This is a genomic window from Bacillus sp. NMCC46, assembly GCF_002998465.1.
In the GTDB taxonomy this organism is placed as follows: Bacteria; Bacillota; Bacilli; order Bacillales; family Bacillaceae; genus Bacillus.
This window is the reverse complement of record NZ_PVQZ01000010.1, coordinates 1-55,630: the sequence shown is the minus strand read 5'-3', so window position 1 is coordinate 55,630 and position 55,630 is coordinate 1. Positions and strand designations below refer to the sequence as shown.

Genomic DNA, 55,630 nt, shown 5'->3' with positions numbered 1-55,630 from the left:
ATCAGGTTGATAGGTCTGAGGTGGAAGCGTGGTGACACGTGGAGCTGACAGATACTAATAGATCGAGGACTTAACCTTTATTCTAATGTGAAGCTTGAACATTGTTATCTAGTTTTGAGAGAACATTCTCTCCATCAGGTTTGGTGGCGATAGCGAAGAGGTCACACCCGTTCCCATACCGAACACGGAAGTTAAGCTCTTCAGCGCCGATGGTAGTTGGGGGTCTCCCCCTGTGAGAGTAGGACGCCGCCAAGCTTTTCTAAGGATCAGTTCCATACGGAACTGGTCTTTTTTGTTTTTTAAGAAAAGGAACAAACACCCGATCTGACATGGATACATATACTAAACTACCATCTAAAACATTCTTAATTTTGTATACAATTGAAAGCGCTAGGGCATACTGAAGCTATAAGTGGAGGTGTCACAATGAGCAAAAAAGAGCGAGAAGCGATTTGTTTGATTTGTGAAGAGAAAAAGACAAAGGGAATTTATTTATATCATCAGTTTTTGTGCCGAGACTGTGAGCGAAAGTTAATTTCTACATCGACCTCGGATCCTAGCTATTCCGATTATGTGAGAAAGCTTAAAAATCTTCATACGCCGCCTTTGTATTCATAGACCACTAGATGGTCTTTTTTTATGAGCTATAAAGGATTGGTCTTGTTTTTTGGAACTTAGTTTGGACATCATCCGTAATTCATAATAAGATAAACAGAGAGCCTGATTATTCATAGGAGTCGATGAACATGAAATCAATCTTTTATACATTTATATGGGCCATCCTCTCTACTTTTTTTTCGGTTGTGATTTTAACCGTCAGTATAGGGGTTTTCCATCATCATGCTGGATTATCGATACTGTATGCGATGATTGGATGGGGTGTGATGTTTGCAGGGGGCAGATGGGCTGCTTTCCAATTGTTTTTAAAGAAACACGGACTGTCTCGTAGTGATTATGTATATATCAAACAGCATTTAAAAGAAGCAGGGCAAAAACTTGTGCGTTTAAAAAAAGCTTTATTTGCTGTGAAAAACGTACAAACGATCAAACATAATTATGAAGTTCTTCGGCTTGCACGACGAATCTATACAATAACAAAAAAAGAGCCAAATCGATTTTATGATGCACAGCGTTTTTATTTCGAAAGCTTGGATTCTGTCGTTGAACTAACTGAGAAATATGCACTATTGTATAATCAGCCTAATCGTAGTCATGAGCTGGAAATGACATTGAGCCAAACCCGAGTGACATTGACAGAGCTGCAAAAGCAATTGACCAATGATTTGCAGCAAGTTTTAGGAAGAGACATAGAAGCTCTCCATATTGAGCTTGAAGTAGCAGATAAAATGATGAAGAAATAGATGAAAGGAGTCAAACTCGATGAAACCGGAAGATCACGCCACACCATCACCTGCCTCCACTACAGATCTTCAGTTTCGGGTGTTTGATACCTTATCTGATGAGGAGAAAAAAGAAGCCGTGCAGCGTGCTAAGCAGATCCCTGACAATCCGCAAAAACTGCTTTTCTATGGTACACGTGTGCAGGAACGACTATTGGAACAATCACAACAGATGATGAAATATGTTGAGAAAAAAGATATCGATCAAATAGGAGACGTGCTTGAGACCTTTTTGCAGCAGCTGCATGTAGTGGAGCCTGAGGATTTACTGCCAAAGAAACAAGGCTTTTTTTTAAAATGGTTTCAACGGGATAAACGATCTACTCAGGAGATCATATCGCGTTTTCAACATGCAAAATCACAGATCGAGAGATTGTCAGCAAGGCTTCGTTATGCAAGAGGCGTATTAATCTCGGATCATATGTTATTAGAGCGTTTATTTGAAGAAAATCAAACTTATTTTCAAGAGATGACGCTGCAGGTCGCAGCAGTTGAAGCGAAAATGACAACGTTAGAGCAACGGCCTATTTCAGAAACGCAACTTTCTGTTGACCGGACAATAGAGGAGCAATTGATGAGTCAAGAAGTCAATGAAGAAGAGTATGTGGAGAGACTAAAGGAACGAAAGTATGATTTGCTGTTAAGCCGGCAAATTGCATTGCAATGTAATGCACAAATTCGGATGATCCAGCATACGAATCATACATTGGCCAATCATATTCAATCAACTGTTTCTGCGTCTATTCCTCTATGGATCAACCAAATGTCGATTGCGTTAACGCATATTCAGCAACGGGCCAATTCAGCTCTTGAGAACCGAATCCAAAAAACATATGAAAAGGTATCGAAGCAACAGGAACAGCTTCTTGAAGAGGCATCTTTTGCTCCTATAGATACGTTGAAAAAGGTCCAACGTCAATTAGCTGAAACATTACAGGAAACGTTACAGGTGAAAGAGCATGGAAGCCAAGAGCGAGCTCAATTGAAAAGCAGTATGTATGAGGCAGAGCAGCAGCTGGCGAATCCAATAAAGGAATGAGAAACCATCTTTCGGTTCACTTGTTTGAACGTTATAATAGACTTAAGATATCGTTAAAGTGAAAAGGGTCGATTTGATTGAGAACACCTTTATATACAGCATTAGCACAGCATGCGGAAAAGAAGCCTTATTCTTTTCACGTTCCAGGACATCACAATGGAGATGTCTTTTTTGATGAGGCACGGTCCCACTATGCTTCAATCCTTCAGCTGGATGTGACGGAGCTTGAAGGTCTAGATGACCTCCATCACCCGACTGGTGTGATTCAAGAGGCAGAAAATTTATTGACTAAGCTATATGGTTCAGATCAAAGCTTTTTCCTTGTAAATGGCACAACAGTCGGAAATTTGGCGATGGTGATGGCGGCATGCCGCACGGGAGACGAGATTTTTGTCCAGCGTAATTGCCATAAGTCTGTCTTCCATGCGATCGAGCTTGCAGGAGCAACGCCTATTCTGGTAGACGCTGAGATAGACCCACACTTGCATGTTCCAACACATGTGACGGATGATACAGTCAGAAAAGCCATAGCAAGACATCCTAATTGCCGAGCAATCGTTTTGACTTATCCGAACTACTATGGACATGCAGCTGATTTATCAAAGCTGATTCACATGTGTCATGAAGCAGATGTGGTTGTTCTGGTTGATGAGGCTCATGGCGCGCATTTTGTATTAGACGGCGCATTTCCTCCATCTGCTCTTTCCTATGGAGCGGACGTGGTGGTACAATCAGCACATAAAACCCTTCCGGCAATGACGATGGGTTCCTATCTTCATCTTCAAGGGGACCGAATCGATGCGAAGCGATTGAAAACATTGCTCACGATGCTTCAAAGCAGTTCGCCGTCTTATCCAATTATGGCCTCATTAGATGTGGCGAGAGCTTATGTCGAGGAGATCAAAGGAAAAGGGACATTGCATGTAATCATGAAAGAACTGACAGAGCTGAAAGATCAGTTCAACCGTCTGACTCATCTTGAAGTGGTTGAGCCTGACTCGCTGCTTTCCGATCCATTAAAATGCGTCATTCGATCAACAAAAGGACTGACTGGTTACGAACTAAAACGGGTGCTTGAATCAGTGGATGTTCATCCAGAGCTTGCGGACGAACATCAGGTTTTACTTATTCTTAGCTTAGAACAGAGGAAGGACGTTCCTTTCAAGCGGATCGAGCAGGCTCTTAAGCAAAGTGATTCATTGCTCAAAGGAAAAAAACATATCCAAAATGAGACGTTATCTATTGAGACTGATGAGCAAAATCAAGACATAGAGGCTGTCCCATTTGAACATGCAGCAGGCCGGATGAGTGCAGAATCAATTATTCCCTATCCGCCTGGTATTCCTTTGATGATTAAGGGAGAGCGTATTGAGATAGATCAAATTGAGGCGTTAAGCCGTTTGCTTGGACATCAGGTTCATGTTCAAGCAAGTCAGGTCATTCATCAGAGAAAATTATATGTTTATATAGAAGAGGAGACACTATGAGCGGTATGTTTATTACGTTTGAAGGGCCAGAGGGCGCCGGAAAAACGACAGTGATTCGAAAAGTGTACGAAGAAATGGAACGTCAAGGATACGCAGTCATGGCGACACGTGAGCCGGGAGGCATTGAGATTGCTGAGCAGATTCGTGAAGTCATTTTAAATGAAAAAAACACGAAAATGGATGCGAAAACAGAGGCATTGCTGTATGCAGCAGCGAGAAGGCAGCATTTGGCTGAAAAGGTAGAACCGGCATTGCAGCGCGGAGACACAGTCTTATGTGATCGTTTTGTTGATAGCTCTCTCGCTTATCAAGGCTATGCGAGAGGGCTTGGAATTGACCAAGTCAGATCAATTAACGACTTTGCTATTGATGGTACGATGCCGCAAATGACTATTTATTTTTCCATTACACCTGAAGAAGGGTTAAAACGAATTCACGCCAATCAAGGAAGAGAAAAAAACAGATTAGACATGGAGACGCTGAATTTCCACCAGTTGGTCAGAGAAGGCTATGAACTGCTTATTGCCCAATCGCCAGAACGATTCCGTGTAGTAGATGCGTCTCAGCCGATACAGGATGTCTATGAAGAAGTACTTCGGGTGATTCAGGACACATTAAAGAAAAATCAAATATGACCTCATTCCCAATCGTTGTTATAATATAGAGGAAGACATCGGCATGTCACCTGTGCCTAAAACAAAGGAGGCCAATCAAATGAAATTAATTGTTGCCGTTGTACAGGACCAAGATAGCAGCAAGTTGTTGAAAATATTGACTGAACATCATTTCGGCGTGACAAAATTAGCTTCAACTGGTGGGTTTTTAAAGTCTGGGAATACGACTTTTATCATTGGTTGTGATGATGTCCGAGTGGATAAAGCATTACAGCTTATAAAAGAAAATTGCCGCAAACGTGATCAAATGATTGCACCTGTATCTCCAATGGGTGGTAACGCAGATTCATATGTACCATACCCTGTTGAGGTTGAAGTTGGTGGAGCTACTGTCTTTATTCTGCCAGTTGAACAATTTCATCAATTCTAAGGATGGGTTGCTGTGAAAATTAATCAAGATATGCGGCTGCTTTTAGAAAAGCGTGAACTCCAAGGCATTAAAGGAAGCCAAACATCTGCCTCCTTTAAAGCATCGATGGAGACGCAAAGCGGCAAAATGCGCTTAGAGCAGCTGACGGTCATGCTGAGTGATATCGAAGTGTTCGGTAAAAAGCTGACAAAGTCACGAAACCTAAAGGACTTGGCTAGGTTTAAAGGGCTTGTGAAGCGCTTTGTAAAAGAGACAGTCGATAATGGATTCAATATAGAAACATCAAGGAGCTTTGACATTTATGGCAACACGCGTACACTCGCTTTAGTCAAAGCATTAGATGAAAAGCTGATTGAATTAACAGAGGATATGATGGACCAAGAGAAACCTTCTATTGATTTGCTTGAACGTATTGGAGAAATAAAAGGTTTATTGATTAACCTTTACACATAGAGAGTGATAACATGGCAATTAGCTGGGATGACATGAATGATTTGCAGCCGCGCGTCATGCGGCTGATTTTTAATAGTATTGATAAAGACCGACTTGCGCATGCCTACTTATTTGAAGGAAAAAAGGGGACGGGAAAGCTGGATGCTGCGATGCTTTTGGCTAAGAGCTTTTTTTGCTTGAAAGCAGGAGTGAAACCATGTGAATCCTGCCAAAACTGCAAAAGGATTGAGTCAGGAAACCATCCCGATTTACATCTCGTGCAGCCTGATGGTCAATCGATTAAGAAAGCGCAAGTGCAGGCATTGCAAGAGGAATTTACAAAAGCAGGTGTGGAATCTCACCGAAAAATGTATATCATTCTTCATGCGGACAAAATGACGGTCAATGCCGCGAACAGTTTATTGAAGTTCCTAGAGGAGCCTAACCGGGAAACGATGGCAATTTTAATCACTGAGCAATCGCATAAAATGCTGGATACGATTATTTCAAGATGTCAGATGCTTAGCTTTCAGCCGCTGCAGCCGCAATCCTTGGAGCAGCAGCTATTACAAGAAGGCGTATCTCAGCATCTTGCAAGGCTTTTGTCGAATTTAACCAATAATTTAGCAGAAGCACTCGAATTAAGTCGAAATGATCAGTTTGCAGAGTCTAGAGCGAAAGTGATAAAATTGTATGAAGTCTTACACCAGCGAAAAGAACATGCATTTTTTTATATACAGGATCAATGGATGCCTTTTTTCAAAGAGAAAGACCTTCAAGAAACAGGTCTGGATATGCTTTTATATATATATCGTGATGTATTGTCGATTCAAATAGGAAATGAAGATAAAGTCATTTATCAAGACTTATTCCAGACAATGAAGCAGCACGCGCTGCATTCCACACAGCAGATGGTGACGAACCAGATCCTTGCTGTATTAGAAGCGAAAAAGAGACTTCAATCCAACGTGAATGCCCAAGGGCTGATGGAGCAATTGGTGTTGATGTTGCAGGAGGGATAAGTTTGTACAACGTAATTGGTGTTCGTTTTAAAAAAGCGGGCAAAATCTATTATTTCGATCCTAATGGATTTCATATAGAAAATGATAGTTGTGTCATTGTAGAGACGGTCAGAGGAGTTGAGTACGGACAAGTGGTCATCGCTAATAAAAAAGTAGATGAACACGATGTCGTTCTTCCTCTGCGTAAGGTGATTCGTGTAGCAGACGAACGAGACCGGCTCATCGTTGAGGAAAACAAAGAAGCAGCGATGACAGCCTTTGATACATGTCTTCAGAAGGTAAGTGAACACGGGCTAGAAATGAAGCTGGTCGATGTTGAATTTACATTTGACCGAAACAAGGTCATCTTCTACTTCACAGCGGATGGCAGAGTAGATTTCCGCGAGCTAGTGAAAGATCTTGCTTCAATTTTCAAGACGAGAATTGAACTTCGCCAGATTGGTGTAAGAGACGAGGCAAAAATGCTGGGTGGCATAGGTCCTTGCGGGCGAATGCTTTGCTGTTCGACATTCTTAGGAGACTTTGAACCAGTATCCATTAAGATGGCAAAAGATCAAAACCTGTCGCTAAATCCTACAAAAATTTCAGGGCTTTGCGGCCGTTTGATGTGCTGCTTGAAATATGAGAATGATGAGTATGAAACAGCGAAAGAACAATTGCCCGATATCGGTGAAACGATTCAGACATCTAGTGGCTCTGCAAAGGTAGTAGGGCTCAACATTTTAGAACGAATTTTGCAAGTTGAATTAACCGGGCAAGAAAAAGTGATAGAATATACTTGGGAAGAATTATTACAAGAAGGCGTTGTATCTGCACAAACAACTGAGTAACGAGGTGTGCCACCTTGGATAAAAAGGAACTATTTGATACGGTGATCAATTTAGAAGAACAAATCGGTTCTCTTTATCGCCAGTTAGGTGATTTGAAAAATCATATCGGTGAAGTGATTGAAGAAAATCATCAGCTGCAGATGGAGAATCAGCACTTGCGTGAACGTCTGGATCAGTCTGATCGGGACAAATCGTCTGAGACAGAGAATGATTCTGCTCAGAAGCCAGGTCATTCTGATATAGGAGAAGGTCATGATAACCTGGCTCGGTTATATCAGGAGGGCTTCCATATTTGTAATGTACATTATGGGAGCATTCGTAAAGAGGGAGACTGTTTGTTCTGTCTGTCATTTTTAAATAAAAAATGAGAAAAGGCTTCCGCTGAATCGGAAGCCTTTTTCACAGGAAAAGAAAGGATACATCATGGTTTCGTTAAGAGAAGATGAACGATTAGATTACTTGCTCGCCGAAGATATGAAGATTATTCAAAGTAAAACGGTTTTCGCCTTTTCATTGGACGCAGTATTATTAGCGAAATTTGCGTATGTGCCAATCCAAAAAGGAGAGATCATTGATCTTTGTACGGGAAATGGCATTGTGCCATTGCTGCTTTCGACTCGATCTAAGGCCTCCATTACTGGGGTCGAAATTCAAGAACGGCTGTTTGATATGGCAAAAAGAAGTGTGGCGTATAATCAACTTGAAAAGCAAATTAAATTGATTCATGGTGATTTGAATGATATGCCAGCACGCTACGGCAACCACAAAGTAGATGTCATCACATGTAATCCGCCATATTTTAAGACACCTTCTAAGGAAGAAATCAATGAAAATGAATACTTGGCAATTGCTCGGCATGAAATCCATTGTACATTAGAAGATGTCATTCGCGTTTCTTCCACGCTGCTGAAGCAAGGGGGTAAACTGGCGATGGTTCATCGGCCGGGTCGGCTGCTTGAGATTGTGGAATTGATGAAGAAGTACCGAATTGAGCCAAAACGAATTCAATTTGTTTATCCCAAACAGGGGAAAGATGCCAATACCATCTTAGTAGAGGGTATAAAAGATGGAAAACCAGATCTGAAAATTCTCCCGCCTCTTTTTGTTTATGGAGATGATCAAGAGTATACAGAAGAAATCAGGACGATACTGTATGGAGAAGCATAATCATTACTTCTATGTATTGAAATGTGCAGATGGCAGCCTGTATGCAGGTTATACAAATGATTTGCAAAAAAGACTGACGACCCACAATAGTGGAAAGGGAGCAAAGTATACAAGAGCGAGACGGCCGGTTGAGCTGTATTATCATGAATGTTTTGCAACCAAAAGAGAAGCCATGCAGCAAGAATATCGTTTTAAAACGTGGACGCGGAAAAAGAAAGACCTTTATATAGAAGAAATGCGAATAGAAAAGGAGGCGACACATGAAAACACAGAAAAGCTTTGATGGTCAATCAGATATGGGCATTCTGTATCTCGTCCCAACCCCAATTGGCAATTTAGAAGATATGACGTTTCGAGCCATACAAACATTAAAAGATGTAGACTATATTGCCGCAGAAGATACAAGACAAACGAAAAAACTTTGTCATGTCTATGAAATTGATACGCCATTAACGAGTTATCATGAGCATAACAAAGACAGCAGCGGCCACAAGTTAATCGAATGGTTAAAAGAAGGAAAAAACATCGCACTCGTGAGCGATGCTGGTTTACCGACGATCTCAGATCCAGGTGCTGAAGTGGTTCGAGACTTTACTAATATCGGCGGCTATGTCGTTCCGTTACCTGGAGCAAATGCTGCACTTACAGCACTCATTGCATCAGGGATTACACCTCAGCCATTTTTCTTTTATGGTTTTCTTGACCGACAAAAAAAGGAAAAGAAAAAACAGCTCGAAGCTTTGAAGAAGCGTCAAGAAACAATCATTTTCTATGAAGCGCCCCATCGATTAAAAGAAACGCTGACTTTGATGAAGGAAGTGTGGGGCAACCGGAATATCGCCATTACGAGAGAACTAACGAAAAAATTTGAAGAGTTTATTCGTGGAGATTTAGAGTCTGTGCTGACATGGGCCGCAGAACATCAAATCCGGGGTGAATTCTGTCTTGTCGTACAAGGTAATGATCAAGATGAAGAAGAGTTAAATGAAGATGTCTGGTGGAAGTCCTTATCTGAAAAGGAACACGTGATCCATTACATAGAAGAAGGATTAACGTCGAAGGAAGCCATTAAACGTACAGCCGTCGAACGTGGTGTACCAAAGCGCACCATATACGATGCTTATCATATTGGACAATAAAGAAAGGTTCTTGCAAACGGTGCAAGAACCTTTTTTATATCAAACTTATTTTTGTGATTGAAGTTGGTTTTGGATTTCGTTAATGATTTGCTCTGCACCTTCACGGCTAAGAACTAATTTACCATTAGCAAGTTTAAGGTTATCGTCTGATACTTCACCTGTAACTTGGCAAGTCATGTTTGGTTTATATTTTTTTAGGATAATTTTTTCATCATCAACATAAATTTCCAAAGCGTCTTTTTCAGCGATTCCTAGAGTACGGCGAAGTTCGATTGGAATCACCACGCGCCCTAATTCGTCAACTTTACGTACAATACCTGTAGATTTCATCTTCATTCTCCTCCCAAAGAGTTCTTATTCTTAATATAATATTATCTTCGTCATTATTCGACAAATTCCTTACATTCATAGCATAACAAGGTTTCCATAAATCGTCAATCATTTTGTTTACTATTGTTTGTAAAATATGACTCTTAAAGTCAAAAGACCTTGAAACTACTGATTTATAAGGGTTTTGTGGCTTTTTTCTATGAAAATATGAGAAATGACGAGTTCAGATTAACAAGACTTTTGCCCTAAATTAGACAATTGTAAATCTGGAGATATATTTCATACGACAATATTCGACAAAATGACGACAGGTTTGTCGTTTTTTTCGAAAAACTCATCTTTTTCGATCATTTCATCTTGTTCTATGTATATATGCTTGATCTTAAAGGCTAAGATGGTATCATAGAGAAAGCACAAGTGCAAAATTTAATGAATTGATCTAACACATTTTCATGTAATGATGATAACCGCTCTCGTCCATTGGGCGGGAGTTTTTGACATTTACACACACGCAGGAGGTTCCGACATGCCGGAAAAGAAAAAAACGTTTTATCTGACAACACCTATTTACTATCCGAGCGGAAAATTACATATTGGACATGCTTATACGACAGTAGCAGGGGATGCTATGGCTCGTTATAAACGTCTTCAAGGCTATGATGTGATGTATTTAACGGGTACAGATGAGCACGGACAAAAAATTCAGCAAAAAGCTGAAGAACAAAATATTACACCGATCGAGTATTTAGATCCGGTCGTAGCAGACATTCAATCATTATGGAAGAAACTCGACATTTCGAATGATGATTTCATCCGTACAACAGAAAAAAGACATACGAAAATCATTGAGCAAGTGTTTCAAAAGCTGCTTGATCAAGGTGATATTTATTTAGATCAATATGAAGGCTGGTACAGTATTCCTGATGAGACATTCTATACGGAAACACAGCTTGTGGATGTTGAGCGGAATGAAAAAGGAGAAGTCATTGGCGGGAAGAGCCCTGACAGCGGACATCCTGTCGAATTAATTAAAGAGGAATCATATTTCTTCCGTATGAGTAAGTACGCGGATCGTTTACTAGACTATTACGAAAAGAATCCAACGTTCATTCAGCCTGAATCAAGAAAGAATGAAATGATCAATAACTTCATTAAACCCGGTTTAGAGGATTTGGCTGTATCAAGAACAACCTTTGATTGGGGAATTAAAGTTCCTAACAATCCAAAACACGTCATCTATGTATGGATTGATGCGTTATTCAACTATTTAACTGCGATTGGCTACGGAACTGATCAGGATGAAAAATATAAAAAATATTGGCCTGCTAACGTGCATCTCGTAGGGAAAGAAATTGTACGCTTCCATACGATTTATTGGCCAATTATGCTGATGGCACTAGATCTGCCGCTGCCGAAACAAATTTTCGCACACGGCTGGCTGCTGATGAAAGATGGTAAGATGTCTAAATCAAAAGGGAACGTAGTAGATCCCGTCACATTAATTGATCGCTATGGCCTTGATGCCCTTCGTTATTACCTCCTTCGTGAAGTACCATTTGGTGCGGATGGTGTGTTTACACCAGAAGGATTCGTGGAACGTGTAAACTACGACCTTGCCAATGATTTAGGTAACTTGCTTAACCGTACAGTTGCGATGGTACAAAAATATTTTGACGGTACATTAAGCAGCTATAAGGGTCCAGTTAATGAGTTTGATGAGGAACTTAAAGCGGTAGCTGAGCAAACAGTCAAAGCCTATGAAGAAGCGATGGAAAACCTTGAATTCTCGGTGGCTCTTTCAAATGTTTGGACATTAATCAGCAGAACCAATAAATATATTGACCAGACAGCTCCATGGGTGCTGGCAAAGGATGAAACAAAACGAAAAGAGCTGCATTCTGTCATGTATCATTTAGCAGAATCACTGCGCATCACAGCGGTTCTCTTAACGCCATTCCTAACGAAAACACCTGAGAAAATCTTCTTCCAGCTTGGCATTGAAGAAGAGAAGCTTAAAAGCTGGGATAGCATTCTATCTTTTGGTGCCATTCAACAAGCGACGGTACAAAAAGGAGAGCCTTTGTTCCCTCGTTTAGAGGTTGAAGAAGAAGTAGCGTATATTAAAGAGAAAATGCAGGGAAGTGCACCAAAGGAAGAAGAGAAAGTAGAAATAGAAGAAACGGAATTACCTGAGCTTGGAGCAGAAATTGCATTTGATGATTTCTCAAAAGTTGATCTTCGAGTAGCACAGGTACTGGAAGCAGCCCCAGTGAAAAAAGCGGATCGTCTCTTAAAGCTTCAGCTTGATTTTGGATTTGAAAAAAGACAAATTGTTTCAGGGATTGCCAAGCATTATCAACCTGAGGAATTAGTAGGGAAAAAGCTCGTTTGCGTAGCGAATCTGACACCAGTCAAACTCAGAGGGGAAATTTCCCAGGGAATGATTTTAACTGGAGAAACTGATGGGAAATTGCAGGTTCTTGAAGTAGACCGATCTCTAGCAAATGGAACAAAAATTTTATAAATCAACAAAAGGTGTTCCACGTGTAACATTTCGTCGAACACCTTTTGTTTTTTTAGAAGAATTATCGAAAGGAGCAATCAACGATGTTATTTGATACACATGCCCATTTAAATGCTGAACAATATAATGAAGACTTAGAGCAGGTGATCGAAAGAGCGAAAAGTGAAAAAGTCGAAAAAATCGTGGTGGTAGGGTTTGACCGCCCGACAATTACGAGAGCAATGGAATTAATTGAAGAGTATGATTTCATCTATGCAGCCATTGGCTGGCACCCAGTCGATGCCATTGATATGACAGATGAGGATTTGCTGTGGATCAAAGAATTATCTCAACATGAAAAAGTCGTTGCGATTGGAGAAATGGGTCTGGATTACTATTGGGACAAGTCGCCAAAAGATGTACAAAAGGAAGTCTTTAGACGTCAAATTGCTCTTGCGAAGGAAGTGAATCTTCCAATCATTATTCATAATCGTGACGCAACGGAAGATGTCGTGACGATCTTAAAGGAAGAGGGAGCGGCTGATGTTGGAGGGATTATGCATTGCTTTACGGGCAGCCTAGAAATCGCAAAAGCGTGTATGGATATGAACTTTTATATTTCATTCGGTGGACCCGTGACATTTAAAAATGCCAAAAAACCGAAGGAAGTTGTCAAGGACATACCAAGTGACCGGCTTTTAATTGAAACAGACTGCCCTTACTTAACGCCAGCGCCATTTAGAGGGAAACGTAACGAGCCAAGTTATGTGAAATATATCGCAGAACAGATCGCGGAGTTACGAGAAACAAGCTTTGAAGAGCTTGCTGAATTGACCACAAAAAATGCGAAAAAAGTTTTCGGTATAAACTGACAGTATATGATGTCAATCCTTGTTTAAGCTTGTCCAATTGTGAAACATAACGAAAATGTTCTACACGTTTGCGCCTCCTCATAGGATAAGTTGTCGATAAGTCTTTCTTCCCTTCCTTCCATCAATCTCCCATAATAGGGTTACAATCGAGCATTTTTGTACAGTGGGAGGAAGGGTTGACAGGTTTTGAGATACTCTATATAATCTCTCCGAGGAGAAGGAGGCGTTTTTCATCGTACAAAAAATGAAAAATCTGTTTTCTGTTAAGCTAGGAAAAGGCAAGGTTTTATTACTAGTTGTTTGCTTGCTTTTAGCTGGAACTGGGACGGCTTACGGTGCGCATGAGCTCACTAAGCAGTCTATTACCATTTCAATCAATGGTAAAGAGAAGACAATTCGTACACATGAAGAGACAGTAGCACAGCTGCTTTCAGACCTTGGAATAAAGACCAGGGCGGAGGATCATATCTCTCCAAGTCTAAATACAAAAATTGAAGACAACATGAACATTGTGTATGATGCGGCTATACCGGTTCATCTGACCCTAGATGGGAAAGAGAAAACGATATGGACAACAGATCAGACGGTTGGAGCATTATTGAAGAATGAGAAGATAGATATTGGGAAGCACGATCAAGTAACTCCAGGAAAGAATGACAAGATTAAAAAGGATATGAATCTTGTGGTTCAGCAGGCCTTCCAGGTCAGCGTAAATGATGGAGGAAAAGATAAAAAGGTGTGGACCACTTCGACTACGGTCGCTGACTTTTTAAAGCAACAAGAGCTGAGGCTCAAGAAGCACGATAAGATCAAGCCTGCGTTACATAGTCATATTTCTAAAAAAAGCGCAGATATCCAGATCACTCGGGTGGAAAAAGTCACCGATGTAGTGGAAGAGAAAATTGCTTTTGATACCAAACATAAAAAGGATCGTTCTCTTGAAAAAGGAAAAGAGAAGGTGCTTAAAAAAGGTGAAGAAGGTAAATTGAAGAAGCACTATGCCATTGTGAAAGAAAACGGCAAAGTGGTGTCTAAAGAATTGATTAAAGAAGTGACTGAAAAAGATAGCAAGGATCGTTTAGTGGCTATTGGTACACAAGTGTCCAATAAAGAGCCTAAAGCGACACCTGCCGTTTCAAGAAGCAATGAATCATCTGGAAAAGAATTTTATGTGGCGTCGACAGCCTACACAGCGAGCTGTGCTGGATGTACTGGCAGAACGTCAACAGGCTTTGATTTAAAAGCAAATCCGGGTGCAAAGGTTATAGCAGTAGATCCGAGTGTCATTCCGCTAGGCTCTAAAGTGTATGTGGAAGGCTATGGATATGCCGTTGCATCAGACACTGGATCTGCTATAAAAGGGAATAAAATCGATGTGTTCGTCCCAAATAAGTCGGCAGCTTATCAATGGGGAAATAAACGAGTGAAAATTAGAGTACTCAAATAAACACATCCAATCATTTATATGAACAGAGGGCTTTGCGCACCCTCTGTTTTTTTGGTTATAATAGAAGCACTGTTTTCTAATTAATTAGACGCAAAAACAGCATGAAAGGTTTCATTTTTTAACCAAAAATTGTTTATTGTTTTTGCAAGCGGAGGAATACATGAAAATCAAAGAAATCATTGTGGTGGAAGGTCGTGATGACACTGCCAGAGTGAAGATGGCAGTTGATGCAGATACGATCGAAACAAACGGATCAGCTATTGGTGATACAGTTATTCAACAAGTGCGTCTTGCTCAGGAGACGAGAGGGGTCATTATTTTAACTGATCCTGATTTCCCTGGAGAGAAGATCCGGAAAACCATCGCAGAAGCGGTTCCTGGCTGTAAGCACGCATTTTTGCCAAAACATCTTGCGAAGGCGAAGCGGGACAAAGGAATTGGCGTCGAGCATGCTTCCTTGGACAGTATTCGAGAATGCCTAGCCCATGTCCATGAGGAAATGGAAGAATCGGAAAGTGACATTACATTAGATGACTTATTTGACGCAGGCCTTATCGGAGGCGAATCGTCGAAACGCCGCCGCGAACGACTAGGTGTGCTTTTAAATATAGGATATACCAATGCGAAGCAGCTGCAAAAGCGCCTTCACATGTTCCAAATAACCAAACATGATTTTATTGCGGCCTTAAAGACCGTCATGCAGGAGGAAGCCGATGAATAAAGATATTGCGACACCCATCAGAACGAAGGAAATACTGAAGAAATACGGTTTCTCTTTTAAAAAGAGCTTAGGGCAGAACTTTTTAATTGATACAAATATACTCGATCGTATTGTCGATCACGCAGAGGTGACGGATGAGACCGGCGTGATTGAGATTGGGCCTGGTATCGGTGCATTGACCGAGCAGCTCGCTAAGCGTGCAAAGAAAGTCACTGCTTTTGAAATCGATCAGCGTTTATTGCCCATTTTAAACGATACGCTTTCTCCATATGATAATGTCACGATCATTCATCAAGACGTATTAAAGGCGGATGTGAGGAAGGTCATTGAGGAAAATTTTGCTGACTGTAAAGAAGTGATGGTTGTCGCCAACCTTCCATATTACGTGACGACACCGATTATTATGAAGCTGCTTGAAGAAAACCTTCCATTGAAAGGGATTGTGGTCATGCTGCAAAAAGAAGTAGCAGATCGTATGGCAGCAGTCCCTTCATCAAAGGAATACAATTCGCTGTCTATCGCAGTTCAATACTATACGGAAGCGAAAACAGTAATGGTTGTGCCTAAAACTGTTTTTGTTCCACAGCCTAATGTGGATTCGGCTGTGATTAAACTAACCGTTCGTGAAACGCCTGCTGTCTCAGTAGAAAATGATGTGTTTTTCTTTCAATTGATCCGTGCGAGCTTTGGTCAGCGCCGAAAAACATTGATGAATAATCTCATGAACAATTTACCTGATGGAAAAAAACATAAAGCCATCATCGAAGAAGCACTTCAAACAGCAGACATTGATGGAAAGCGCCGCGGCGAGTCATTATCCATTGAGGAATTTGCCCGTTTGTCGAACGTTTTACAAAAAGCCCTGTCTTAAGGGCTTTTTTCTTTTGTTTTTCACCACTTTGTTCGTTCGGGCATAGGCTAGAAAGAACAGCACACATGAAAGAAGAACATATTTTAGCGTAAGACGATACCAACAGGATATGAGCCTGATTGTGGAGTGAAAAGCATGCAATTTCAAATAGGAGATATGGTGACAAGGGCATCCTATCAAATGGATATTATGTTTCGAATCATTCGAATTGATGAGACCGATCAGCACGAAGCCACCGCCATATTGCATGGGAATGAAGTGAGGCTGATTGCTGATGCCAAGGTGTCAGATCTCGTCAAGATTCAAAAAGAGGAACAGCTGACTAGAGAGAAGGATGACGAGCGAAAAATCAATGAATCGCTCGATTTACTAAGACAGGATTATCAGCTGCTGCGGGAAAAACAAGAGTATTATACTTCTGGACAATATCAGCATCAAGAGCAGTATTTTCACATGCCTGGAAAGGTCCTTCATTTAGATGGAGATGCTTCATACTTAAAGAAATGCTTAGATGTATATGAACGAATTGGTGTACCTGTGTATGGTGTACATTGCCATGAGAAGAAAATGCCAAGCATGATTGACTCGTTAATTGATCAATATCGACCTGATATTTTGGTCATCACAGGACATGATGCGTATTCCAAGCAAAAGGGCGGCGTACATGATATCGGTGCCTATCGCCATTCTCGTCATTTCGTTGAAACGGTTCAAAAAGCAAGACGGAAAATTCCTCATTTAGATCAGCTTGTGATCTTTGCAGGTGCCTGTCAATCTCATTTTGAATCATTGATCCAAGCAGGTGCCAATTTTGCGAGCTCGCCTTCACGTGTGAATATCCATGCGCTCGACCCCGTCTATATCGTTGCGAAGATCAGCTTCACTCCATTTGTAGATCGAATCAACGTGTGGGATGTGCTCCGAAATACATTAACAAGAGAAAAAGGCCTCGGAGGCATCGAGACGAAGGGTGTTCTAAGGGTAGGTATGCCATATAAAAGAGACCATGAATCGACATAACCCGACTGATTTCAGTCTGGTTTTTTTTATGTTCAAAAAGAAATTTCAAAAGGATACATAATTCACCGGAATTTGAGAAAAATAGGGAGAAGAAAAGGTAGAAGTTTGTCAAAATTATTTTGTTGACAATGGCTCGTGTTCGTTGATATAATTTAATTTTTATTTGACAAAAACGGGCCGTTGTTGTATAATTATCTCAGTGAGGTGGATGCAATGGCGAAGACTTTGTCCGACATCAAAAGATCGCTTGATGGTAACTTAGGTAAACGTTTGACGTTAAAGGCTAACGGGGGCCGCCGTAAAACAATTGAGCGTTCGGGCATTTTAGCTGAAACGTACCCTTCTGTATTTGTGATTCAATTAGATCAAGATGAGAATTCGTTTGAAAGAGTTTCTTATAGTTATGCAGATATACTGACTGAGACGGTCGAATTAACGTTCGATGATACCGCTAGCTCAGTCGCCTATTAATGGGCAGTGAACTTCTTGTTTACTGCTTTTTGTTTTGCCTTTTTTTCTGAATGGGAGTCTGTCCATTTTTTGAAAGGGGTAAAAGGAAGGAATCGATACAAAATAAGAAAGCCACACAAGCAGTGGCACTGATTCGAATTCTCGACTAAAGGGGCTGTTTCGTTTGGGTAGACGCCGAGGCATTATGTCAGATGAGTTCAAATACGAGCTGGCGAAGGATCTTGGATTTTATGATACCGTCAAAAATGGAGGCTGGGGAGAGATTCGTGCGCGTGACGCAGGTAATATGGTCAAACGTGCCATTGAATTAGCTCAACAGCACATGGCTCAGGATGAGAATCAACGATAGAAAAACGGTCAGGGATACCTCGGGTGTCTCTGGCTTTTTTTGATGAAAAAGTCAGTGTGCTCGGCGTAAAAGCCTATATTCATCAGATCCATCAAATGTGATACAATATTGATACTTATGTTTAGATGGAGAAGTAGGTGAAATGTTTGCGTATTTTAGAAAAAGCACCGGCAAAAATTAATCTCTCACTTGATGTTCATGGAAAAAGACCGGATGGATATCACGAAGTGGAGATGGTGATGACAACAATAGACCTTGCAGATCGACTAGAGCTGACGGAGCTGGACAAGGATGAAATCCGTGTATCATCTCATAATCGATTCGTGCCAGATGATCAGCGTAATTTGGCTTATCAGGCGGCTAAATTACTCAAAACAAGGTTCGGTATTCAAAAAGGTGTATCAATTGTCATCACAAAAGCAATTCCAGTCGCAGCAGGTTTAGCTGGGGGCAGCAGTGATGCGGCAGCAGCTCTTCGCGGCTTAAATCGTTTGTGGAAATTAAACCTCACGTTAGATGAACTAGCTGATCTTGGAGCGGAGATCGGCTCAGATGTGTCTTTTTGTGTACACGGAGGCACAGCACTAGCGACAGGACGTGGAGAAAAGCTGAAGCATATTGCGACACCGCCGCATTGCTGGGTGATTTTAGCGAAGCCGGTGATTGGGGTATCTACAGCTGAAGTCTATAGACAATATGACGCAAGCAAAGTAGAACACCCAAATGTAAAGCGTATGATTGAAGCGATTGAAGCGAAAGATTATAAAGAGATGTGCGGCTCACTCGGCAACGTTCTAGAGTCTGTGACATTAAAGATGTACCCAGAAGTAGATATGATCAAAAGACAGATGAAGCGTTTCGGTGCTGACGCTGTTTTAATGAGTGGAAGCGGCCCTACAGTATTTGGCTTGATTCAATATGAATCGAAGGTACAAAGAATATATAACGGACTGAGAGGATTTTGTGATCAAGTATACGCTGTCCGCATGATCGGCGAACAAAATGCCCTTGATTAAATCCGTATATTAAGTTATATTTATCATAAATTATTCGGGTTCTGGGGGTAAGTTCATGAAGTTTCGTCGAAGCGGCAGATTGGTGGACTTAACAAATTATTTGTTAGCCCACCCGCACGTACTAGTACCGTTAACTTTTTTTGCAGAAAGATATCAATCTGCGAAGTCCTCCATTAGTGAAGACTTAACGATTATCAAACAGACCTTCGAACAGCAGGGAATAGGCACATTGCTTACTGTACCTGGTGCTGCTGGCGGAGTGAAATATATTCCAAAGATTCACCTAAAAGAAGCAGACGACGTAGTAAACGATATCGGAGAGGCTCTATCGACTCCTGAACGTGTACTTCCTGGCGGTTATTTATATTTAACCGATGTTTTAGGTAATCCATCAATTCTTGCGAAAATCGGTAAGCTGTTTGCGACCATCTTTGCAGACCGTGCGATTGATGTCGTCATGACCGTTGCGACAAAGGGTATTCCAATTGCCTATTCTGTTGCGGGTTATTTAAATGTGCCTGTTGTGATCGTTAGAAAAGATAATAAGGTAACCGAAGGATCAACTGTAAGTATTAACTACGCGTCAGGTTCGTCTAACCGAATTCAAACCATGTCACTTGCAAAGCGGAGTTTAGATAAAGGATCCAATGTCCTAATCATTGATGACTTTATGAAAGCGGGCGGAACCATTAACGGCATGATGAATTTGCTTGAGGAATTTAATGCAAATGTTGCAGGGATCGGTGTTCTTTTAGAAGATGAAGGCGTAAATGAACGTCTCGTTGATGAATATGTATCGCTTTTAAAGCTTTCAACCATTGATATGAAGCAGAAGATCATTGAGATCAATGAAGGCAATTTCCACGAGTTTTTTCATTCGAAAGCTTAAGCTTTGATCAAACATGTAGTTGAATGGGAGAGATTGATATGACAAAAGTTGTTCAAACCAAACATGCACCAGCAGCCATTGGACCTTACTCTCAAGGGATTATTGTCAATAACATGTTTTACAGCTCAGGGCAGATTCCATTAACGCCAGCTGGAGACTTTGTAAATGGAGATATTAAAGAACAAACACATCAAGTGTTCCGTAATCTTAAGGCCGTACTTGAAGCAGCAGGTGCTTCCTTTGAGACAGTCGTGAAAGCAACAGTTTTTATCAAAGATATGGAACAATTCGCAGAAGTAAATGAAGTGTACGGTGAGTATTTCCATACACATAAGCCAGCTCGTTCATGTGTGGAAGTAGCAAGACTTCCTAAGGATGCACTCGTAGAAATTGAAGTGATTGCATTAGTAAAGTAAACAGGCAGTCTCAACGAAAGCCGTTTGGTTTCATCATATGCAGGAAAAGACATCATCATGATGTCTTTTTTTCACGCAGAGAATGTAAGCGTCGTCACCAAAATGACAAATAATGTATAAATATCCCGATATTTCAAAAAAAGTTTAAAAAAAGAGCAGGAGAATCACCACAATCGTTGAATACCTAAGTAATGCTTTTATATTGGGAAAAGGTGGTGAACTACTGTGGAAGTTACTGACGTAAGATTACGCCGCGTGAATACCGATGGTCGCATGAGGGCGATTGCATCCATCACGCTGGACCACGAATTTGTTGTTCATGATATTCGTGTGATTGATGGAAACAATGGGTTGTTTGTGGCAATGCCTAGCAAACGCACGCCTGATGGAGAGTTTCGCGATATTGCACACCCAATTAATTCAGGTACTCGGGGTAAAATCCAAGATGCTGTATTAAATGAATATCATCGCTTAGGCGAAGAGGAAGAAACAATTGAATATGAAGAAGCTGGAGCTTCTTAATCATATGTGAATCCAAAAAGACAGCTTTAAGAGAAAATGGAATGTTTTCTTTTAAATGCTGTCTTTTTTGCGTTTTTTCTCTTGTTTCTTATGTCTTTCAACCATTAGAAAATTATTGCACTTCCTCTTGTATCCTTGAAATCAGTCCTTATTTAGGATATATTTTTCTATGGATAATAGGGATATTGGAGGCCAATCAATGGATAAGCGGTTCGCAGTGATTTTAGCAGCGGGAAAAGGAACGAGAATGAAGTCAAAGCTATACAAAGTACTTCATCCAGTTTGCGGAAAGCCAATGGTCGAGCATGTGGCAGATGAAGCGTTAAAGCTTTCTTTAGCCAAGCTAGTGACGATCGTCGGTCATGGAGCAGAGAACGTCAAAGAGCAGCTTGGAGACAGAAGTGAGTATGCACTTCAAGAAGAACAGCTGGGAACAGCACATGCCGTCAAACAAGCAAAGTCGTTCCTTGCGCAGGAAAAGGGAACAACCATTGTCATTTGTGGTGATACGCCATTATTGACAGCGGAAACAATGGAAGCTATGTTGAGCGAGCATCAAAAACATCAAGCGAAAGTCACTATTTTAACAGCACATGCGGATGACCCGACAGGTTATGGTCGTATTATTCGTGACGAAACCGGTGCTGTCGTGAAAATTGTGGAGCATAAAGATGCGAATGATGCGGAACGTCAAGTGAATGAAATTAATACAGGGACCTATTGTTTTTCAAATGAAGATCTCTTCCGTGTGATTGAGCAAGTATCGAATGAAAATGCACAGGGTGAATACTATTTGCCAGACGTCATTGAAATTTTAAAGAATGAAGGGCAAACGGTTGCAGCATATCAAACACCGCATTTTGAAGAAACACTTGGAGTCAATGATCGTATCGCTCTATCACAAGCAGAGCAATTCATGAAGCGACGTATTAATCATCAGCATATGAAGAATGGTGTGACCTTGATTGATCCTGAGAACACGTATATTTCACCAGATGCTGTCATCGGTGAAGATACAATCATTTATCCTGGGACGGTCATCAAAGGGAATGTGAAAATCGGTGCAGACGCTACTATTGGGCCAAACACTGAAATTGTTGACAGCATCGTCGGAGATCGCACAGTGATTAAGCAATCTGTCGTCTGCGATAGTGAGGTTGGAGTCGATGTGACAATTGGGCCGTTTGCTCATATTCGCCCGTTGTCGAAAATTGGCGATGAAGTGAAGATCGGGAATTTTGTCGAAATCAAGAAAACGGTTTTCGGTGACCGCAGCAAAGCATCTCATCTAAGCTATATTGGAGATGCAGAGGTCGGAACTGATGTAAACCTTGGCTGTGGATCTATTACAGTCAACTATGATGGGAAGAACAAATTCTTAACGAAGATTGAAGATGGCGCTTTTATTGGCTGTAATTCAAATCTCGTGGCACCAGTCACTGTCGGAAAAGGGGCATATGTTGCAGCTGGTTCAACGGTTACAGAAGATGTACCGCAGGATGCATTGTCTATTGCTAGAGCAAGACAAGTCAATAAAGAAGATTATGTGAAAAATATTCATAAAAAATAATCCAAATACCCGGAGGTTTACCATGTCTAATCGTTATGCTGATGCGAATTTAAAGATATTCTCTTTGAATTCAAACCCTGAACTTGCTAAAGAAATTGCCGATCGTATCGGAGTTGATGTAGGAAAGAGCTCTGTTAAACGCTTTAGTGACGGTGAAGTCCAAATCAATATTGAAGAAAGTATTCGCGGCTGTGATTGTTATGTCATTCAATCAACTAGTGCGCCAGTCAATGAGCACATTATGGAACTGCTCATTATGGTGGATGCACTAAAACGCGCTTCTGCGAAAACGGTCAATATTGTGATCCCTTATTACGGATATGCACGTCAAGATCGTAAGGCAAAACCTCGTGAGCCAATCACTGCGAAGCTTTTTGCGAACTTGCTTGAAACAGCAGGTGCTACTCGTGTCATTGCACTTGATCTTCATGCGCCGCAGATCCAAGGTTTCTTTGATATTCCAATCGATAACTTAATGGCTGTGCCAATCTTAACAAACTATTTCGAACAGAAAAATTTGAATGATATCGTCGTTGTGTCTCCAGACCACGGTGGTGTGACACGTGCGCGTAAAATGGCAGACCGCCTGAAAGCGCCAATCGCTATTATCGACAAACGTCGTCCGAAGCCAAATGTTGCTGAAGTGATGAACATCATTGGTAACATTGAAGGCAAAACGGCGATTCTCATCGATGATATCATTGATACGGCTGGTACCATTACACTTGCTGCAAATGCACTTGTGGAAAATGGAGCGGCTGAAGTATATGCTTGCTGTACTCACCCAGTATTGTCTGGACCAGCAGTAGAACGTATCACAAATTCTAAAATAAAAGAATTGGTTGTGACAAACAGTATTCACTTAACAGATGACAAGAAAGTTGAAAAATTCATTCCGCTTTCAGTTGGGCCTTTGCTAGCAGAAGCCATCATCCGTGTACATGAAGAAGAATCTGTGAGCTACCTTTTTAGCTAATTTTCTGATTAAAAAAGGCCCTAGGCATCAGCTTGGGGTCTTTTTGCTGTCATCATTCAGAGCAAATAGGTTTAAAATGATTCACTTATGGGTAATTATGAGAGTAGTGACAAAAATGAAATAGGATGGTGCTGAATATGGCAACTTTAAAAGCAAATAAAAGAACTGATTTCAAACGTTCCACACTGCAAAAAATCCGTCATTCAGGACACGTTCCTGGTGTCATATACGGAAAAAATACAGACAACCTGGCTGTTTCACTAGACAGCATCGATTTATTAAAGACCTTACGTGATGAAGGAAAGAATACAATCATCACATTAGACGTGAACGGTGAAACAAAATCCGTGATGGTCACAGAATTACAAACAGATCCGCTGAAAAATGAGCTTGTCCATGCAGATTTCCAAGTGGTCGACTTACAGCGTGAAATTGAAGCAGATGTACCTGTCCAGCTGATTGGCGAATCTAAAGGGGTAAAAGATGGCGGTGTGCTTCAGCAGCCACTATTTGAACTATCCATTACAGCGAAACCAAAAGATATCCCGCAGCATATTGAAGCAGATATTACAAACTTAGAAGTAAATGATGTCCTAACAGTCGCTGATTTGTCTGTTCAGTCATCATATCAAGTGAATAACGATCCAGAAGAAGTCGTTGCATCCATTTTGCCGCCTCAGCAATCAGAGGTTCCTGAGCCAGATAGCGAAGACGAACCAAAAGAACCTGAGGCCATTAAAGAAAAGGATAACGATGGAGAATAACTGGTCATTTAGAGACGTAACCCTCCCGCGGTTGCGTCTTTTGTGCTAGAATGAAAAGAATTCATACGTTATTACATGGGGCAATCCTATTGGCTCATTTTTTAGGCGTGTGCTTTGTGACAAAGGAGGTTATTGGTTTCATGATTGCATTCGTTGGATTAGGTAATCCAGGAAAAGAATATGAAAAAACAAGACATAATGTCGGGTTTATGACAATAGATGAATTATCGAAAAAATGGGACATCCCCTTAAATCAATCAAAATTCCATGGACAATTTGGAACAGGGTTTGTTTCAGGGCAAAAGGTTCTACTTGTAAAGCCGCTTACATATATGAACTTATCAGGAGAATGCGTGCGTCCGCTAATGGATTACTATGATATTCCACTTGAACATTTGAAAGTCATCTATGATGATCTTGATTTGCCAACTGGGCGGATTCGTTTGCGTACAAAAGGAAGTGCAGGCGGGCATAATGGAATCAAATCGTTGATTCAGCATTTAGGGTCACCTGAGTTTGACCGATTCCGTATCGGCATTGGACGTCCTCAAAATGGCATGAAGGTCGTCGATTACGTGCTAGGACGCTTTTCTGAAGAGGAGCAGCCTGACATTGCATCAGCCATTCAGGCGTCTGTCGAAGCTTGCGAGGCGGCTTTAACAAAGCCATTTTTAGAAGTGATGAATGATTTTAACAAGAAGGTATAAGAATGATAAGCAAAGCACATACTGATTATAAAATCTCAGCATGGGAGGATCACGTATGGCTTTGCATTATTACTGCCGGCACTGTGGTGTAAAGGTTGGCAGTCTAGATGAATCCGCTGTTCAAAGTGAAGCACTTGGATTTCATCACTTAACAAATGAGGAAAGAAACGATATGATTTCTTATAGGGAAAATGGTGATCTACATGTACAAACCATTTGTGAGGATTGCCAAGAGGCGCTCGAAAGAAATCCTGATTACCATCAGTATCATACCTTTATTCAATAAAAAGCTTTGGTGTAGATAATAGACCAAAGCGTTTTTCTGTTTTAAACAAGCAGGGAGGAGGAGCCAAATGAAAAATATACAATCATTTATCAAACAAAGTGATGATTTTCAGTCCATTTTTAATGGGCTAAAGGAAGGGTTAAAAGAACAGCTGCTCGCCGGACTATCAGGCTCCGTCAGATCTTTATTTACAGCCGCTATATCAGACGAACTTAAGCGGCCGATGTTTATTGTGACTCACAACTTGTATCAAGCGCAGAAGGTAACAGATGATCTTGCCAGTGTGATTTCAGATCGCTCGGTCCTTCTTTATCCTGTTAATGAACTCATTGCTTCAGAAATTGCCGTTGCCAGCCCTGAGCTCAGAGCACAGCGTCTAGATGTTCTGAACCGGCTGGCGAATGGAGAAAACCCCATTATCGTCACACCGGCTGCAGCGGTGCGCAGAATGCTTCCGCCAGTTGAGCTCTGGAAGGAGAGTCAGATCCATTTAAAGCTCGGTGAAGAAATTGATTTGGAGGCGTTTTCAAAACAACTTGTACAAATCGGTTATGACCGGACGTCGATGGTTGCTGCGCCCGGAGATTTTAGTGTGCGCGGAGGAATCATTGATATTTATTCGTTAACGGAAGATCATCCGATCCGTATTGAGCTGTTTGATACAGAAGTAGACTCGATTCGAACGTTCCACTCAGATACACAGCGTTCATTAGAAACACTTCAAGAGATTAAAATCGGTCCCGCAAAAGAGCTGATTGTGAGAGGTCCTGAACGAGTGAGAGCCATTGAACAGCTTGATCAAGGACTTGCGAAGAGCTTAAAGAAATTTAACTCAGACCAGCAAAAAGAACTGCTTCATCAACATATTTCTGCTGATCGAGAGAAGCTGCTAGAAGGTATCGTGACACAGGAAATGACGAAGTACCTGTCCTATTTCTATGAAAAGCCTGCTAGTTTGCTAGATTACACATCACAGGATACGATTATTATTTTAGATGAAATTAGCAGAATTCAGGAGATGGAAGAACAGCTTGAACAGGAAGAAGCTGATTGGACAATTAGCCTGCTTGAAGAAGGTAATATCCTTCATGATTTATCCCTTTCTTTCCCGTTCCAACAACTGATCAATCAGCAATCGCGGTCTATTCTGTACTACTCCTTGTTCCTGAGACATGTCCAGCAGACAAATCCGCAAAATATCGTCAATGTATCTAGTAAGCAAATGCAGAATTTCCACGGGCAGATGAATGTGCTTGCGAGTGAAATTGAACGCTACAAAAAACAACAATATACAGTTGTCTTCTTAGGTGCGGATGAAGAGCGGACAGATAAACTATCTTCTGTCTTACATGATTATGACATTGAAGCCGCTCTTGCCAAGCCGGACGCCGAGCTTGTAAGCGGACAGGTGTATATTTTACAAGGTGAGCTGCAAACAGGCTTTGAACTGCCGTTATCGAAAATTGCCGTGATCACAGAAGGCGAGCTCTTCAAGAAACGTGTGAAGAAGCAGGCACGTAAGCAAAAGCTGACCAATGCAGAGCGAATTAAGAGCTATTCAGAGCTTCAAGTCGGCGATTATGTGGTGCACATTAACCACGGGATCGGTAAGTATTTAGGAATTGAAACGCTTGAAATCGGCGGCATTCATAAAGATTATTTAAATATTCATTATCAAGGAAGCGACAAGCTTTATGTACCGGTTGAACAAATTGATCAGGTGCAGAAGTATGTCGGATCAGAAGGTAAAGAACCAAAGCTGTACAAACTAGGCGGCAGCGATTGGAAACGTGTGAAGAAAAAAGTGGAAACATCTGTACAGGACATCGCAGATGATCTCATTAAGCTGTATGCGGAACGTGAGGCAAGCAAAGGGTATGCCTTCTCGCCTGATCATGAGATGCAGCGCCAGTTTGAATCAGCGTTCCCTTACCAGGAAACAGATGATCAAATCCGTTCGATTCACGAAATCAAACAAGACATGGAGCGGGAGCGTCCAATGGACCGCCTGCTTTGTGGAGATGTGGGATATGGAAAAACAGAAGTGGCGATTCGAGCGGCCTTCAAAGCCATTGCTGACGGAAAACAGGTTGCTCTGCTTGTACCGACAACCATCTTAGCGCAGCAGCATTTTGACACGATTATGGACCGATTCCAAGACTACCCTGTCAAAATCGCTCAGCTGAGCCGTTTCCGTACAAGAAAAGAAACAACCGAAACGTTAAAAGGGCTGAAAAACGGAACGATTGATATGGTCATCGGCACACACCGTTTGCTTTCTAAAGATATTGTCTATAAAGACTTAGGTTTGTTGATCATTGACGAAGAGCAGCGTTTTGGTGTGACGCATAAAGAGAAAATTAAACAGATGAAAGCCAATATCGATGTACTGACATTAACGGCTACGCCAATTCCGCGTACGCTGCATATGTCTATGCTTGGCGTACGGGATTTATCGGTTATTGAGACACCGCCTGAAAACCGTTTCCCTGTTCAAACCTATGTGGTTGAGTACAATGGCGCTTTAGTCAGAGAAGCGATTGAGCGAGAACTAGCACGCGGCGGTCAAGTGTACTTTCTTTACAACCGTGTTGAAGATATTGAACGCAAAGCAGATGAAATCTCCATGCTAGTCCCAGACGCGAAAGTCAGCTATGCACATGGGAAAATGAGTGAGAACGAGCTGGAATCAGTGATGATCAATTTCCTTGAAGGTGAATCAGATGTATTGGTCAGTACCACCATCATTGAAACGGGAGTCGACATTCCAAATGTGAACACGCTCATCGTCCACGATGCGGATAAAATGGGGCTTTCTCAGCTGTACCAGCTAAGAGGACGAGTAGGACGTTCGAATCGTGTCGCATATGCTTATTTCACGTATCGAAAAGATAAAGTTCTGTCTGAAGTAGCAGAGAAGAGACTTCAAGCTATTAAAGAATTCACAGAGCTCGGATCAGGATTTAAAATTGCGATGCGTGATTTAACGATTCGAGGAGCAGGAAATTTACTTGGTGCACAGCAGCATGGATTCATTGATTCTGTTGGATTCGACCTCTATTCTCAAATGCTGAAAGAAGCCATTGAGGAAAGAAGAGGCGATACAACGGCTCAAGATAAATTCGAACCGGAAATCGATCTGCAAATCGATGCCTACATCCCGGACACTTACATTGCGGATGGGAAGCAAAAGATCGAGATGTATAAACAGTTCAGAGCGATTGGATCAATCGAAGAGAGAAAAGAGCTTCAAGATGAAATGATCGACCGATTTGGTGAATATCCGCAAGAAGTGGCGGACTTGTTCACGATTGCGACGATGAAAGTATACGCAGTGCAGGAACGTGTCGAACTGATCAAGATGGAGAAAGGCATTGTCAGGCTTACTCTTGAAGAGCAAGCAAGCAGTGAAATCGACGGTCAAAAATTATTTGCGCTCAGCAGTAAATATGGTCGTGATATAGGCTTGGGAATGGAAGGCAGCAAGCTGATTATTTCTGTTCAAACGAAAGGCAAGAAGACTGAGGAATGGCTTGAGATCGTTCTGAATATGCTTCGAGGCCTTCAAGAAGTGAAAAAAGAAACCATTCCATCTTCATAAAATTTTGTTTGTCTCTCGTGTATATTACGTTTGATGTGACGGATACTAAACTCAGGGTCAAGTGGTGAATGTTGCATAAAGTGGACGCTTTTGTTCCATTCACCCAACACATCATCAAACGAAAGAGAGGCAGCAGTGAATGAAAGCAACTGGAATTGTACGCCGCATCGATGATCTAGGTAGAGTGGTTATTCCGAAGGAGATTCGCAGAACATTGCGCATCCGGGAAGGAGATCCGCTTGAGATTTTCGTCGACCGCGATGGAGAAGTGATTTTGAAGAAATATTCGCCGATTAGTGAGCTAGGAGACTTTGCGAAGGAATATGCTGATGCATTATTCGACAGTTTGGGTCATTCCATCCTGATCTGTGATCGAGATACGTATATTGCTGTATCCGGCAGTTCGAAAAAAGAGTACTTAAACAAATCCATCAGTGATTTACTTGAACGAACAATGGACCAGCGTAATTCTGTATTAGAAGAAAGCAAAAAAGAAATTCAACTTGTCGATGGTATTGATGATGACGTATCTGCTTATACCATTGCACCTATTGTTGCAAACGGAGATCCTATTGGCGCCGTCGTCTTATTTTCTAAAGAGCGTTCAATGGGAGAAGTGGAGCATAAAGCGGCAGAAACGGCAGCTGGCTTCTTAGCCCGTCAAATGGAACATTAGGTCTAATAATTCTATATCATATAGATAAAACGAAAGAATGCCGATGAAATCATTTGATTTTGTCGGCGTTTTTTATATGGGATGAAACAAAACGAGGAATGTGCCGTCTACTCCTTAGAAAGAAACGGCTTTTCATTCACGTATGATATAATGAGTGCGTTTAACTGTAGATCTATTTTTAAAGGAGTCATCCATGAAAAATGCTGTGAATCAGCCGCATTGGCTTTTCCAGGGTGCGGTGATTTTGACCATCGCAGGCTTGTTATCAAAGGTTCTAAGTGCCGTTTATCGTGTTCCGTTCCAGAACATCGTAGGAGACACAGGGTTTTATATTTATCAGCAAGTGTATCCCTTCCTTGGCATTGCCATCATGCTCGGCACCACAGGGTTTCCTGTCATGGTGTCCAAGCTTCTGAGTGAGCATGGGGAAGAGAATCGAAGGATCATTACAAGGGTATCCTTGGTCTATATCACTTTACTGAGCTTGGTCTTATTTCTTTGTCTTTACATAGGAGCAGGCAGAATTGCGAGCCTTATGGCGGACAGTCAATTAATCCTGCTCATCCAAATGAGTGCTTTCGTGTTTTTATTTCTTCCGCTTACCGTGATGCTGAGGGGAGTTTTTCAGAGTGACGGTATGATGCTTCCAACGGCTATTTCTCAATTGGTGGAGCAACTCATCAGGGTAGGCGTCCTGCTTGTTTTATCCTTCTATTTCGTGAGGCGCGGCTATTCGCTTTATGAAACAGGGGCGGGTGCGGTCTTCTCCTCCATAGCGGGGAGTGCGGCCTCGCTTATACTACTTCTTTTTCTTTGGCTGACATACCGAAAACAGTCTGCTGCAAGTATGACAAGCAAACAGGCGACACTTCGGAAAAAGGATGTTTTGAAGAGTTTGGTGCTGTATACATTCACGATTTGTGTCAGCGGACTGCTCATTTTATGGATGCAAATGGTTGATGCCTTTCATCTGTATGCGTTGCTGCGCAGTGAGGGTCTGAGTGAAGCCGCGGCAAAGGCGGCAAAAGGTGTGTATGACCGAGGACAGCCGTTCTTACAGCTAGGGACGGTGTTTGCCATTAGCATCGGAACCTCTCTTGTGCCATTTTTATCGGCGGCTATGAGGAATGGAGAGCATGAAGCGATAAGGCAAAAAGTGCGTACATCGTTTAAGACCACGTCGGTTTTAGGGATTGGTTCAGCAGTTGGGCTGATTTGTATTCTAGCGTCAGTCAATACCATGCTTTTTCGTAATGACTTAGGCACCGATGCGCTGCAAATATTCTGTATTTCCATCGCATTTACATCGATTGCGATTACGCAAGCAGCTTTACTTCAAGGGCTCGGGCATACTGTGTATCCGGCTGTTGTGGTGATTCTCAGTGTGCTGGTGAAATGGATACTAACGCTTGCACTTGTCCCGCTATTTGGCATCTACGGTGCCGCATGGTCAACCGTATGTGGTTTTCTCGCTGCGGCTCTGCTCAATGCCGTTTATTTGAGGCATAAAGGATGGATTTCTTTGAGAGAGCTGTTCCCAGTGAAAATTCTTTTATCGGCTGCTTTCATGGCCATTGTCTTAATAGGGTATCAGGCACTGTTTTCTTGGGTCATTCCCTTTGAAAAACGTCCTTTTTTCGTTTTAGAGAGCCTGACGTCAGTTTTTATTGGTGGTTTCGCCTTTTTATATAGTATTCTTAAGCTAGAAGTATTTACGGACGAGGAATGGAGACTCATTCCATTAGGAGAAAAGATTTTATATTTTAAACAGATGAGAGGGAATCGAAATGGCAGGTAAGATTACCGTCGTCGGTCTCGGGGCAGGCGACATGGATCAGCTGACGCTCGGTGTATACAAGCAGCTGAAGCAGGCGAAAGAAGTATTTATGAGAACGCAGGATCATCCGCTTACCGCAGAGTTGATGCAGGAGGTCTCATCGCTGACCTTTTTTGATGAAATTTATGAAAAGCACGATCAGTTTGATTCGGTATATCAGGAAATCACTGAAATTTTATTTACAGAGGCTGCGGAACAGGAGATTGTGTACGCAGTACCAGGTCACCCATTTGTCGCAGAAAAGACTGTCCAGCTATTAGTTTCTCAGCAGCACGAACGCGGGATTGATGTGTCTGTTGCTGGTGGACAAAGCTTTTTGGATGCGACGTTTAACTCCTTGCAGATTGACCCAATCGAGGGATTACAATTCGTTGATGCAGGAGATATGAGAGCGGACGATCTGAAATTGACCCAGCATGTCCTCATTTGTCAGGTATATGATCAGCTGACCGCTTCGAATGTGAAACTCACGCTGATGGAAAAGCTTCCTGACGATTATGAAGTCTATATTGTGACTGCGGCTGGAAGCAGTCAGGAACAGATTACTGCCGTTCCTTTATTTGAACTTGATCGAGATGTGTCGATAAATAACTTAACGAGTGTTTATGTACCTCCGATTCAAGATGAAAAGCTGCTTTATCAACAATTTGACACTTTCCGTGACGTCATACGTACATTAAGAGGTCCGGGCGGCTGTCCATGGGATCAAAAACAAACCAATGAGTCACTTAAACCATATTTAATTGAAGAATGCTATGAACTGCTTGAAGCGATCGATGAAGATGATCCAGACCATATGGTGGAAGAGCTCGGAGATGTGCTGCTGCAGGTGTTACTTCACGCCCAAATTGGTGAAGATGACGGCTTTTTCTCAATTGATGACGTCATCCAGCATGTCACAGAAAAAATGATTCGTAGACATCCCCATGTGTTTGGTGACACAAATGTTTCTGAAGCAGCAGATGTGGTCGCCAACTGGGAAAAAATCAAGCAGCAGGAGAAGCCGGAGCGGGCAGCCTCCATTTTGCAATCCATCCCGGCGGCGCTTCCAGCACTAACAAAGGCATATAAGCTCCAAAAGAAAGCCGCCAAAGTAGGCTTTGATTGGACAGATGTGAAAGATATTTGGAACAAATACGAAGAAGAGAAGCAGGAATTTCTCGTTGAAGTGGCAGAGAAGCCGGACGAAAGTGCAACGAAGCAGATGAAAGATGAATTTGGAGATCTTTTGTTTGTTCTCGTCAACATTGGAAGGTTCTATCAGCTAGAGCCTGAAACGGCACTCGCTTCCGCCAACACAAAATTCATGCGTCGCTTTCAGCATATCGAACAAAAAGCAAAGGACATGGGACGTTCATTAGAGGACTTAACGCTAGAGGAAATGGACGAACTATGGAACGATGCCAAACGTATAGAAAGAGGTGAGCATACATGAGACTAGATAAATTTTTAAAAGTGTCCCGTTTAATTAAAAGAAGAACATTGGCAAAAGAAGTAGCTGATCAAGGCAGAATTTCTATTAACGGCACACAGGCGAAAGCCAGCTCTGACGTGAAAGAAGGAGACGAGCTTCAAATCCGTTTTGGTCAAAAACTTGTGACGGTTCAAGTCAACGAGTTAAAGGACACGACGAAAAAAGAAGAAGCCGCTGGCATGTATACTGTGCTAAAAGAAGAAAAAACAGCAGAATAGGGCTTGTTCTAAATGATCCTCCTGTCACATACAATGCAGTAACAATGCAAGTATGAGATATGGGGGATGTATAAATGAATCAATATTATAATCAACCTCAAGGCACGAAGCTGTCATCAGAAGCGGAGCACAATGTCACAATGCGAAACAGAAAGCATTTAGATATTACCGGTGTCAAACAGGTGGAAAGCTTTGATAATGAAGAATTTCTGCTTGAGACGGTCATGGGGATTCTCGCTATCCGTGGAGAAAATCTGCAAATGAAAAACCTAGACGTCGAAAAAGGCGTTGTATCGATCAAAGGGCGTGTCTTTGACTTAATTTATGTAGATGAGCAGCACGGGGAGAAAGCTAAAGGATTTTTTAGCAAGCTGTTTAAATGACGCTGACAGTCCAGTTTTATACGATGCTTTCGATGGTAGCGATGGGCATCTGGCTGGGCGCATCGCTTGATACGTACAAGCTGTTTGTGAATCGGGAAAAGACAGCAAAATGGCTTTTGGTCATACACGATCTCCTTTTTTGGCTGGTACAGGGCCTCTTATTCTTTTATGTCCTGCTGCTGACAAATGAAGGAGAATTCAGGCTTTATATCTTTCTAGCCGTTGCACTAGGTTTTTCGATGTATCAGGCATTGATGAAACAGCTGTATATGAACATTCTCAAGTTTATGATGATGTGTGTGTATCAGACCGCTCTCGTCCTTAAACGGCTGGTTATGTCCATCGTCTTCCAGCCAATCCGCTGGCTGCTGACCTTAATCATAAGTGCTATTATGTTCTTGCTCCACTTGCTCTTACGTCTTGTTCATTTTACGTTTCGGCTCGTGTGGAAGGTGCTGTCTATTGTTTGTTATCCGCTCATCTGGTTACTCAATGTGACCATTATTCATCGGATTCCCGAAAAATGGCGAACATCAATGAGATTGTTTTTCTCAAAAGGAGCAGGAATTTTACAAGGCACCAAGAAATTATCTGGTACCATCAAAACGAAATGGAAACAATTCTGGACAAAGTAAGAGAGGAGGCCTTCAACCTTGAATAAGAGAAAAAGAAATATCGCACAAATTCAAAATGATTACCAAAAACAAATGGAACAGCAAGCACAGCGCTTAAAACGCAAACGCCGTGGACTCCTTAGAAGGCTTACCGTGTTTGGTGTGATTGTGCTCATGTTTGCTGTCTTGGTGACAAGTGCCCTCTGGTCGCAATCGTCCTCATTAAAGGAAAAAGAAGAGAAGAAGGTTGCGCTTGAAAAAGAATTGAAGCAATTACAAACAAAGCAGGAAGATATTTCTGATGAAATTAAAAAGCTGAAAAGCAAAGAATACGTACTCGAACTGGCACGACGAGACTATTATATGTCCAAAAAAGGCGAAAAAATCTTTGATGTGGGCAATAAGAGCGATTAGCCTTGTTGACACTTAAAATTCAGTTTATGTATAATTGAACAAATGAGATTTTTTTATAAGTCTAAGGAGGAGCACTTTTTTTATGTCGATTGAAGTTGGCAGCAAGTTACAAGGGAAAGTTACGGGCATTACAAATTTTGGAGCTTTTGTGGAGTTGCCAGGCGGTTCAACTGGTCTCGTTCATATCAGTGAGGTAGCCGATAACTATGTAAAAGATATTAATGAGCATTTAAAAGTCGGTGAACAAGTTGAAGTGAAAGTGATTAACGTTGAAAAAGACGGTAAAATCGGCTTGTCCATTAAAAAAGCAAAAGATCGTCCTCAACAACAACAATCAAGACCGAGCAGAAATGATTTCCGTCCGAAGGAATCGTTTGAGCAAAAAATGAACAAATTCTTAAAAGATAGTGAAGACCGCTTAACATCTTTAAAACGTAACACGGAATCAAAACGTGGGGGACGCGGAGCAAGAAGAGGTTAACTTGTTGCTGCTTTCTATATATCTTTCACAACAAAGCACCTGCTGTCCGCAGGTGCTTTTTTTCTTGATCCATACGACATTTTTTGAGATTTCGTCATTTAATTTAAAACTTTCTATTGACGGACAAGCGATTCCTTTGTATTATAGATCTTGTGCTTCTTAGCGCATTTTTATTATGGCGGTGTAGCTCAGCTGGCTAGAGCGTACGGTTCATACCCGTGAGGTCGGGGGTTCGATCCCCTCCGCCGCTATCCTTTTTAGTAGAACATAAAAGCAAGGCCCGTTGGTCAAGCGGTTAAGACACCGCCCTTTCACGGCGGTAACACGGGTTCGAATCCCGTACGGGTCATCTTCAAAACAGCTTTCTTTAGGAAGGCTGTTTTTTTGTGTCTTCGTAAAATTCTGATGAAAGACATCGACTTTCATGAAAGTATGCCTCTTTGACGAATAAAGCGTCGAACGTTTTATGGAAACGACAACTTCTTTTGACAAAATTTCTTTTTCACCTTCGCTATAATGACAAGCAACGAATATCAGGTGGGGGATGAAAAGATGGAAAAACTAGAAAGAAGAACTGATTTAACAGGAGCGGGGTTTGAAAGAATCAGTGCAGGGTTAAAAAAGATGAAAAACCTGTTTCTTCATCACACGCATTCTCTTTTTTTCTATAAAGGGTTTATTTATGTTGTTCTTGGTTTTTTATTAGGACGAGCCTTTATTTTATCTGAAATTATGCCGTTTGCTCTGCCTTTCTTTGGCTCCATGCTGCTTATCAAAAGAGATAAGGCCATGCTTGCTTGTCTCGCTTTACTCGCTGGAGCCATGACGATATCACCTCAAAACGCATTGTTTGTGTTTGCGTCGTTAATCGTGTTTCTCCTTATGTCCAAGGTGGTTTCTTTCATCATCAAAGACCCAGTGAAAACATTGCCGGTTGTCATTGTGCTGTCGATGCTGATCACCCGAGGAGCATTTGTTTACCTAGAGCAAGGTGCTGTGCAAAGCTACGATTACGTCATGGCGGGTGTTGAAGCAGGACTTGCCTTCATTTTGACACTGATTTTCCTTCAAAGCCTGCCGATTTTTACAGTCAGGAAAATCAAACACTCCTTAAAGGTTGAAGAAATTATTTGCTTTATGATTTTAATTGCCTCAGTTTTAACAGGTCTGGCTGGCATCACATTTCAAGGGATGCAGGCAGAGCATATTTTGTCACGTTATGTAGTGCTGAGCTTTGCTTTTATTGGAGGAGCCAGTATTGGTTGTACGGTGGGTGTCGTGACAGGATTAATTCTCGGTCTCGCTAACATCGGAAACCTTTATCAGATGAGTCTTCTTGCCTTTTCAGGCTTATTAGGGGGACTGCTGAAAGAGGGGAAGAAAGCAGGCGCAGCCATTGGCTTAATTGTGGGTTCCTTACTTATTTCCCTATACGGAGAAGGATCAGCAGGTCTCGTGACCACGCTGTATGAATCACTTATTGCAGTTGCGCTCTTCTTACTCACGCCACAATCAGTGACCTCTAAGGTAGCGAAATATATTCCTGGTACGGTAGAGCATGTACAGGAACAGCAGCAATACGCCCGGAAAGTACGAGATGTGACAGCAAAAAAGGTAGACCAATTTTCTAATGTATTTCATGCGCTGTCTGAGAGTTTTGCGACATTTTACGAATCCATTCCTGAAGAAAAGAAGCAGGAAGAGGATGTAGATCTTTTTTTAAGTACGATCACAGAACGATCCTGTCAAACGTGCTATAAGAAAAATAAATGCTGGGTGCAGAACTTTGATACAACCTATGAACTGATGAAACAAGTTATGCATGAATCTGATGAAAAAACCTACGAGCATAACCGGAAATTGAAGAAGAAATTTAGCCAGCACTGCTCAAAATCAAAACATGTCGAGGAATTGATTGAAGAGGAGATCGCTTACTATAAAGCCAACCAGACCCTGAAGAAAAAGGTCCAAGACAGCAGACGACTTGTAGCCGAACAGCTGATGGGGGTCTCACAAGTGATGGAGGATTTTTCCCGGGAAATAAAACGAGAAAGAGAACAGCATTTTATTCAAGAAGAGCAGATGATAGAAGCACTTCAGCACTTTGGGATTGAAATTCAGCAAGTAGAAATTTATAGCTTGGAGCAGGGGAATGTCGATATTGAAATGAGAATCCCATATTGCCAAGGACATGGTGAATGTGAAAAAATCATCGCTCCCATGCTCTCAGATATTTTAGAAGAACAGATTTTAGTCAAAGCAGAGCAGTGTGCAGAGCACCCAACAGGCTATTGCCACGTTGTATTTGGCTCTGCAAAATCATATCGAGTGGCTACAGGCGTAGCGCATGCAGCGAAAGGCGGAGGGTTAGTGTCTGGGGATAGCTACAGCATGATGGAGCTGGGTGCGGGCAAATATGCCGCAGCTATTAGTGATGGAATGGGCAATGGAGCAAGGGCTCATTTTGAAAGCAATGAAACGATTAAGCTGTTAGAAAAAATATTGGCGTCAGGTATCAATGAAAAAGTGGCAATCAAAACCATTAATAGTATTTTATCTTTACGAACGACGGATGAAATCTATTCTACATTAGATTTATCAATTATTGATTTACAGGATGCGAGCTGTAAGTTCCTCAAGATTGGTTCAACACCCAGCTTTATTAAACGAGGTGAACAGGTGATGAAGGTACAAGCGAGCAACTTACCGATTGGGATTATTGATGAATTTGAAGTGGAGGTAGTGAGTGAACAGATGAAGGCAGGAGATCTGCTGATTATGATGAGTGATGGCATTTTTGAAGGACCAAAGCATATTGAAAATCATGATCTGTGGGTGAAGCGCAAAATGAAAAGCTTTAAAACAGAAGATCCGCAAGAGATTGCTGATTTATTAATGGAAGAGGTCATTCGAACAAGAGCGGGTCAAATTGACGACGATATGACGGTTGTTGTCATCAGGCTTGATCACAACACACCAAAATGGGCATCCATTCCGACTGGTACATTCTATCTTGAGAAACAAGAGATTTCTTAAAATATCGTATAATATGAATTTCTTCTGGCGATGATGGGAATATAAAGCATTCAGTTACGATCCCAGGAGGAATGAAGATGCGAAAAGGTCACGTAAACCAAATCTTATTGATTACAGATGGCTGCTCAAATCACGGGGAAGATCCACTTGCGATTGCCTCATTGGCAAAGGAACAAGGGATTACAGTCAATGTCATTGGCATTATGGAGGAAAACAGACACGATCATGAAGCGATGAAAGAAGTCGAGGGGATGGCCCTCGCAGGCGGAGGCATCCATCAGGTTGTCTACGTCCAGCAGTTATCTCAAACGGTACAAATGGTCACAAAAAAAGCGATGACACAAACCTTACAAGGTGTTGTGAATAAAGAATTGCAGCAAATACTTGGCAAAGACACTGAAATTGAAGAGCTTCCGCCTGATAAGCGTGGGGAAGTGATGGAAGTAGTCGATGAGTTAGGAGAGACGGTTCATCTTCAAGTACTTGTGCTTGTTGATACAAGTGCAAGTATGAAACCGAAGCTGCCGACCGTTAAAGAAGCACTCATCGATCTCTCTATTAGTTTAAATTCAAGAATTGGTGAAAATCAGTTTGGGATGTGTATATTTCCCGGGAAAAACTCAGATGCTGAAATTGTGTTGAATTGGACGCCTCGATTCGATTCGTTATCATCTATTTTCCCGAAACTGACCACGGGAGGAATTACTCCAACTGGACCAGCGCTTCGAGAAGCACTCCAGCATTTCAAATCAGTTCGTTCGCGTAAAGGGCTGCTTGAAGCAAAGGAAGAGCATGATAATGAATTCGGCTTCTAACATTCCGTTAGGCACGGTGATTCAAGGGAAATGGCATCACAATCATTACCGCATTGTAAAAGAGCTGGGAAAAGGGGCGAACGGTATTGTCTATCTAGCCGAATCGCCAAATGGTCAAGTAGCCCTTAAAGTGAGTGATGACAGTATGCTCATTGCATCTGAAGTCAATGTATTAAAATCCTTTTCTAAGGCTCCTGTGAAAACCATGGGGCCTTCTTTTTATGATATGGATGATGCGATTTATCCCGGTATGCTTCAAAAGCGTTCCTTTTATGTGATGGAGTATGTCAGAGGCCCGTTACTGCTTGAATTTGTAAAACAAAAAGGTGATGAGTGGATCGTCGTTTTAATGGTTCAGCTTTTATCTAACCTGGCTCATTTACATCAGGAAGGCTGGATTTTTGGTGACTTGAAGCCAGACAATCTCATCGTGTCAGGTCCCCCAGCCGCGATCCGGTGCATTGATGTAGGGGGAACGACAAAAGCAGGCAGGGCAATCAAGGAGTATACAGAGTTTTTTGATCGAGGCTATTGGGGATTCGGCACAAGAAAGGCAGAGCCATCCTATGATCTGTTTGCCTTAAGTATGGTGATGGTGAATTGTGCGTATAAGAAAGAATTCAAAAAAGGAGCAGAACCGGAAAAGCAGCTTTACAGAGCGATTGAAGGACATCCTTTATTAAAGCGTTATGAAAGGGTGTTAAAGGCTGCTCTACAAGGTAAATATCAATCAGCGGCGGCTATGAAGAGTGCGATGCTGAAAGAAGGACAGCTGATCGCTTCAAGAAAAGCGAGTCAAAAGAAGCAGCAGCAAAAAAACGGGCAAAAGCCCGCTGTTCAACAAAATCAACAGGTGACTTCACGATCGAGAGTTGCAGCAGCAAAAAGAACACCAGTACGCAAAAAATCAGGCGGGCTTTTTGAAACTGTTCTGATCGTGTGCAGTGTACTTGCTCTTTACTGTGCATATGTAGTTTTGTTCCTGCTATAGACCTGTAAAAAAGCAGGCTTCATCTTTGCTTGGAGCTACTGAAAGTGATAGGATATGTATATCTTTAAATTACCTGCTCTTTGTGAGGAGGAAGTTGTGAATAGAATTGAATCATTTTTGAAAAAACATGATGTTTACCTTGAAAATACGACAGTCATTGTCGGGGTTTCTGGCGGACCAGATTCCATGCTTTTACTGCACGAACTAAACAAACGTCGAAAAGGTTCCTATCAGCTGATTGCAGCCCATGTAGATCACATGTTCAGAGGAGAAGAATCCTTTGCTGATTTGGCATTTGTTGAGGCTTACTGCAAGGAGCAAGAGATTCCTTTTGAATCGGCCCGCATACAGGTCACCCAATATGCAAAAGAAAACCACTTAAACAAACAGGCAGCTGCAAGGGAGTGCAGATATGCTTTCTTTCGTCAATTGATGGAGCAATACAACGCTCAATTTATAGCGCTTGCACATCATGGAGACGACCAAGTAGAAACAATGATGATGAGGCTTGCGAGAGGGACTGTTGGAATAGGACTCGCCGGTATCCAAGCAAAACGTCCTTTTCAAGATGGATGGCTGATTCGGCCGCTCATTGGATATTCCAAGGACGACGTGCTGACAGCTTGTGAAAAAGAACATATTCCCTATGTCATTGATCAAAGCAATCACACTGATGACTACTTGAGAAACCGGATAAGAAGACACATTCTTCCCGTGTTAAAAGAAGAGGCACCTCATGTACATGAAAGCTTTCAGTTTGTAAGTGACATGCTGACTGAGGATGAGCAATATTTGCAGGCATTAACAAAGGAACAAATGAACCAAGTGATAACGAATCAATCGCCTAAGCAAATTAAGATCAAAACGAAGCCTTTGCTTGACCTGCCTTTGCCTTTACAAAGAAGAGGCATTCAACTAATATTAAACTATCTTTATGAAAACACTCAATCAGCGTTTTCAAACCAGCATATTCTAGGGACTTTGGACTGGTTATCTCATACCGAACAACCGTCTGGATCATTAGATTTGCCAAAAGGTTTACAAGCTGTCAAGTCTTATGATTACTGTATGTTTACCTTTGAACGATCGCTTGTACTAGACCAGTCTTATGCTCTTCACTTAAAGGGTGAGCTTGGAGAGGAGCTTTTCCTTCCGAATGGGCAGTCTATCGTGGTATCAAATCATGTTCCGAAGGATGCACGGAACGGAAACCATTTTTTCTTGCTTCAAAAAGATCATGTTCGTCTCCCTTTGATCATTCGCTCACGAAAAAATGGTGATCGAATCAAACTTAAAGGGATGAATGGATCAAAAAAGGTGAAGGATATATTTATTGATAAAAAAGTGCCTCTTGCAGAAAGAGACAGCTGGCCGATCGTCACTGACTCGGATCATCAAATCATCTGGATCCCAGGTCTGAAAAAATCCGTTTTTGAAGAAATTGATATGACAAACAGCGATCTCATTGTATTACAATATAGACAGCATGAAAATTTGTAGGGGGCAAGCAAAAGCATGAAACAAGATATTGAAAAGGTTTTGATCTCAGAAGAAGAGATCCAGCAAAAAGTGAAGGAACTGGGTGCAACATTAACCAGCGATTATGATGGTAAATTTCCCCTGGCTATTGGTGTTTTGAAAGGGGCTCTTCCATTCATGGCAGACCTGATCAAACACATTGATACATATTTAGAACTTGATTTTATGGATGTATCTAGCTACGGAAAATCTACCGTATCTTCAGGAGAAGTAAAGATCATTAAAGATCTTGATACTTCTGTTGAAGGAAGAGATATTTTAATTATGGAAGATATCATCGACAGTGGGTTAACTTTGAGCTATCTGGTAGAGCTTTTCCGATACCGTAAAGCAAACTCCATAAAAATTGTGACATTGCTTGATAAACCAAGCGGTCGTAAAGCAGACATCAAAGCAGATTATGTTGGATTTGAAGTGCCAGATGCATTTGTTGTCGGCTATGGATTGGATTTCGCTGAACGTTACCGAAACCTCCCGTATATTGGAGTGTTAAAACCATCTGTTTACGAAGGCTAATCAGCATACGTATACATGAGGTTATTGGTTGTATTGGAATGATTTTCTATGATACTATTGAACATAGTTGTGCTTACTGTGGGAGGAGGTAAGGAATGAATCGGGTTTTTCGTAATACGATTTTTTATATACTTATTTTATTACTTGTGATAGGGGTAGTCAGTTGGTTAGGATCCCCTAATCAAAAGCCTGAGAACATGTCTTACAGCAAATTTTCGCAAAATCTAAGTGCGGGAAAAGTGGAGAGTATCTCCATTCAGCCTGTAAGAGGGGTTTATGAAATTCGTGGTCAATTAGATGGCGCGAAAAAAGATCAATACTTTATTACCCATGTTCCAGATGGTCAAGGTGTTGACCAGATTTACAGTGCACTGAAGAATACAGATGTAAAAGTAGAACCAGCACCTGAAACAAATGGATGGCTGCAAGTTCTGACAACCATCATTCCGTTTATCATCATCTTTATCCTGTTCTTCTTCTTATTGAACCAAGCTCAGGGCGGTGGAAGCCGTGTTATGAACTTTGGTAAGAGTAAGGCGAAGCTTTACACAGAAGAGAAGAAACGTGTGAAATTTAAAGATGTTGCCGGTGCAGATGAAGAAAAGCAAGAGCTTGTAGAAGTGGTTGAATTCCTAAAGGACCCACGTAAATTTGCGGAGCTTGGCGCAAGAATACCTAAAGGGGTTTTACTAGTAGGGCCTCCAGGTACAGGTAAAACTTTGCTTGCGAGAGCATCTGCAGGAGAAGCAGGCGTTCCTTTCTTCAGCATCAGTGGTTCTGACTTCGTCGAGATGTTCGTCGGTGTCGGTGCATCACGTGTACGTGATTTATTCGAAAATGCGAAAAAGAATGCACCTTGCTTAATCTTTATTGATGAGATTGATGCAGTGGGTCGTCAGCGTGGAGCCGGTCTTGGCGGTGGTCATGACGAGCGTGAACAAACGCTTAACCAGCTTCTTGTTGAAATGGATGGTTTTAGTGCGAACGAAGGTATTATTATCATTGCTGCGACGAACCGTGCAGATATCCTAGATCCTGCATTGCTGCGTCCGGGACGTTTTGACCGTCAAATTACGGTTGACCGACCAGATGTCATTGGTCGTGAAGAAGTACTGAAGGTTCATGCGAAAAACAAACCGCTTGATGATACAGTCAACTTGAAAGCCATTGCAAGCAGAACACCTGGGTTCTCTGGAGCAGATCTTGAGAACTTACTAAACGAAGCAGCGCTAGTTGCTGCCCGTCATAACAAAAAGAAAATCGATATGCGTGATATCGACGAAGCGACTGACCGTGTCATCGCTGGACCGGCGAAGAAAAGCCGCGTCATTTCGAAGAAAGAACGTAATATCGTGGCTTACCATGAAGCAGGTCATACTGTGATTGGACTTATCCTAGACGAAGCGGACATGGTGCATAAAGTAACGATCGTTCCTCGTGGTCAGGCAGGCGGATATGCGGTCATGCTTCCAAGAGAAGACCGTTATTTCCAAACGAAGCCAGAGCTTCTTGATAAAATTGTCGGCTTGCTCGGCGGTCGTGTTGCAGAGGAAATTACGTTTGGTGAAGTAAGCACAGGCGCTCACAACGACTTCCAGCGTGCAACAGGCATTGCAAGAAAAATGGTTACTGAGTTCGGTATGTCTGATAAGCTTGGTCCGCTTCAGTTCGGTCAAGCACAAGGTGGTCAAGTGTTCCTAGGCCGTGACTTTAACAACGAGCCGAATTATAGTGAAGCCATTGCTTACGAGATTGACCAAGAAATTCAGCGTTTCATCAAGGACAGCTACGAACGTGCGAAACAAATTCTCACTGAGAACAAAGATAAGCTAGAAATTATCGCACAAGCCCTTCTAGAAGTTGAAACATTAGATGCTGAGCAAATTAAATCTCTTTACGAAACTGGAAAGCTTCCAGAGCGTATATACGCAGATGACGAAGAGAAAAACGATGATGTGAAAGTGAACATCAAGAAAAAAGAAGAAGATGAGGAGATCTAATCTCCTTCTGTGAAAGCTGCCGGGATCACCGGCAGCTTTTTTTATTTCGATTCATGAATGGATCGGTTTCGAATTGTTTACAAATGGAACTCAATTCGTGTATGGTATGATAGAAAGTCGAAAAATGCTCTTTTTGAGAAACTATTCAAAGTGGTGATGAAGTTGTTACTCGTGATAGATGTAGGAAACACAAATACCGTTTTAGGTGTTTATCATAACGGCGATCTAAACTACCATTGGCGAATTGAAACAAGCCGTCATAAAACAGAAGACGAATTTGGTATGGCTATCAGGTCTTTATTTGATTATGTGGGGCTGATGTTTGATCAAATAGAAGGAATTATCATCTCGTCTGTTGTCCCGCCAATGATGTTTGCACTAGAAAGAATGTGCGAGAAGTACTTTCACTTAACACCCCAAATTGTAGGGCCTGGAATGAAGACTGGATTAAACATTATGTGTGACAATCCAAAGGAAGTCGGGGCTGATCGAATTGTGAATGCAGTAGCGGCGATTCACCTATATGGGGCACCTCTCATTGTGGTAGACTTTGGCACAGCGACAACCTACTGCTATATCAATGAACAAAAACAATACATGGGTGGGGCAATTGCACCTGGTATTACCATCTCAACAGAGGCTTTATATACAAGAGCGGCGAAGCTGCCGAGAATTGAAATTGTCCGTCCAGATCACATTGTTGGAAAAAACACCATTAGTGCGATGCAATCCGGCATCCTTTATGGATATGTTGGGCAAGTCGAGGGAATAGTGAAACGGATGAAGCAGCAAGCGAAACAAACACCGAAAGTCATTGCAACAGGCGGTTTGTCGACATTGATTGGAAATGAATCAGACTGCATTGATATTGTCGATCCGTTCTTAACATTAAAAGGACTTCAACTCATTTATGAGCGTAATCGTGTCGGTGTACTATAGGAGGTTTAAAATCGAATGGATTACTTAGTTAAAGCGTTAGCATATGACGGAAAAGTCCGAGCATATGCTGCAAACACAACAGATACAATCAATGAAGCACAAAGAAGACACCATACATGGCCAACAGCATCAGCAGCGATTGGCAGAACAATGACAGCTACAGTCATGATGGGTGCTATGCTGAAAGGCGAAAATAAGCTAACGGTCAAAATTGAAGGCGGTGGACCAATCGGTGCCATCATTGCTGATGGAAACGCAAAAGGTCAGGTGCGCGGATATGTCTCAAACCCACAAGTCCACTTTGACTTAAATGAACATGGCAAGCTGGATGTCAGACGTGCAGTCGGGACATCTGGAACGTTGAGTGTTGTCAAAGATATCGGACTGAAAGATCACTTTACAGGACAAACGGAGATCGTCTCAGGTGAAATTGGAGACGACTTCACTTATTATCTTGTCTCTTCTGAGCAAGTGCCTTCCTCTGTAGGCGTAGGGGTTCTGGTCAATCCAGATAACTCGATCCTTGCAGCAGGCGGTTTCATCATTCAATTGCTGCCTGGAACAGAAGATGCTGTCATCGAAAGATTAGAAAAGCGGCTCTCAACCATTGAACCCATTTCTAAACTCATTGAAAAAGGGATGACACCAGAAGAAATTTTAGAAGAAGTACTCGGAGAAAAACCTCAAATTTTAGAAACTGTACCTGTCGAATTCTCTTGTAACTGCTCAAAAGAACGTTTTGCTAATGGCATTATCAGCCTAGGGAAAGCCGAAATTGACGACATGATTGAACAAGACGGACAAGCAGAAGCTCAATGCCATTTTTGTAACGAAACGTATGTATTTACAAAAGAAGAGCTAGAAGAGCTGCGTGAAGAAATAACCCGCTAAGCTCTAAGCAGCGGGTTTTCTTTTTAGAATGGAAAGGAGACGAAAAATGAGACTAAAAGCAAGAGTGGTATGGACATTTATCCTCGTGTTGCTTATGATCAATGCCGTTGTCATTGCATATGTATTAACAAAGTCGCAAATGTCACAGGCTTCTTCAAATGGGAAGAGCGGTGAAGAAATTGCGTCGATTGGAAAAGAGAAGGTGACGCGTCAAGAATGGTTAAAGAAGATGGAAGACCGCTATGGCAAGGCAACACTTGAGCAAATGATTAATCAGAAGGTGGTCAATCAGCTTGCGAAAGAAAACAAGCTTGAGGTGTCTTCAAAAGAGATCAATCGTGAATTGCTCATGCTTAAAGCGGTATCTAATAATTTCTACGAAGATGGACATACAAGTGAAAAGGAATGGAAAGAACAGATTCGTTATCAAATTTTATTAGAGCAGCTTTTAACGAGAGATGCTGTTGTTTCTGAAAAAGAAGCGAAATCCTTTTATGAAAAAAACAAGGACTTATATCAATATGATGATTCATACCGTATTCGTCATATCGTCGTGAAGACAAAAGGCGAAGCTGAAAATGTATTGAAGGATCTTAAAGGCGGATCTAGCTTCGAAGCGGTGGCAGCTGAACGCTCCATTGACCGCTACACCTCTCCATATGGCGGAGATCTTGGGTTTGTGACAGAAGAACAAGAAAATATCCCAGCCCTATACATACAGGAAGCTCAAAAGCTTCAGCCAGACGAATGGACAAAAGAACCGATCGAGACCAAAAACGGGTATGCCATTATTCAACTAAAAGAAAAATTAGATGGCCGCTCCTTCTCTTATGAAGAAGTCAAAGATCAGATCAAAAGGCAGATTGCCATGGAAGACCTAGGTGAAAAGGCGAATGTCAAAACCCTGTGGAAAGAAGCAAAAGTCACATGGTTTTACGATGGCGAGCAGGACTAAAAGCATTGACAAAATTTTTTGAAATTGATAATTTAATATTAATACAATAAAATTACTCGGAGATAGAGGTGTTAGTGATGGCTCGTATTGCAAATTCAGTTTTTGAACTAATAGGAAATACACCAGTCGTTAAATTAAACCGTTTAGTAGATGAAGACAGTGCGGATGTCTACTTGAAACTTGAATATATGAACCCGGGCAGCAGTGTAAAAGATCGTATTGCGTTAGCGATGATCGAAGATGCTGAAGCGAAAGGTACTTTAAAAGCCGGCGACACGCTCATCGAACCAACAAGCGGAAACACAGGGATCGGTCTTGCGATGGTAGCGGCAGCTAAAGGAATTAACGCAATTCTAGTGATGCCAGACACAATGAGTCAGGAGCGCCGCAACCTTTTACGCGCTTATGGTGCAGAGCTTGTATTAACACCAGGTGCAGAAGGAATGAAAGGTGCCATCAAAAAGGCAGAAGAATTGGCAGAAGAGCATGGTTACTTCATGCCTCAGCAATTTAGCAACGAAGCCAATGCGGAGATTCACCGTCGTACTACAGGAAAAGAAATTCTTGAACAGTTTGACGGCGAGCTTGATGCATTTATTGCAGGTGTTGGTACGGGCGGCACGATTACGGGTGCTGGTGAAGTCTTAAAAGAAGCCATCCCATCGATTCAGCTTTATGCGGTAGAGCCGACAGATTCTCCTGTATTATCAGGCGGAAAGCCAGGCCCGCATAAAATCCAAGGGATAGGAGCAGGTTTTATCCCTTCAATCTTGAACACGGAAGTATATGACGGTATTATCCAAGTGAAAAACGAAGATGCATTTGAGCTTGCAAGAAAAGCAGCGAAAGAGGAAGGGATCCTTGGCGGTATTTCTTCAGGAGCAGCTATTTACGCAGCACTTCAAACAGCGAAGAAGCTTGGTAAAGGGAAAAAGGTTCTGGCAATCATCCCAAGTAATGGGGAGCGTTACCTCAGTACACCTCTTTATCAATTCGATTAAACCAATTACCCCAGCATTTGCTGGGGTTTTTTTATGAAATCTGTAGATGGAAAGCAAATACTATTTTCTAAATAAATTGGATTGCATTACAATAAGATTAATGAAAATGAAAAAGGATGATAACATGACACAACGCAGGCCGATGGGCATCAAAATTCCTTTTACGAAAGATGCTTTCCTGAAAAGATACGAACAATTAACTGCTGGCGAAACACACCATGTTCTTCTTGAAAGTGCTCGCGGCGGTTCATACAGCATTGCTGGCATTGACCCGATCGCTAAAGCGAAGGGGAAAGACGGGATGACAACCATCCATTATCAAGATGAGGTGCTGTTCAAAGAAGGCGATCCATTCAGAGCGTTTACGGATTGGTTCCAAACCCTTCAAACCGAAATGAATGAGGAATATCCTGATTTTCAAGGCGGGGCGATTGGATTTTTAAGCTATGATTATGCAAGATATATCGAGCATTTTAAAATGCTGTCCATTGATGACCTGAAAACACCTGATCTTTATTTTCTCGTATTTAATGATGTTGCGGTCTTTGATCATGAAGAAAACGTGCTGTGGCTGATCACTCACACAGAAGGAACGGAACCTGTGAGTGACACTCATCAAAGACTCGAAGATTTGAAGCGAAAGTGGACAAGCTCTTCAGAAGAATCAGCGCAATCTCCTGTTCATGAATCTTCTGCAGAATTTGTACCAGCAGCACCGTTTACCGAAGAAACCTTTGGAGAAGCAGTAGAGAAAATTAAGCAATATATCGCAAGCGGTGATGTGTTCCAAGTGAATTTATCCATCAGACAAGATGAACAGCTCCACACACATCCGTATGATTTATACAAAACGTTACGTCAAGTCAATCCATCTCCGTATATGTCTTATCTGCACACGCCTGATTTCCAGATTGTTTGTGGATCTCCAGAGCTGCTTATTAAGAAAAAGGGGAATCAATTAGAAACAAGACCGATTGCGGGTACAAGATCAAGAGGCAAAGACGACGCTGAGGATCAAGCGCTGGCAAAAGAGCTCATTGAAAATGAAAAAGAACGCGCAGAGCATGTGATGCTCGTGGATCTTGAGCGGAATGACCTTGGACGCGTGTCTACTTATGGCTCAGTAAAAGTGAACGAATTTATGGCGATTGAGAAATATTCACACGTGATGCACATTGTATCCAACGTACAAGGGGAACTGCGTGATGATTGTGATGCAGTAGATGTCATGAGAGCTGTATTCCCAGGCGGAACAATTACAGGTGCTCCAAAGGTGAGAACAATGGAAATCATAGAAGAGCTTGAGCCGACAAGGCGTGGGCTTTATACTGGATCTATAGGCTGGTTTGGATTCAATCAAGATATGCACTTTAACATCGTCATTCGTACGGCGTATTGTACTGAAGGCAAAGCCTTTATGCAGTCGGGTGCTGGGATCGTCATCGATTCTGTACCAAAGCACGAATACAAAGAATCGATTAAAAAAGCCTATGCAGTAAAAAAAGCATTACAGTTGAGCAAAGAAGAGACTATTTTGAGTTAGAGGTGAGCAGAGCATGATATTAATGATTGATAATTATGATTCATTTACGTACAACCTGGTCCAGTATTTAGGTGAGCTTGGAGAAGAATTGATCGTGAAACGGAATGATCAAGTAACCATTCAAGAAATCGAAGAGCTTAAACCAGATTTTCTCATGATTTCTCCAGGGCCATGCAGTCCTGATGAAGCGGGAATTAGTATGGAGGCGATCAAGCACTTTGCGGGAAGTATTCCGATCTTTGGTGTGTGTCTAGGTCATCAATCCATTGCGCAAGTCTTTGGCGGGGATGTCGTTCGTGCAGAGCGCTTAATGCACGGTAAAACGTCAGAGATTGCACATGACGGAAAAGGCGTCTTCACTGGACTCCAAAATCCGCTTGTCGCAACGAGATATCATTCATTAATTGTCAAAAACGAGACGCTGCCGGAGTGCTTTGACGCAACAGCCAGCACAAAGGAAGGCGAGCTCATGGCCATTCGCCATAAAGAGCTGCCAATTGAAAGTGTACAGTTTCATCCTGAATCGATTATGACGTCCTTCGGAAAAGAAATGCTTAAAAATTTCATTGAAACCTATCGTAAAAAGGGGCATGAAGTAAACGCATGATCATTTATCTGAACGGTCAGTATATAGAGGAGAAAGACGCGACTCTTTCTCCTTTTGATCATGGTTTTCTATATGGCATCGGTGTATTCGAAACATTTACCAGCCTGGCAGGACAAGTCTTTCTGTTAGATTGGCACCTTGAAAGGCTCAATCAATCATTGCGTGACCTTTGCATCGAATCCACAATAGAGAAACCATTTGTACTCGACATCATTCATACCTTACTAAATAAAAACGGAATAGCCGGTGGTCATGCGAGAATTCGCTTCAATGTTTCTGCGGGCAGAGGCAATGGATTTTCTGCAGATTCTTATGAAGAGCCTGTCGTTTTTGTCATGATCTCTCCATTCCGGCCCGAATCTGTTTTAGACGAGAAGCAGGGAGTCATTCTTCAAACGAGGAGAAATACGCCGGAAGGTCCAAGGCGCCTCAAGTCTCATCATTATATGAACAACCTGCTGGCTAAAAGAGAAGTGGGAAATGATGCATCGTTAGAAGGCATCTTTTTAACAAAAGAAAATGATGTGGCAGAAGGAATTACCTCCAATATATTTTGGCGAAAAGGTGATGTGATCTATACACCGTCACTTGATACAGGAATTTTAAATGGAGTCACTCGCCGATATTGTATTGAAACGCTTCAAGCTATGGGGACTTCACTAAAAGTAGGGCGATACCCAGTCTCGCAATTGCTATCAGCTGATGAGGCATGGATGACCAATTCTGTTCAGGGGATTGTGCCCTTCAGCAGTATAGGAGAAATTTCCTTGCCTCAAAACAGCCGGATCATCTCAACAAAGTTGAGAACGCAATATACAAAAGAACGTCTAGATCATAAAGAGTAGGTGGACACAATGACACAACAAGTGATAAAACAGCCTAAAATCATACAAGCCAAGCACCACACCCTTAGTTATGAAGAAAAGACATTGGTCATGGGCATTTTAAATGTCACACCTGACTCTTTTTCAGATGGAGGAAAGTTTAATCAAGTGGATAAAGCGCTGGCTCATGCAGCACAGCTGATAGAAGACGGGGCGCATATGATTGATATTGGCGGAGAATCGACTCGCCCAGGAGCGGCACTTGTCTCAGAACAAGAGGAGCTTTCAAGAGTCATTCCCGTCATTGAAAAGATCACTAAAGAATTGGATGTACCGATTTCCATTGATACGTATAAAGCCCATGTTGCAGATGAAGCGGTGAAAGCTGGAGCTTCCATCATTAATGATGTATGGGGAGCGAAGGCAGATCCTCAAATGGCGCATGTGGCAGCGAAGCACAATGTGCCGATTATTTTAATGCACAATCGGCCAGAGCGAAACTACACACATCTGATTTCAGATATGATCGCAGATTTGAAAGAAAGTGTTCAAATTGCGAAACAAGCGGGTGTCCGTGATGACATGATCATATTAGATCCAGGTGTAGGTTTTGCGAAAAATAAAGAGGACAACCTGATGGTCATGAATGAGCTCGAACATTTTTGTCACCTTGGTTATCCACTGCTCTTAGCTACATCTCGAAAACGATTCATCGGAGCTGTCTTAGACCTGCCGCCTGAAGAACGTACGGAAGGAACGGGGGCTACGGTCTGCCTTGGGATTCAAAAAGGCAGTGCGATGGTTCGCGTACATGATGTAAAAGAAATCGCAAGAATGGCAAAAATGATGGATGCCATGCTGAATAAGGGAGGCGCTTATCATCGATAAAGTATATGTAAATGGAATGGAATTTTACGGCTACCACGGCGTATTTGCAGAAGAAAATAAATTAGGACAGCGATTCCGTGTGGATTTAACAGCTTCACTTGATTTAAGTAAAGCCGGGCAAACTGATGACCTCAATGAGACCATTAATTATGCAGAGCTCTACCAAATCTGCAAAAGCATTGTAGAAGGTGAATCAGTCAACCTCGTTGAAACACTGACAGAAAGAATTGCGAACCAAGTGTTAAAGGACTTTCCGACAGTTCAGGAATGTACAGTAAAGGTAATCAAACCAGATCCGCCAATTCCAGGACACTATCAGTCCGTTGCAATTGAAATGACGAGATCACGCACATGAACAATACTGCATACATCGCTTTAGGATCGAACATAGGTAAAAAGGAAACCTATTTAAAAGAAGCTGTCAAAAAACTGCACGAACATCCAGAGGTTCAAGTAGAATTGATCTCCTCTATATATGAAACAACACCTGTAGGTTACGAAAACCAAGATGACTTTTTAAATATGGCTGTGAAAATTTCCACTTCGCTTCGTCCAAATGAACTACTGGCACTTACTCAGAAAATCGAGCAAGAGTTAGGCAGAACAAGAGAAGTGAGATGGGGACCGCGAACGGCTGACCTTGACATTTTACTTTATAATCGTGAAAATATTGAAACAGAACAGCTTGTAGTACCACATCCTAGAATGTACGAACGTTTATTCGTTCTTGTTCCGATGAGTGAGATTTGCCCAGAAATCGGCGAAGTACAAATAAATGCCGTAACAGACCAAGAAGGTGTAAGCATATGGAAAAAGACATGTGGGGTAGAAGAATTCGTGCATACCGAAAGCTAAAAGGGTATACTCAGGAAGGGTTCGCGAAAAGACTAGGCATCTCTGTCTCTGTCTTAGGAGAAATTGAGCGAGGCAATCGATTACCAACAAACCAATTGGTTGGTCAAATAGCAGATGCTTTAAATATAACGGTGGAAGAACTTTCGCCAATTCTTGAAGAAGGAAGGAGGGGAAATGATGTTTAAAATCGGAGATATCGACATTAAAAACAAAGTGGTGCTCGCGCCTATGGCTGGTGTGTGCAACTCTGCCTTCAGACTGACAGTTAAAGAGTTTGGAGCGGGTTTAGTCTGCGCTGAAATGGTCAGTGACAAGGCGATCCTGATCAACAATGCAAGAACAATGGGTATGCTATACATTGATGAACGGGAAAAGCCTTTGAGCCTTCAGATATTTGGAGGTGAAAAAGACACACTCGTCGAAGCGGCAAAGTTTGTAGACCAGAACACCACAGCGGACATTATTGATATTAACATGGGCTGTCCTGTACCGAAGATTACGAAATGTGATGCAGGAGCGAAATGGCTGCTTGATCCAAACAAGATTTATGAAATGGTCTCTGCTGTTGTAGATGCTGTAGATAAACCTGTTACGGTGAAAATGAGAATGGGCTGGGACGAAGATCATATCTTCGCTATCGACAATGCCCGTGCTGTTGAACGAGCAGGTGGACAAGCGGTTGCGCTTCACGGACGGACACGTGTGCAGATGTACGAAGGAACAGCGAATTGGGATATTATAAAAGAGGTCAAACAATCTGTTTCCATTCCTGTCATCGGCAATGGAGATGTCAAAACCCCTCAAGATGCAAAACGAATGCTTGATGAAACGGGTGTAGATGCTGTCATGATCGGAAGAGCCGCGCTAGGAAACCCGTGGATGATCTATCGAACGGTTCATTATTTAGAAACGGGTGAACTAAAAGAAGAGCCAAATGTACGTGAGAAGATGTCAGTGTGCAAACTTCACTTAGACAGACTCATTGACCTAAAAGGCGAACACGTGGCTGTCAGAGAAATGAGAAAGCACGCAGCATGGTACTTAAAAGGTGTCCGAGGCAATGCGGACGTAAGAAATCAAATCAATCAAAGTGAAACGAGAGCGGAGCTTGTACAAGTTCTTGATGACTTTACGATCGAAGCCGAGGCAAAAGAGCTTCAAAGTATAAAAGTAGGATAAGACTATCTTTCTTTTTGTAGCTCACTGCTAGTGCATGTACTGGCAGTTTTTCTGCTTTTCTCTGCAAAATAAATTATTGGAGTGATATAAATGAGTAATGAAGGGCTTAATAACGAAGAATTAAATGACCAATTCCAGGTCAGACGTGACAAAATGAATAAAATGAGAGAAGAGGGTATCGATCCATTCGGTGAACGATATGACCGTTCTCATCAATCCGCACAAATTATCGCTGAATTTGATGAGTTTTCTAAAGAAGACTTAGAAGAAAAGTCTGCCCAAGTGACAATCGCTGGACGTATGATGACAAAGCGAGGAAAAGGGAAAGCTGGCTTTGCGCATATACAAGACTTAGAAGGACAAATTCAAATATACGTTCGTAAAGATAGTGTAGGAGAAGAAGCTTACGAGTTATTCAAAAGCTCAGACCTAGGCGATATCATCGGTGTAACAGGAATGGTATTTAAAACGAACGTAGGAGAACTTTCTATTAAAGCGACTAGCTTTGAGGTTCTCACAAAAGCACTTCGCCCGCTTCCTGATAAATATCATGGACTCAAAGATGTTGAACAACGTTATCGTCAGCGCTACCTTGACCTGATTGTAAATCCAGAAAGTAAGCAGACGTTCATCATGCGAAGCAAGATCATTCAATCCATGAGAAGATACTTAGATTCTAAAGGATACCTAGAAGTTGAAACACCAACAATGCACAGCATCCCTGGTGGTGCATCAGCACGTCCTTTCATTACTCATCACAATGCACTGGATATGCCGCTTTATATGCGTATTGCGATTGAACTGCACTTAAAACGCCTGATTGTCGGTGGTCTAGAGAAAGTATACGAGATTGGCCGTGTATTCCGTAACGAAGGTGTATCAACTCGTCATAACCCAGAATTCACTATGATCGAGCTGTACGAAGCTTACGCAGATTACAAAGACATCATGAACCTAACTGAAAACCTGATTGCTCATATTGCCGAAGAGGTACTAGGAACAACCACTATTCAATATGGAGAAGATGAAATTGATCTCAAGCCTGAATGGAAGAGACTCCATATGGTTGAAGCGGTCAAAGAAGCAACTGGTGTAGACTTCTGGCAGGAGATGTCTGTTGAAGAAGCGAAGCAGCATGCCGCTGATCACGGAATTGAAATCACGAAAAACATGACAGTAGGTCATATCATCAATGAGTTCTTCGAGCAAAAAGTAGAAGAAACATTGGTTCAGCCTACATTTATTTACGGACACCCAGTGGAGATTTCTCCATTAGCTAAGAAAAATCCTGAAGACCCTCGCTTCACTGATCGCTTTGAACTATTTATCGTACGCCGTGAGCATGCTAATGCATTCACAGAGCTTAACGATCCAATCGATCAAAGAGAACGATTCGAAGCTCAATTAAAAGAACGTGAAGAAGGGAATGACGAAGCGCATCTAATGGATGACGATTTTGTTGAAGCATTAGAATATGGTATGCCTCCAACAGGCGGTCTAGGAATCGGTATCGACCGGTTAATCATGCTATTAACAAATTCTCCATCAATCAGAGATGTACTGCTTTTCCCACAAATGAGAAACCGTTAATACATCACTCAAAGCGCCATTTTAACTATGGTGCTTTTTATTTTTCATAAAATGAAACTTTTTTTAAAAAAACTATTGCAAGGAAAGAATCAAGATGGTATATTATTATTCGTTGCCGCAAAACAGCAACGAGGTTAAAAAAGAAATTGAAAAAAGTTCTTGACTTTAACCGATACGAAATGTTAAGATATTAAAGTCGCTTACGAGCGATAACGAAAATGATCTTTGAAAACTAAACAAGACAAAACGTACCTGTTAATTCGAGTTTTTATAAAAAAATCCTATGATACATCATAGGTAGTCAGTCAAACACTGACGAAAAACAAAACTTCGGTTTTGTACTTTTTCGGAGAGTTTGATCCTGGCTCAGGACGAACGCTGGCGGCGTGCCTAATACATGCAAGTCGAGCGGACAGAAGGGAGCTTGCTCCCGGATGTTAGCGGCGGACGGGTGAGTAACACGTGGGTAACCT

General features: G+C 41.8%; 58 protein-coding genes, 2 tRNA genes, 2 rRNA genes and 1 pseudogene. 62 read left to right on the top strand and 1 reads right to left on the bottom strand.

The window, feature by feature from the left end; all coding sequences use genetic code 11:
• The first annotated feature begins 139 nt into the window (after window positions 1-139).
• From rrf to rsmI, 14 genes are all read left to right on the top strand, one after another.
• Window positions 140-255, top strand: a 5S ribosomal RNA gene (gene rrf, locus C6Y01_RS18535).
• Window positions 256-426: 171 nt separating this feature from the next.
• Window positions 427-618 carry a sigma factor G inhibitor Gin gene (locus tag C6Y01_RS18530; protein ID WP_003217973.1) on the top strand — a complete coding sequence of 64 codons (192 nt, stop codon included), beginning with the start codon at window positions 427-429 and terminating at the stop codon, window positions 616-618.
• Window positions 619-746: 128 nt separating this feature from the next.
• On the top strand, window positions 747-1,361 hold the full coding sequence (locus C6Y01_RS18525) for a 5-bromo-4-chloroindolyl phosphate hydrolysis family protein (protein ID WP_095286193.1): 615 nt from the start codon (window positions 747-749) through the stop codon (window positions 1,359-1,361).
• A 19-nt stretch (window positions 1,362-1,380) separates the two neighbouring features.
• Window positions 1,381-2,439 carry a toxic anion resistance protein gene (locus C6Y01_RS18520; RefSeq protein ID WP_095286194.1) on the top strand — a complete coding sequence of 353 codons (1,059 nt, stop codon included), beginning with the start codon at window positions 1,381-1,383 and terminating at the stop codon, window positions 2,437-2,439.
• A gap of 77 nt (window positions 2,440-2,516) precedes the next feature.
• Window positions 2,517-3,926, top strand: a complete 1,410-nt coding sequence (locus C6Y01_RS18515) for an aminotransferase class I/II-fold pyridoxal phosphate-dependent enzyme (protein WP_106038599.1) — start codon at window positions 2,517-2,519, stop codon at window positions 3,924-3,926.
• Entirely contained in the window at window positions 3,923-4,561 is a 639-nt protein-coding gene (gene tmk, locus C6Y01_RS18510) for a dTMP kinase (protein WP_034665671.1), read from the top strand. The genes C6Y01_RS18515 and tmk overlap by 4 nt, the downstream gene beginning before the upstream one ends.
• 79 nt (window positions 4,562-4,640) lie before the next feature.
• Window positions 4,641-4,970 (top strand): cyclic-di-AMP receptor, encoded by a 330-nt coding sequence (locus C6Y01_RS18505; protein ID WP_024425625.1) that lies wholly within the window; start codon window positions 4,641-4,643, stop codon window positions 4,968-4,970.
• A gap of 12 nt (window positions 4,971-4,982) precedes the next feature.
• Complete coding sequence (locus tag C6Y01_RS18500; RefSeq protein WP_034665673.1) at window positions 4,983-5,423, top strand: YaaR family protein; 441 nt, start codon at window positions 4,983-4,985, stop codon at window positions 5,421-5,423.
• An 11-nt stretch (window positions 5,424-5,434) separates the two neighbouring features.
• Window positions 5,435-6,424, top strand: coding sequence for a DNA polymerase III subunit delta' (gene holB, locus C6Y01_RS18495; RefSeq protein ID WP_034665677.1), 990 nt, complete (start codon window positions 5,435-5,437; stop codon window positions 6,422-6,424).
• 2 nt (window positions 6,425-6,426) lie between these two features.
• Window positions 6,427-7,254 (top strand): competence/sporulation regulator complex protein RicT, encoded by an 828-nt coding sequence (gene ricT / locus C6Y01_RS18490; RefSeq protein ID WP_012008643.1) that lies wholly within the window; start codon window positions 6,427-6,429, stop codon window positions 7,252-7,254.
• Window positions 7,255-7,268: 14 nt separating this feature from the next.
• Entirely contained in the window at window positions 7,269-7,622 is a 354-nt protein-coding gene (gene yabA / locus C6Y01_RS18485; RefSeq protein WP_003217957.1) for a DNA replication initiation control protein YabA, read from the top strand.
• Window positions 7,623-7,677: 55 nt separating this feature from the next.
• Complete coding sequence (locus tag C6Y01_RS18480) at window positions 7,678-8,421, top strand: tRNA1(Val) (adenine(37)-N6)-methyltransferase (protein ID WP_034665680.1); 744 nt, start codon at window positions 7,678-7,680, stop codon at window positions 8,419-8,421.
• Entirely contained in the window at window positions 8,408-8,704 is a 297-nt protein-coding gene (locus C6Y01_RS18475; RefSeq protein WP_106038598.1) for a GIY-YIG nuclease family protein, read from the top strand. Before C6Y01_RS18480 ends, C6Y01_RS18475 begins: the two co-directional genes overlap by 14 nt.
• Window positions 8,682-9,560 (top strand): 16S rRNA (cytidine(1402)-2'-O)-methyltransferase, encoded by an 879-nt coding sequence (gene rsmI, locus C6Y01_RS18470; protein ID WP_034665683.1) that lies wholly within the window; start codon window positions 8,682-8,684, stop codon window positions 9,558-9,560. Before C6Y01_RS18475 ends, rsmI begins: the two co-directional genes overlap by 23 nt.
• 45 nt (window positions 9,561-9,605) lie before the next feature.
• On the opposite strand, the gene abrB is transcribed toward rsmI, so the two are convergent.
• A complete protein-coding gene (gene abrB / locus C6Y01_RS18465) occupies window positions 9,606-9,896 on the bottom strand; it encodes a transition state genes transcriptional regulator AbrB (RefSeq protein ID WP_087975202.1) in 291 nt (96 codons plus the stop codon).
• Between the two features lie 520 nt (window positions 9,897-10,416).
• On the opposite strand from abrB, the gene metG reads away from it, so the two are divergent.
• From metG to C6Y01_RS18225, 48 genes and pseudogenes are all read left to right on the top strand, one after another.
• The gene (gene metG, locus C6Y01_RS18460) at window positions 10,417-12,414 is read left to right on the top strand and encodes a methionine--tRNA ligase (RefSeq protein WP_034665685.1); all 1,998 of its coding nucleotides are present in this window, start codon (window positions 10,417-10,419) and stop codon (window positions 12,412-12,414) included.
• Between the two features lie 83 nt (window positions 12,415-12,497).
• Window positions 12,498-13,265, top strand: coding sequence for a TatD family hydrolase (locus C6Y01_RS18455; RefSeq protein WP_034665688.1), 768 nt, complete (start codon window positions 12,498-12,500; stop codon window positions 13,263-13,265).
• Between the two features lie 244 nt (window positions 13,266-13,509).
• On the top strand, window positions 13,510-14,712 hold the full coding sequence (locus C6Y01_RS18450; RefSeq protein ID WP_106038597.1) for a G5 and 3D domain-containing protein: 1,203 nt from the start codon (window positions 13,510-13,512) through the stop codon (window positions 14,710-14,712).
• A 160-nt stretch (window positions 14,713-14,872) separates the two neighbouring features.
• On the top strand, window positions 14,873-15,433 hold the full coding sequence (rnmV, locus tag C6Y01_RS18445) for a ribonuclease M5 (RefSeq protein WP_095286198.1): 561 nt from the start codon (window positions 14,873-14,875) through the stop codon (window positions 15,431-15,433).
• A complete protein-coding gene (gene rsmA, locus C6Y01_RS18440; protein ID WP_095286199.1) occupies window positions 15,426-16,304 on the top strand; it encodes a 16S rRNA (adenine(1518)-N(6)/adenine(1519)-N(6))-dimethyltransferase RsmA in 879 nt (292 codons plus the stop codon). Before rnmV ends, rsmA begins: the two co-directional genes overlap by 8 nt.
• A 135-nt stretch (window positions 16,305-16,439) precedes the next feature.
• Complete coding sequence (yabG, locus tag C6Y01_RS18435; protein WP_095286200.1) at window positions 16,440-17,324, top strand: sporulation peptidase YabG; 885 nt, start codon at window positions 16,440-16,442, stop codon at window positions 17,322-17,324.
• 213 nt (window positions 17,325-17,537) lie between these two features.
• Window positions 17,538-17,795 (top strand): biofilm formation stimulator Veg, encoded by a 258-nt coding sequence (gene veg, locus C6Y01_RS18430; RefSeq protein ID WP_003217979.1) that lies wholly within the window; start codon window positions 17,538-17,540, stop codon window positions 17,793-17,795.
• 163 nt (window positions 17,796-17,958) lie between these two features.
• Entirely contained in the window at window positions 17,959-18,144 is a 186-nt protein-coding gene (locus C6Y01_RS18425) for a small, acid-soluble spore protein, alpha/beta type (RefSeq protein ID WP_012008653.1), read from the top strand.
• Window positions 18,145-18,290: 146 nt separating this feature from the next.
• Window positions 18,291-19,160, top strand: a complete 870-nt coding sequence (gene ispE, locus C6Y01_RS18420) for a 4-(cytidine 5'-diphospho)-2-C-methyl-D-erythritol kinase (protein ID WP_034665703.1) — start codon at window positions 18,291-18,293, stop codon at window positions 19,158-19,160.
• Window positions 19,161-19,215: 55 nt separating this feature from the next.
• A complete protein-coding gene (gene purR, locus C6Y01_RS18415; RefSeq protein ID WP_034665706.1) occupies window positions 19,216-20,049 on the top strand; it encodes a pur operon repressor in 834 nt (277 codons plus the stop codon).
• Between the two features lie 38 nt (window positions 20,050-20,087).
• Window positions 20,088-20,465, top strand: coding sequence for a 2-iminobutanoate/2-iminopropanoate deaminase (gene ridA, locus C6Y01_RS18410; protein WP_034665708.1), 378 nt, complete (start codon window positions 20,088-20,090; stop codon window positions 20,463-20,465).
• 225 nt (window positions 20,466-20,690) lie between these two features.
• A complete protein-coding gene (gene spoVG / locus C6Y01_RS18405) occupies window positions 20,691-20,987 on the top strand; it encodes a septation regulator SpoVG (RefSeq protein WP_034324487.1) in 297 nt (98 codons plus the stop codon).
• 199 nt (window positions 20,988-21,186) lie between these two features.
• The gene (glmU, locus tag C6Y01_RS18400) at window positions 21,187-22,557 is read left to right on the top strand and encodes a bifunctional UDP-N-acetylglucosamine diphosphorylase/glucosamine-1-phosphate N-acetyltransferase GlmU (protein ID WP_034665711.1); all 1,371 of its coding nucleotides are present in this window, start codon (window positions 21,187-21,189) and stop codon (window positions 22,555-22,557) included.
• A 22-nt stretch (window positions 22,558-22,579) separates the two neighbouring features.
• Entirely contained in the window at window positions 22,580-23,533 is a 954-nt protein-coding gene (locus tag C6Y01_RS18395; protein WP_034665714.1) for a ribose-phosphate diphosphokinase, read from the top strand.
• 137 nt (window positions 23,534-23,670) lie between these two features.
• Complete coding sequence (locus C6Y01_RS18390) at window positions 23,671-24,297, top strand: 50S ribosomal protein L25/general stress protein Ctc (protein WP_034665719.1); 627 nt, start codon at window positions 23,671-23,673, stop codon at window positions 24,295-24,297.
• Window positions 24,298-24,437: 140 nt separating this feature from the next.
• Complete coding sequence (gene pth, locus C6Y01_RS18385; protein ID WP_012008658.1) at window positions 24,438-25,004, top strand: aminoacyl-tRNA hydrolase; 567 nt, start codon at window positions 24,438-24,440, stop codon at window positions 25,002-25,004.
• A gap of 55 nt (window positions 25,005-25,059) precedes the next feature.
• Window positions 25,060-25,290, top strand: a complete 231-nt coding sequence (fin, locus tag C6Y01_RS18380) for an anti-sigma-F factor Fin (RefSeq protein ID WP_003217967.1) — start codon at window positions 25,060-25,062, stop codon at window positions 25,288-25,290.
• 67 nt (window positions 25,291-25,357) lie between these two features.
• Window positions 25,358-28,891, top strand: a complete 3,534-nt coding sequence (mfd, locus tag C6Y01_RS18375; protein ID WP_034665723.1) for a transcription-repair coupling factor — start codon at window positions 25,358-25,360, stop codon at window positions 28,889-28,891.
• A gap of 139 nt (window positions 28,892-29,030) precedes the next feature.
• A complete protein-coding gene (gene spoVT, locus C6Y01_RS18370; protein ID WP_003217990.1) occupies window positions 29,031-29,567 on the top strand; it encodes a stage V sporulation protein T in 537 nt (178 codons plus the stop codon).
• Window positions 29,568-29,760: 193 nt separating this feature from the next.
• Window positions 29,761-31,365: a putative polysaccharide biosynthesis protein gene (locus C6Y01_RS18365; protein ID WP_106038596.1), complete on the top strand. Its 1,605-nt coding sequence runs from the start codon at window positions 29,761-29,763 to the stop codon at window positions 31,363-31,365.
• Window positions 31,355-32,839, top strand: coding sequence for a bifunctional methyltransferase/pyrophosphohydrolase YabN (gene yabN / locus C6Y01_RS18360; RefSeq protein WP_034665730.1), 1,485 nt, complete (start codon window positions 31,355-31,357; stop codon window positions 32,837-32,839). Before C6Y01_RS18365 ends, yabN begins: the two co-directional genes overlap by 11 nt.
• Entirely contained in the window at window positions 32,836-33,096 is a 261-nt protein-coding gene (locus tag C6Y01_RS18355; protein WP_008341839.1) for an RNA-binding S4 domain-containing protein, read from the top strand. The genes yabN and C6Y01_RS18355 overlap by 4 nt, the downstream gene beginning before the upstream one ends.
• A 74-nt stretch (window positions 33,097-33,170) precedes the next feature.
• Window positions 33,171-33,479, top strand: coding sequence for a sporulation protein YabP (gene yabP / locus C6Y01_RS18350; RefSeq protein WP_034665732.1), 309 nt, complete (start codon window positions 33,171-33,173; stop codon window positions 33,477-33,479).
• On the top strand, window positions 33,476-34,114 hold the full coding sequence (gene yabQ / locus C6Y01_RS18345; RefSeq protein ID WP_060595359.1) for a spore cortex biosynthesis protein YabQ: 639 nt from the start codon (window positions 33,476-33,478) through the stop codon (window positions 34,112-34,114). The genes yabP and yabQ overlap by 4 nt, the downstream gene beginning before the upstream one ends.
• A gap of 18 nt (window positions 34,115-34,132) precedes the next feature.
• The gene (locus tag C6Y01_RS18340) at window positions 34,133-34,507 is read left to right on the top strand and encodes an FtsB family cell division protein (RefSeq protein WP_003217952.1); all 375 of its coding nucleotides are present in this window, start codon (window positions 34,133-34,135) and stop codon (window positions 34,505-34,507) included.
• 82 nt (window positions 34,508-34,589) lie between these two features.
• Complete coding sequence (locus C6Y01_RS18335; RefSeq protein WP_003217901.1) at window positions 34,590-34,988, top strand: S1 domain-containing RNA-binding protein; 399 nt, start codon at window positions 34,590-34,592, stop codon at window positions 34,986-34,988.
• Window positions 34,989-35,165: 177 nt separating this feature from the next.
• A tRNA-Met gene (locus tag C6Y01_RS18330) sits at window positions 35,166-35,239 on the top strand.
• Between the two features lie 26 nt (window positions 35,240-35,265).
• Window positions 35,266-35,337: transfer RNA gene (locus C6Y01_RS18325), tRNA-Glu, on the top strand.
• Between the two features lie 203 nt (window positions 35,338-35,540).
• Window positions 35,541-38,024, top strand: coding sequence for a stage II sporulation protein E (gene spoIIE / locus C6Y01_RS18320; protein ID WP_095286202.1), 2,484 nt, complete (start codon window positions 35,541-35,543; stop codon window positions 38,022-38,024).
• Window positions 38,025-38,101: 77 nt separating this feature from the next.
• Complete coding sequence (locus C6Y01_RS18315; RefSeq protein ID WP_106038595.1) at window positions 38,102-38,839, top strand: vWA domain-containing protein; 738 nt, start codon at window positions 38,102-38,104, stop codon at window positions 38,837-38,839.
• The gene (locus C6Y01_RS18310) at window positions 38,823-39,830 is read left to right on the top strand and encodes a protein kinase domain-containing protein (protein WP_106038594.1); all 1,008 of its coding nucleotides are present in this window, start codon (window positions 38,823-38,825) and stop codon (window positions 39,828-39,830) included. Before C6Y01_RS18315 ends, C6Y01_RS18310 begins: the two co-directional genes overlap by 17 nt.
• 96 nt (window positions 39,831-39,926) lie before the next feature.
• A pseudogene (tilS, locus tag C6Y01_RS18305) lies at window positions 39,927-41,349 on the top strand (tRNA lysidine(34) synthetase TilS).
• Window positions 41,346-41,885 (top strand): hypoxanthine phosphoribosyltransferase, encoded by a 540-nt coding sequence (gene hpt, locus C6Y01_RS18300; protein ID WP_003217950.1) that lies wholly within the window; start codon window positions 41,346-41,348, stop codon window positions 41,883-41,885. The pseudogene tilS and the gene hpt overlap by 4 nt, the downstream one beginning before the upstream one ends.
• Window positions 41,886-41,980: 95 nt before the next feature.
• Complete coding sequence (gene ftsH / locus C6Y01_RS18295; protein WP_034665747.1) at window positions 41,981-43,885, top strand: ATP-dependent zinc metalloprotease FtsH; 1,905 nt, start codon at window positions 41,981-41,983, stop codon at window positions 43,883-43,885.
• 162 nt (window positions 43,886-44,047) lie between these two features.
• Window positions 44,048-44,824, top strand: coding sequence for a type III pantothenate kinase (locus C6Y01_RS18290; RefSeq protein WP_060595364.1), 777 nt, complete (start codon window positions 44,048-44,050; stop codon window positions 44,822-44,824).
• Window positions 44,825-44,839: 15 nt separating this feature from the next.
• Window positions 44,840-45,715 carry an Hsp33 family molecular chaperone HslO gene (gene hslO / locus C6Y01_RS18285; RefSeq protein WP_012008671.1) on the top strand — a complete coding sequence of 292 codons (876 nt, stop codon included), beginning with the start codon at window positions 44,840-44,842 and terminating at the stop codon, window positions 45,713-45,715.
• 46 nt (window positions 45,716-45,761) lie between these two features.
• A complete protein-coding gene (locus C6Y01_RS18280) occupies window positions 45,762-46,670 on the top strand; it encodes a peptidyl-prolyl cis-trans isomerase (RefSeq protein WP_106038593.1) in 909 nt (302 codons plus the stop codon).
• Between the two features lie 77 nt (window positions 46,671-46,747).
• Window positions 46,748-47,671 carry a cysteine synthase A gene (cysK, locus tag C6Y01_RS18275; RefSeq protein WP_012008673.1) on the top strand — a complete coding sequence of 308 codons (924 nt, stop codon included), beginning with the start codon at window positions 46,748-46,750 and terminating at the stop codon, window positions 47,669-47,671.
• Window positions 47,672-47,795: 124 nt separating this feature from the next.
• A complete protein-coding gene (gene pabB / locus C6Y01_RS18270; RefSeq protein ID WP_034665756.1) occupies window positions 47,796-49,214 on the top strand; it encodes an aminodeoxychorismate synthase, component I in 1,419 nt (472 codons plus the stop codon).
• A gap of 13 nt (window positions 49,215-49,227) precedes the next feature.
• Window positions 49,228-49,821 (top strand): aminodeoxychorismate/anthranilate synthase component II, encoded by a 594-nt coding sequence (pabA, locus tag C6Y01_RS18265; protein WP_003217897.1) that lies wholly within the window; start codon window positions 49,228-49,230, stop codon window positions 49,819-49,821.
• A complete protein-coding gene (pabC, locus tag C6Y01_RS18260) occupies window positions 49,818-50,666 on the top strand; it encodes an aminodeoxychorismate lyase (RefSeq protein WP_106038592.1) in 849 nt (282 codons plus the stop codon). Before pabA ends, pabC begins: the two co-directional genes overlap by 4 nt.
• Before the next feature lie 9 nt (window positions 50,667-50,675).
• Complete coding sequence (gene folP, locus C6Y01_RS18255) at window positions 50,676-51,533, top strand: dihydropteroate synthase (RefSeq protein WP_034665762.1); 858 nt, start codon at window positions 50,676-50,678, stop codon at window positions 51,531-51,533.
• Entirely contained in the window at window positions 51,526-51,888 is a 363-nt protein-coding gene (gene folB, locus C6Y01_RS18250; RefSeq protein WP_034665765.1) for a dihydroneopterin aldolase, read from the top strand. Before folP ends, folB begins: the two co-directional genes overlap by 8 nt.
• The gene (gene folK, locus C6Y01_RS18245; RefSeq protein ID WP_034665768.1) at window positions 51,885-52,388 is read left to right on the top strand and encodes a 2-amino-4-hydroxy-6-hydroxymethyldihydropteridine diphosphokinase; all 504 of its coding nucleotides are present in this window, start codon (window positions 51,885-51,887) and stop codon (window positions 52,386-52,388) included. The genes folB and folK overlap by 4 nt, the downstream gene beginning before the upstream one ends.
• Window positions 52,340-52,573 carry a helix-turn-helix domain-containing protein gene (locus C6Y01_RS18240; protein WP_034665770.1) on the top strand — a complete coding sequence of 78 codons (234 nt, stop codon included), beginning with the start codon at window positions 52,340-52,342 and terminating at the stop codon, window positions 52,571-52,573. The genes folK and C6Y01_RS18240 overlap by 49 nt, the downstream gene beginning before the upstream one ends.
• On the top strand, window positions 52,566-53,567 hold the full coding sequence (gene dusB / locus C6Y01_RS18235; protein ID WP_034665771.1) for a tRNA dihydrouridine synthase DusB: 1,002 nt from the start codon (window positions 52,566-52,568) through the stop codon (window positions 53,565-53,567). Before C6Y01_RS18240 ends, dusB begins: the two co-directional genes overlap by 8 nt.
• Window positions 53,568-53,657: 90 nt before the next feature.
• On the top strand, window positions 53,658-55,157 hold the full coding sequence (gene lysS, locus C6Y01_RS18230; protein WP_034665772.1) for a lysine--tRNA ligase: 1,500 nt from the start codon (window positions 53,658-53,660) through the stop codon (window positions 55,155-55,157).
• A 343-nt stretch (window positions 55,158-55,500) separates the two neighbouring features.
• Window positions 55,501-55,630: ribosomal RNA gene (locus C6Y01_RS18225) — 16S ribosomal RNA — on the top strand; the annotation flags it as partial.

Coding starts and splice junctions, on each gene's coding strand:
- folP (WP_034665762.1), top strand. CDS start 50,676: ATGACACAACAAGTGATAAAACAGCCTAAAATCATACAAGCCAAGCAC.
- ftsH (WP_034665747.1), top strand. CDS start 41,981: ATGAATCGGGTTTTTCGTAATACGATTTTTTATATACTTATTTTATTA.
- C6Y01_RS18280 (WP_106038593.1), top strand. CDS start 45,762: ATGAGACTAAAAGCAAGAGTGGTATGGACATTTATCCTCGTGTTGCTT.
- tmk (WP_034665671.1), top strand. CDS start 3,923: ATGAGCGGTATGTTTATTACGTTTGAAGGGCCAGAGGGCGCCGGAAAA.
- pabB (WP_034665756.1), top strand. CDS start 47,796: ATGACACAACGCAGGCCGATGGGCATCAAAATTCCTTTTACGAAAGAT.
- veg (WP_003217979.1), top strand. CDS start 17,538: ATGGCGAAGACTTTGTCCGACATCAAAAGATCGCTTGATGGTAACTTA.
- C6Y01_RS18530 (WP_003217973.1), top strand. CDS start 427: ATGAGCAAAAAAGAGCGAGAAGCGATTTGTTTGATTTGTGAAGAGAAA.
- mfd (WP_034665723.1), top strand. CDS start 25,358: ATGAAAAATATACAATCATTTATCAAACAAAGTGATGATTTTCAGTCC.
- C6Y01_RS18520 (WP_095286194.1), top strand. CDS start 1,381: ATGAAACCGGAAGATCACGCCACACCATCACCTGCCTCCACTACAGAT.
- abrB (WP_087975202.1), bottom strand. CDS start 9,896: ATGAAGATGAAATCTACAGGTATTGTACGTAAAGTTGACGAATTAGGG.
- C6Y01_RS18355 (WP_008341839.1), top strand. CDS start 32,836: ATGAGACTAGATAAATTTTTAAAAGTGTCCCGTTTAATTAAAAGAAGA.
- C6Y01_RS18395 (WP_034665714.1), top strand. CDS start 22,580: ATGTCTAATCGTTATGCTGATGCGAATTTAAAGATATTCTCTTTGAAT.
- C6Y01_RS18480 (WP_034665680.1), top strand. CDS start 7,678: ATGGTTTCGTTAAGAGAAGATGAACGATTAGATTACTTGCTCGCCGAA.
- cysK (WP_012008673.1), top strand. CDS start 46,748: ATGGCTCGTATTGCAAATTCAGTTTTTGAACTAATAGGAAATACACCA.
- yabG (WP_095286200.1), top strand. CDS start 16,440: ATGCAATTTCAAATAGGAGATATGGTGACAAGGGCATCCTATCAAATG.
- C6Y01_RS18455 (WP_034665688.1), top strand. CDS start 12,498: ATGTTATTTGATACACATGCCCATTTAAATGCTGAACAATATAATGAA.
- C6Y01_RS18525 (WP_095286193.1), top strand. CDS start 747: ATGAAATCAATCTTTTATACATTTATATGGGCCATCCTCTCTACTTTT.
- pabA (WP_003217897.1), top strand. CDS start 49,228: ATGATATTAATGATTGATAATTATGATTCATTTACGTACAACCTGGTC.
- spoVT (WP_003217990.1), top strand. CDS start 29,031: ATGAAAGCAACTGGAATTGTACGCCGCATCGATGATCTAGGTAGAGTG.
- yabQ (WP_060595359.1), top strand. CDS start 33,476: ATGACGCTGACAGTCCAGTTTTATACGATGCTTTCGATGGTAGCGATG.
- lysS (WP_034665772.1), top strand. CDS start 53,658: ATGAGTAATGAAGGGCTTAATAACGAAGAATTAAATGACCAATTCCAG.
- C6Y01_RS18310 (WP_106038594.1), top strand. CDS start 38,823: ATGAATTCGGCTTCTAACATTCCGTTAGGCACGGTGATTCAAGGGAAA.
- hpt (WP_003217950.1), top strand. CDS start 41,346: ATGAAACAAGATATTGAAAAGGTTTTGATCTCAGAAGAAGAGATCCAG.
- ridA (WP_034665708.1), top strand. CDS start 20,088: ATGACAAAAGTTGTTCAAACCAAACATGCACCAGCAGCCATTGGACCT.
- spoIIE (WP_095286202.1), top strand. CDS start 35,541: ATGGAAAAACTAGAAAGAAGAACTGATTTAACAGGAGCGGGGTTTGAA.
- C6Y01_RS18505 (WP_024425625.1), top strand. CDS start 4,641: ATGAAATTAATTGTTGCCGTTGTACAGGACCAAGATAGCAGCAAGTTG.
- rnmV (WP_095286198.1), top strand. CDS start 14,873: ATGAAAATCAAAGAAATCATTGTGGTGGAAGGTCGTGATGACACTGCC.
- folK (WP_034665768.1), top strand. CDS start 51,885: ATGAACAATACTGCATACATCGCTTTAGGATCGAACATAGGTAAAAAG.
- purR (WP_034665706.1), top strand. CDS start 19,216: ATGAAGTTTCGTCGAAGCGGCAGATTGGTGGACTTAACAAATTATTTG.
- holB (WP_034665677.1), top strand. CDS start 5,435: ATGGCAATTAGCTGGGATGACATGAATGATTTGCAGCCGCGCGTCATG.
- pth (WP_012008658.1), top strand. CDS start 24,438: ATGATTGCATTCGTTGGATTAGGTAATCCAGGAAAAGAATATGAAAAA.
- C6Y01_RS18315 (WP_106038595.1), top strand. CDS start 38,102: ATGCGAAAAGGTCACGTAAACCAAATCTTATTGATTACAGATGGCTGC.
- yabN (WP_034665730.1), top strand. CDS start 31,355: ATGGCAGGTAAGATTACCGTCGTCGGTCTCGGGGCAGGCGACATGGAT.
- C6Y01_RS18335 (WP_003217901.1), top strand. CDS start 34,590: ATGTCGATTGAAGTTGGCAGCAAGTTACAAGGGAAAGTTACGGGCATT.
- C6Y01_RS18390 (WP_034665719.1), top strand. CDS start 23,671: ATGGCAACTTTAAAAGCAAATAAAAGAACTGATTTCAAACGTTCCACA.
- rsmI (WP_034665683.1), top strand. CDS start 8,682: ATGAAAACACAGAAAAGCTTTGATGGTCAATCAGATATGGGCATTCTG.
- metG (WP_034665685.1), top strand. CDS start 10,417: ATGCCGGAAAAGAAAAAAACGTTTTATCTGACAACACCTATTTACTAT.
- pabC (WP_106038592.1), top strand. CDS start 49,818: ATGATCATTTATCTGAACGGTCAGTATATAGAGGAGAAAGACGCGACT.
- hslO (WP_012008671.1), top strand. CDS start 44,840: ATGGATTACTTAGTTAAAGCGTTAGCATATGACGGAAAAGTCCGAGCA.
- rsmA (WP_095286199.1), top strand. CDS start 15,426: ATGAATAAAGATATTGCGACACCCATCAGAACGAAGGAAATACTGAAG.
- C6Y01_RS18450 (WP_106038597.1), top strand. CDS start 13,510: ATGAAAAATCTGTTTTCTGTTAAGCTAGGAAAAGGCAAGGTTTTATTA.
- C6Y01_RS18240 (WP_034665770.1), top strand. CDS start 52,340: ATGGAAAAAGACATGTGGGGTAGAAGAATTCGTGCATACCGAAAGCTA.
- dusB (WP_034665771.1), top strand. CDS start 52,566: ATGTTTAAAATCGGAGATATCGACATTAAAAACAAAGTGGTGCTCGCG.
- yabP (WP_034665732.1), top strand. CDS start 33,171: ATGAATCAATATTATAATCAACCTCAAGGCACGAAGCTGTCATCAGAA.
- glmU (WP_034665711.1), top strand. CDS start 21,187: ATGGATAAGCGGTTCGCAGTGATTTTAGCAGCGGGAAAAGGAACGAGA.
- C6Y01_RS18365 (WP_106038596.1), top strand. CDS start 29,761: ATGAAAAATGCTGTGAATCAGCCGCATTGGCTTTTCCAGGGTGCGGTG.
- C6Y01_RS18475 (WP_106038598.1), top strand. CDS start 8,408: ATGGAGAAGCATAATCATTACTTCTATGTATTGAAATGTGCAGATGGC.
- fin (WP_003217967.1), top strand. CDS start 25,060: ATGGCTTTGCATTATTACTGCCGGCACTGTGGTGTAAAGGTTGGCAGT.